The organism is Sphingomonas sp. BK580, from assembly GCF_014194975.1.
Classification (GTDB): domain Bacteria; phylum Pseudomonadota; class Alphaproteobacteria; order Sphingomonadales; family Sphingomonadaceae; genus Sphingomonas.
Genome location: NZ_JACIAY010000003.1, coordinates 109,956 through 165,084, shown reverse-complemented (window position 1 = coordinate 165,084; position 55,129 = coordinate 109,956). Strand labels below are relative to the sequence as shown.

At 71.7% G+C, this 55,129-nt stretch carries 58 protein-coding genes, 1 tRNA gene and 1 riboswitch (2 of these 60 only partly in view); of the genes, 34 read left to right on the top strand and 25 right to left on the bottom strand.

Annotated elements, in window-relative coordinates:
• The 8 genes from FHY05_RS22435 to yajC all read right to left on the bottom strand — a co-directional run.
• Positions 1 to 1,182 carry the 5' portion of a cobalamin biosynthesis protein CobG gene (locus FHY05_RS22435; RefSeq protein WP_260181374.1) on the bottom strand. 168 nt of this gene lie to the left of the window's left edge, so only the first 1,182 of its 1,350 coding nucleotides appear in the window; the start codon lies at positions 1,180 to 1,182; the stop codon falls past the left edge of the window.
• Positions 1,179 to 4,610, bottom strand: coding sequence for a cobaltochelatase subunit CobN (gene cobN / locus FHY05_RS07270; protein ID WP_183943724.1), 3,432 nt, complete (start codon positions 4,608 to 4,610; stop codon positions 1,179 to 1,181). Before cobN ends, FHY05_RS22435 begins: the two co-directional genes overlap by 4 nt.
• Before the next feature lie 7 nt (positions 4,611 to 4,617).
• Positions 4,618 to 5,655 (bottom strand): cobalamin biosynthesis protein CobW, encoded by a 1,038-nt coding sequence (cobW, locus tag FHY05_RS07265; RefSeq protein ID WP_183943723.1) that lies wholly within the window; start codon positions 5,653 to 5,655, stop codon positions 4,618 to 4,620.
• Between the two features lie 171 nt (positions 5,656 to 5,826).
• Positions 5,827 to 6,063: riboswitch (cobalamin riboswitch) on the bottom strand.
• Between the two features lie 60 nt (positions 6,064 to 6,123).
• Positions 6,124 to 6,573, bottom strand: a complete 450-nt coding sequence (locus FHY05_RS07260; RefSeq protein WP_183943722.1) for a DUF4126 family protein — start codon at positions 6,571 to 6,573, stop codon at positions 6,124 to 6,126.
• Positions 6,574 to 6,929: 356 nt separating this feature from the next.
• Positions 6,930 to 7,316 (bottom strand): Mth938-like domain-containing protein, encoded by a 387-nt coding sequence (locus FHY05_RS07255; RefSeq protein WP_183943721.1) that lies wholly within the window; start codon positions 7,314 to 7,316, stop codon positions 6,930 to 6,932.
• Positions 7,316 to 8,287 carry a protein translocase subunit SecF gene (gene secF / locus FHY05_RS07250; protein ID WP_183943720.1) on the bottom strand — a complete coding sequence of 324 codons (972 nt, stop codon included), beginning with the start codon at positions 8,285 to 8,287 and terminating at the stop codon, positions 7,316 to 7,318. Before secF ends, FHY05_RS07255 begins: the two co-directional genes overlap by 1 nt.
• Positions 8,288 to 8,482: 195 nt before the next feature.
• Complete coding sequence (gene secD, locus FHY05_RS07245; RefSeq protein ID WP_183943719.1) at positions 8,483 to 10,084, bottom strand: protein translocase subunit SecD; 1,602 nt, start codon at positions 10,082 to 10,084, stop codon at positions 8,483 to 8,485.
• 1 nt (position 10,085) lies between these two features.
• Positions 10,086 to 10,424, bottom strand: a complete 339-nt coding sequence (gene yajC / locus FHY05_RS07240; protein ID WP_183943718.1) for a preprotein translocase subunit YajC — start codon at positions 10,422 to 10,424, stop codon at positions 10,086 to 10,088.
• A gap of 181 nt (positions 10,425 to 10,605) precedes the next feature.
• Here yajC and FHY05_RS07235 point away from each other — a divergent pair.
• A tRNA-Pro gene (locus FHY05_RS07235) sits at positions 10,606 to 10,682 on the top strand.
• A 36-nt stretch (positions 10,683 to 10,718) separates the two neighbouring features.
• Here the strand turns inward: FHY05_RS07235 and FHY05_RS07230 are convergent.
• Positions 10,719 to 11,732, bottom strand: a complete 1,014-nt coding sequence (locus tag FHY05_RS07230; RefSeq protein ID WP_221191065.1) for an alpha/beta fold hydrolase — start codon at positions 11,730 to 11,732, stop codon at positions 10,719 to 10,721.
• On the bottom strand, positions 11,729 to 12,163 hold the full coding sequence (locus FHY05_RS07225; RefSeq protein ID WP_183943717.1) for a DUF1330 domain-containing protein: 435 nt from the start codon (positions 12,161 to 12,163) through the stop codon (positions 11,729 to 11,731). The genes FHY05_RS07230 and FHY05_RS07225 overlap by 4 nt, the downstream gene beginning before the upstream one ends.
• An 85-nt stretch (positions 12,164 to 12,248) precedes the next feature.
• On the opposite strand from FHY05_RS07225, the gene FHY05_RS07220 reads away from it, so the two are divergent.
• The 8 genes from FHY05_RS07220 to FHY05_RS07185 all read left to right on the top strand — a co-directional run bounded on the left by FHY05_RS07220 (position 12,249) and on the right by FHY05_RS07185 (position 19,189).
• Complete coding sequence (locus FHY05_RS07220) at positions 12,249 to 13,202, top strand: LysR family transcriptional regulator (protein WP_183943716.1); 954 nt, start codon at positions 12,249 to 12,251, stop codon at positions 13,200 to 13,202.
• Between the two features lie 46 nt (positions 13,203 to 13,248).
• Positions 13,249 to 13,593: an ArsC family reductase gene (locus FHY05_RS07215; RefSeq protein ID WP_183943715.1), complete on the top strand. Its 345-nt coding sequence runs from the start codon at positions 13,249 to 13,251 to the stop codon at positions 13,591 to 13,593.
• A gap of 5 nt (positions 13,594 to 13,598) precedes the next feature.
• Positions 13,599 to 14,012 (top strand): hypothetical protein, encoded by a 414-nt coding sequence (locus FHY05_RS07210; RefSeq protein WP_183943714.1) that lies wholly within the window; start codon positions 13,599 to 13,601, stop codon positions 14,010 to 14,012.
• Between the two features lie 22 nt (positions 14,013 to 14,034).
• Positions 14,035 to 14,913, top strand: coding sequence for a 3-methyl-2-oxobutanoate hydroxymethyltransferase (panB, locus tag FHY05_RS07205; protein ID WP_183943713.1), 879 nt, complete (start codon positions 14,035 to 14,037; stop codon positions 14,911 to 14,913).
• A 112-nt stretch (positions 14,914 to 15,025) separates the two neighbouring features.
• Positions 15,026 to 15,766: a tetratricopeptide repeat protein gene (locus FHY05_RS07200; RefSeq protein WP_183943712.1), complete on the top strand. Its 741-nt coding sequence runs from the start codon at positions 15,026 to 15,028 to the stop codon at positions 15,764 to 15,766.
• Complete coding sequence (locus tag FHY05_RS07195; protein ID WP_183943711.1) at positions 15,763 to 17,085, top strand: PQQ-like beta-propeller repeat protein; 1,323 nt, start codon at positions 15,763 to 15,765, stop codon at positions 17,083 to 17,085. The genes FHY05_RS07200 and FHY05_RS07195 overlap by 4 nt, the downstream gene beginning before the upstream one ends.
• A gap of 263 nt (positions 17,086 to 17,348) precedes the next feature.
• A complete protein-coding gene (gene der, locus FHY05_RS07190) occupies positions 17,349 to 18,710 on the top strand; it encodes a ribosome biogenesis GTPase Der (protein ID WP_183943710.1) in 1,362 nt (453 codons plus the stop codon).
• 68 nt (positions 18,711 to 18,778) lie between these two features.
• Positions 18,779 to 19,189 carry an Hpt domain-containing protein gene (locus FHY05_RS07185; protein WP_311732395.1) on the top strand — a complete coding sequence of 137 codons (411 nt, stop codon included), beginning with the start codon at positions 18,779 to 18,781 and terminating at the stop codon, positions 19,187 to 19,189.
• A 179-nt stretch (positions 19,190 to 19,368) separates the two neighbouring features.
• Here FHY05_RS07185 and bfr read toward each other — a convergent pair whose 3' ends face one another.
• The 9 genes from bfr to aroQ form a co-directional block, all read right to left on the bottom strand.
• Positions 19,369 to 19,884: a bacterioferritin gene (bfr, locus tag FHY05_RS07180; protein WP_183943709.1), complete on the bottom strand. Its 516-nt coding sequence runs from the start codon at positions 19,882 to 19,884 to the stop codon at positions 19,369 to 19,371.
• 100 nt (positions 19,885 to 19,984) lie between these two features.
• Positions 19,985 to 20,155 carry a bacterioferritin-associated ferredoxin gene (locus FHY05_RS22430; protein WP_260181372.1) on the bottom strand — a complete coding sequence of 57 codons (171 nt, stop codon included), beginning with the start codon at positions 20,153 to 20,155 and terminating at the stop codon, positions 19,985 to 19,987.
• A gap of 76 nt (positions 20,156 to 20,231) precedes the next feature.
• Positions 20,232 to 21,422 (bottom strand): DUF418 domain-containing protein, encoded by a 1,191-nt coding sequence (locus FHY05_RS07175; protein WP_183943708.1) that lies wholly within the window; start codon positions 21,420 to 21,422, stop codon positions 20,232 to 20,234.
• 102 nt (positions 21,423 to 21,524) lie between these two features.
• The gene (gene purL / locus FHY05_RS07170) at positions 21,525 to 23,741 is read right to left on the bottom strand and encodes a phosphoribosylformylglycinamidine synthase subunit PurL (protein WP_183943707.1); all 2,217 of its coding nucleotides are present in this window, start codon (positions 23,739 to 23,741) and stop codon (positions 21,525 to 21,527) included.
• 280 nt (positions 23,742 to 24,021) lie between these two features.
• The gene (locus FHY05_RS07165; RefSeq protein ID WP_183943706.1) at positions 24,022 to 25,446 is read right to left on the bottom strand and encodes a phospholipase D-like domain-containing protein; all 1,425 of its coding nucleotides are present in this window, start codon (positions 25,444 to 25,446) and stop codon (positions 24,022 to 24,024) included.
• Entirely contained in the window at positions 25,443 to 25,775 is a 333-nt protein-coding gene (locus FHY05_RS07160) for an ArsC/Spx/MgsR family protein (RefSeq protein WP_311732394.1), read from the bottom strand. Before FHY05_RS07160 ends, FHY05_RS07165 begins: the two co-directional genes overlap by 4 nt.
• A gap of 2 nt (positions 25,776 to 25,777) precedes the next feature.
• Positions 25,778 to 27,130, bottom strand: a complete 1,353-nt coding sequence (gene accC, locus FHY05_RS07155) for an acetyl-CoA carboxylase biotin carboxylase subunit (protein WP_183943704.1) — start codon at positions 27,128 to 27,130, stop codon at positions 25,778 to 25,780.
• Between the two features lie 5 nt (positions 27,131 to 27,135).
• On the bottom strand, positions 27,136 to 27,621 hold the full coding sequence (gene accB / locus FHY05_RS07150; protein WP_183943703.1) for an acetyl-CoA carboxylase biotin carboxyl carrier protein: 486 nt from the start codon (positions 27,619 to 27,621) through the stop codon (positions 27,136 to 27,138).
• A 36-nt stretch (positions 27,622 to 27,657) separates the two neighbouring features.
• Positions 27,658 to 28,092 carry a type II 3-dehydroquinate dehydratase gene (aroQ, locus tag FHY05_RS07145; protein ID WP_183943702.1) on the bottom strand — a complete coding sequence of 145 codons (435 nt, stop codon included), beginning with the start codon at positions 28,090 to 28,092 and terminating at the stop codon, positions 27,658 to 27,660.
• A gap of 100 nt (positions 28,093 to 28,192) precedes the next feature.
• Here aroQ and thiS point away from each other — a divergent pair, with 100 nt between their 5' ends.
• Together thiS and FHY05_RS07135 are read left to right on the top strand one after the other, a co-directional pair.
• On the top strand, positions 28,193 to 29,200 hold the full coding sequence (gene thiS / locus FHY05_RS07140) for a sulfur carrier protein ThiS (RefSeq protein ID WP_183943701.1): 1,008 nt from the start codon (positions 28,193 to 28,195) through the stop codon (positions 29,198 to 29,200).
• Positions 29,201 to 29,295: 95 nt separating this feature from the next.
• Complete coding sequence (locus tag FHY05_RS07135; protein WP_183920577.1) at positions 29,296 to 29,496, top strand: CsbD family protein; 201 nt, start codon at positions 29,296 to 29,298, stop codon at positions 29,494 to 29,496.
• A gap of 236 nt (positions 29,497 to 29,732) precedes the next feature.
• Here FHY05_RS07135 and FHY05_RS07130 read toward each other — a convergent pair whose 3' ends face one another.
• Positions 29,733 to 31,379 (bottom strand): thiamine pyrophosphate-binding protein, encoded by a 1,647-nt coding sequence (locus FHY05_RS07130; RefSeq protein WP_183943700.1) that lies wholly within the window; start codon positions 31,377 to 31,379, stop codon positions 29,733 to 29,735.
• A gap of 339 nt (positions 31,380 to 31,718) precedes the next feature.
• Between FHY05_RS07130 and FHY05_RS07125 the strand changes: the two genes are divergently transcribed.
• The 18 genes from FHY05_RS07125 (at position 31,719) to FHY05_RS07040 (ending at position 48,151) form a co-directional block, all read left to right on the top strand.
• A complete protein-coding gene (locus FHY05_RS07125; RefSeq protein WP_183943699.1) occupies positions 31,719 to 32,360 on the top strand; it encodes an HAD-IA family hydrolase in 642 nt (213 codons plus the stop codon).
• 15 nt (positions 32,361 to 32,375) lie between these two features.
• Complete coding sequence (locus FHY05_RS07120; RefSeq protein WP_183944014.1) at positions 32,376 to 33,092, top strand: CoA transferase subunit A; 717 nt, start codon at positions 32,376 to 32,378, stop codon at positions 33,090 to 33,092.
• The gene (locus FHY05_RS07115) at positions 33,089 to 34,054 is read left to right on the top strand and encodes an HAD family acid phosphatase (RefSeq protein ID WP_311732393.1); all 966 of its coding nucleotides are present in this window, start codon (positions 33,089 to 33,091) and stop codon (positions 34,052 to 34,054) included. Before FHY05_RS07120 ends, FHY05_RS07115 begins: the two co-directional genes overlap by 4 nt.
• A complete protein-coding gene (locus FHY05_RS07110) occupies positions 34,054 to 34,704 on the top strand; it encodes a 3-oxoacid CoA-transferase subunit B (protein ID WP_183943698.1) in 651 nt (216 codons plus the stop codon). The genes FHY05_RS07115 and FHY05_RS07110 overlap by 1 nt, the downstream gene beginning before the upstream one ends.
• A 4-nt stretch (positions 34,705 to 34,708) precedes the next feature.
• Positions 34,709 to 35,398 (top strand): glutathione S-transferase family protein, encoded by a 690-nt coding sequence (locus tag FHY05_RS07105; protein WP_183943697.1) that lies wholly within the window; start codon positions 34,709 to 34,711, stop codon positions 35,396 to 35,398.
• 376 nt (positions 35,399 to 35,774) lie between these two features.
• Positions 35,775 to 37,205, top strand: a complete 1,431-nt coding sequence (leuC, locus tag FHY05_RS07100; RefSeq protein WP_183944013.1) for a 3-isopropylmalate dehydratase large subunit — start codon at positions 35,775 to 35,777, stop codon at positions 37,203 to 37,205.
• A gap of 134 nt (positions 37,206 to 37,339) precedes the next feature.
• Complete coding sequence (gene leuD / locus FHY05_RS07095; protein WP_183943696.1) at positions 37,340 to 37,972, top strand: 3-isopropylmalate dehydratase small subunit; 633 nt, start codon at positions 37,340 to 37,342, stop codon at positions 37,970 to 37,972.
• Complete coding sequence (locus FHY05_RS07090) at positions 37,935 to 38,936, top strand: NADPH:quinone oxidoreductase family protein (RefSeq protein ID WP_183943695.1); 1,002 nt, start codon at positions 37,935 to 37,937, stop codon at positions 38,934 to 38,936. Before leuD ends, FHY05_RS07090 begins: the two co-directional genes overlap by 38 nt.
• Before the next feature lie 279 nt (positions 38,937 to 39,215).
• Positions 39,216 to 39,539, top strand: a complete 324-nt coding sequence (locus FHY05_RS07085; RefSeq protein ID WP_183943694.1) for a DUF1476 domain-containing protein — start codon at positions 39,216 to 39,218, stop codon at positions 39,537 to 39,539.
• Positions 39,540 to 39,544: 5 nt separating this feature from the next.
• Positions 39,545 to 39,778 carry a BolA family protein gene (locus tag FHY05_RS07080; protein ID WP_183920569.1) on the top strand — a complete coding sequence of 78 codons (234 nt, stop codon included), beginning with the start codon at positions 39,545 to 39,547 and terminating at the stop codon, positions 39,776 to 39,778.
• A 24-nt stretch (positions 39,779 to 39,802) separates the two neighbouring features.
• Positions 39,803 to 40,141 (top strand): Grx4 family monothiol glutaredoxin, encoded by a 339-nt coding sequence (gene grxD / locus FHY05_RS07075; RefSeq protein ID WP_183943693.1) that lies wholly within the window; start codon positions 39,803 to 39,805, stop codon positions 40,139 to 40,141.
• Between the two features lie 424 nt (positions 40,142 to 40,565).
• On the top strand, positions 40,566 to 40,934 hold the full coding sequence (locus tag FHY05_RS07070) for a BlaI/MecI/CopY family transcriptional regulator (RefSeq protein WP_183943692.1): 369 nt from the start codon (positions 40,566 to 40,568) through the stop codon (positions 40,932 to 40,934).
• An 11-nt stretch (positions 40,935 to 40,945) separates the two neighbouring features.
• Complete coding sequence (locus tag FHY05_RS07065; RefSeq protein WP_260181370.1) at positions 40,946 to 42,475, top strand: M56 family metallopeptidase; 1,530 nt, start codon at positions 40,946 to 40,948, stop codon at positions 42,473 to 42,475.
• A gap of 90 nt (positions 42,476 to 42,565) precedes the next feature.
• On the top strand, positions 42,566 to 43,429 hold the full coding sequence (locus tag FHY05_RS07060) for an MBL fold metallo-hydrolase (protein ID WP_183943690.1): 864 nt from the start codon (positions 42,566 to 42,568) through the stop codon (positions 43,427 to 43,429).
• Positions 43,414 to 44,121 carry a DUF4230 domain-containing protein gene (locus FHY05_RS07055; RefSeq protein ID WP_183943689.1) on the top strand — a complete coding sequence of 236 codons (708 nt, stop codon included), beginning with the start codon at positions 43,414 to 43,416 and terminating at the stop codon, positions 44,119 to 44,121. Before FHY05_RS07060 ends, FHY05_RS07055 begins: the two co-directional genes overlap by 16 nt.
• A gap of 37 nt (positions 44,122 to 44,158) precedes the next feature.
• Positions 44,159 to 45,157: a quinolinate synthase NadA gene (gene nadA, locus FHY05_RS07050; protein ID WP_183943688.1), complete on the top strand. Its 999-nt coding sequence runs from the start codon at positions 44,159 to 44,161 to the stop codon at positions 45,155 to 45,157.
• 241 nt (positions 45,158 to 45,398) lie between these two features.
• Positions 45,399 to 47,483, top strand: coding sequence for a prolyl oligopeptidase family protein (locus FHY05_RS07045; protein WP_183943687.1), 2,085 nt, complete (start codon positions 45,399 to 45,401; stop codon positions 47,481 to 47,483).
• Between the two features lie 248 nt (positions 47,484 to 47,731).
• A complete protein-coding gene (locus tag FHY05_RS07040; protein ID WP_311732392.1) occupies positions 47,732 to 48,151 on the top strand; it encodes a Dabb family protein in 420 nt (139 codons plus the stop codon).
• A gap of 183 nt (positions 48,152 to 48,334) precedes the next feature.
• Here the strand turns inward: FHY05_RS07040 and FHY05_RS07035 are convergent, their stop codons facing one another.
• Positions 48,335 to 49,522 (bottom strand): acetyl-CoA C-acyltransferase, encoded by a 1,188-nt coding sequence (locus tag FHY05_RS07035; protein WP_183943686.1) that lies wholly within the window; start codon positions 49,520 to 49,522, stop codon positions 48,335 to 48,337.
• A 309-nt stretch (positions 49,523 to 49,831) separates the two neighbouring features.
• Here FHY05_RS07035 and FHY05_RS07030 point away from each other — a divergent pair, with 309 nt between their 5' ends.
• Together FHY05_RS07030 and FHY05_RS07025 are read left to right on the top strand one after the other, a co-directional pair.
• The gene (locus FHY05_RS07030; RefSeq protein WP_183943685.1) at positions 49,832 to 50,584 is read left to right on the top strand and encodes an A24 family peptidase; all 753 of its coding nucleotides are present in this window, start codon (positions 49,832 to 49,834) and stop codon (positions 50,582 to 50,584) included.
• Positions 50,581 to 51,048 (top strand): hypothetical protein, encoded by a 468-nt coding sequence (locus tag FHY05_RS07025; RefSeq protein WP_183943684.1) that lies wholly within the window; start codon positions 50,581 to 50,583, stop codon positions 51,046 to 51,048. Before FHY05_RS07030 ends, FHY05_RS07025 begins: the two co-directional genes overlap by 4 nt.
• Positions 51,049 to 51,127: 79 nt before the next feature.
• Here the strand turns inward: FHY05_RS07025 and FHY05_RS07020 are convergent, their stop codons facing one another.
• Entirely contained in the window at positions 51,128 to 51,286 is a 159-nt protein-coding gene (locus FHY05_RS07020) for a YdcH family protein (RefSeq protein ID WP_183943683.1), read from the bottom strand.
• A gap of 195 nt (positions 51,287 to 51,481) precedes the next feature.
• Here FHY05_RS07020 and FHY05_RS07015 point away from each other — a divergent pair, with 195 nt between their 5' ends.
• Positions 51,482 to 51,691 (top strand): YdcH family protein, encoded by a 210-nt coding sequence (locus FHY05_RS07015; protein WP_183943682.1) that lies wholly within the window; start codon positions 51,482 to 51,484, stop codon positions 51,689 to 51,691.
• A gap of 68 nt (positions 51,692 to 51,759) precedes the next feature.
• The gene (locus FHY05_RS07010; protein ID WP_260181369.1) at positions 51,760 to 52,221 is read left to right on the top strand and encodes a DUF1465 family protein; all 462 of its coding nucleotides are present in this window, start codon (positions 51,760 to 51,762) and stop codon (positions 52,219 to 52,221) included.
• Between the two features lie 283 nt (positions 52,222 to 52,504).
• Here the strand turns inward: FHY05_RS07010 and FHY05_RS07005 are convergent, their stop codons facing one another.
• Both FHY05_RS07005 and FHY05_RS07000 read right to left on the bottom strand, forming a co-directional pair.
• Positions 52,505 to 53,476 (bottom strand): nitronate monooxygenase family protein, encoded by a 972-nt coding sequence (locus tag FHY05_RS07005; RefSeq protein ID WP_183943681.1) that lies wholly within the window; start codon positions 53,474 to 53,476, stop codon positions 52,505 to 52,507.
• A 49-nt stretch (positions 53,477 to 53,525) separates the two neighbouring features.
• Complete coding sequence (locus tag FHY05_RS07000; RefSeq protein ID WP_183943680.1) at positions 53,526 to 54,065, bottom strand: gamma carbonic anhydrase family protein; 540 nt, start codon at positions 54,063 to 54,065, stop codon at positions 53,526 to 53,528.
• Positions 54,066 to 54,160: 95 nt separating this feature from the next.
• Here FHY05_RS07000 and FHY05_RS06995 point away from each other — a divergent pair, with 95 nt between their 5' ends.
• On the top strand, positions 54,161 to 54,334 hold the full coding sequence (locus FHY05_RS06995; protein WP_183943679.1) for a hypothetical protein: 174 nt from the start codon (positions 54,161 to 54,163) through the stop codon (positions 54,332 to 54,334).
• A gap of 543 nt (positions 54,335 to 54,877) precedes the next feature.
• Here the strand turns inward: FHY05_RS06995 and FHY05_RS06990 are convergent.
• Positions 54,878 to 55,129 carry the 3' portion of an MFS transporter gene (locus tag FHY05_RS06990; protein WP_183943678.1) on the bottom strand. 1,044 nt of this gene lie beyond the right edge of the window, so 252 of the gene's 1,296 nt are visible here — the last part of the coding sequence; its start codon lies beyond the right edge, outside the window; it ends in the stop codon at positions 54,878 to 54,880.

Sequence of the window (55,129 nt, the reverse complement as noted above, 5' to 3'; positions counted from 1 at the left end):
GATCGGGCCTGCGAGCGGCGCCGCGGCGAGACGGTCGGCGAGCGCGCGCGTGACGACGCTCGCCCGTGGACAGGCTGGGGCGCCGACACAGGCGTCGACATGGACATCGGGAGGCGCTGAAGCGAGCGGTGACCTCGAACGTGCCTGTGCGGCGCCGCTGACGTGGACCTTACCCTTACTAGGAAGGGGAGGGGGGCCAGCCGAAGCCTGGTGGAGGGGGGGCGCCTCGGGTGAGTCCGGCGACATGCCCGAGCCGCGACACTCCCGCGAGAGGGCGCCGCCCTGAAAGTTCGGGCGAGAGGGTGTCGCCGGGACATCGCCTCGGCCGGTACGGCGGAAGCCGAAGCCCGCGTGCTCCTTCGAGGATAAGCGGCTGGAAGAGCTTGGCGGTGGCGGCACCCGTGCTGCGTCGCGTTCCATCAGCAGCGACCGCCACGGCGTGACCCGCAGCGCCTCGACCCCCGCGGCGAGCGACGCCAACTCAGCGCCCGTGAGGCGGCCGTAGCGCGGCGTCACCTGCTCGCTCTCCGACTCGCGCACGAGCGGCGCGACGCACCCCGACGCCCAGGCCGGCAGCACCGCCGGATGCCGCGCCATCCGGCCCGCCACCGCGCCCCCCGTCGTGACGAACCAGTCCGCGAGCGCCGCGATCGCCTCGACCTCCCGCCCACGCCGCAGGGGCGCGCCGGTCGCTCGCCCGTCGGCGCGCAGGATCAGCCCGCCGTCCGCGCCGCGCTCCACCCGCAGGTCCGCCGGCGTATCGCCCAGCACCGAGCCGTCACCCGCGTCGACCGCGATCCCGAACTTGGCCGGGAGGGGTGGCAGCTCAGCCCGGCGCGCCATGAGCGCGCGCGCGACACGATGCGTGTCGTCGCCCTCTCCCCAGTCCGGCGCCACCGTGAGCGCGACCGCCTCGATCGCGGGGTCGGGATCGACCAGCCCGGCCGACACCAGGCGATCCACCGCCGCGCGCCAGCCCGCCTCGTCGAGGCCGCGCAATTGGAGCGCGGCGCGACGCGTGAGGTCGATCGCACCGTTGCCGTAGGCCGTCGCCAGCTCGGCGACGAGCAGGGCCTGCGCGCGTGTCAGCCGCGCGAGCGGCGGCCGGAGGCGGAGCAGCAAGCCGTCGCCCGCCCGCATCGGCCGCCACGCGCTCGGGCACCAGCCGCGCAACGCGCTCATACCGCGTCTCCGAGCGCGGCGACGATCGCGTTGCGCCGCGTCGACCACAGCCCCGAGCGGTGCAGCGCGCGGAAACGGGCTTCCATCGCGGCCAGCGCCGCCGGATTGGCTTCGGCGAGAAAGTCGCGCACCGCCGCGTCGCCGAGCGTCGCATCGTGGTAGAGGTCGAGCAGTGCGGGCGGGACGACGCGCGCGAGGTGCGCGAAGGCGGCGAGATGGTCGAGCGTCGCCGCGATCTCGGCCGCGCCGCGATAGCCGTGGCGCATCATGCCGGCGAGCCAGCGCGGGTTGGCGGCGCGCGCGCGCATCACCCGCGCGATCTCCTCGCCCACGGGACGGGCACGCGGGCGCGTCGGGTCGCGACTGTCGAGGTGGAGCAACCGCGCCTCACCGCCCAGCAGCGTCTTGGCCGCCGCGAAGCCGCCGACATGAGCGGCGACGTCCGCCGCGGTGAGCAGGTCGCTCTCGGGCAGGTCGTGCGGGTGGACCAAAGCTTCGGCCGCGGCCACTCGACGCCGCAGGCCGGCCGCGTCGTCGAGCCCCGCTGGCGTGGCGACGGCGTCGTCATAGGCGTGCGACGAGGCGGCGAGCCACCGCTCGGCGGCGGCGGCGCGCCCCGGCTCGCCGTAGCGCTCGACGCTGTCGCCGAGCCCGACTCCGTAGCCGCCGGGCGCCGGGCCGTAGACCCGCGGCTCGGTCGCCTCGCCGACGAAGGGGTTCAGATCGCCCGGCTCGTCGCGCCCGTGGAGCGCGCGCACGGCCTTGCCGAACAGAGCGCAGAGTGTCGGGAAGGTGTCGCGGAACAGGCCCGATATGCGCAGCGTCACGTCGATCCGCGGCCGGTCGAGCAGCGCCAGCGGCAGGATCTCGACCCCGGCCACGCGATCCGAGCCATGATCCCACAGCGGCGCGGCGCCGAGGAGGTGGAGTGCCATCGCGAACTCCTCGCCCGCGGTGCGCATCGTCGCCGAGCCCCACAGGTCCACCACCAGCGCGCGCGGGTAGTCGCCTTCGTCCTGCAGATGGCGGCGCAGCAGCTCCTCGGCGAGTGCGATCCCCTGGCGATGCGCCGCGCGCGACGGGGTGGCGCGCGGGTCGACGCCGTACAGGTTGCGCCCGGTCGGCAGCACCGCCGCGCCCCTCGCGGGCGAGCCCGCCGGCCCCGCCGCGACGCGGCGTCCGTCCAGCGCCATGAGCAGTCCGTCACGCTCGTTCGCGCCGCTCTCACCGCGACCGTAGACGTGGAGTCCGTCGCCGAAGCGCGCGTCCTTCACGTCGCAGACGAAGGCGTCGATCCGGGTGACTCGCTCGGCGTCGCCGGTGCATGCGGCGAGGTCGAGCTCGGCGGTGAGCCCGGTCGCCGCTGCCTCGTCGGCGATGTCGCCGATCAGCCGCTCGCGCCGGCCCGGATCGAGCCCGTCGGCGGCGGAGAATTCATCGAGCAGCAGCTCGAGCCGCCCGAGCCCCGCGCCCGTCTCGGCGCGCACCAGCGGCGGGGGCAGGTGCCCGAGCGTCACCGCGGCGGCGCGGCGCTTGGCCTGCGCCGCCTCGCCCGGATCGTTGACGATGAAGGGGTAGATCAGCGGGGTCGCGCCGATCAGTGCCTCGGGCCAGCACGCGTCCGACAGCGCCACCGCCTTGCCGGGGAGCCACTCGAGCGTGCCGTGCGCGCCGACGTGGACGATCGCGTCGGTGCCGCGCGCGCGCAGCCAGAGGTAGAAAGCGACATAGGCGTGGCGCGGCACGCGCGCGACGTCGTGATAGTCGTCGCCGCGCGCGCGCGGGTGACCGCGCTCGGGCTGGAGCGCGACGAGCGCGTTGCCGCGCTGGAGGGCGGCGAAGTGGAAGTGGCCGCCCGCGACGGCGGGGTCGTCGGCGGGGGCGCCCCAAGTGGCGGTCAATGTGTCTTGGAGAGGGCGGGGAAGTGCGTCGAGGGCGCGCTCGTAGTCGACGAGCGGCCAGGTGAGGGCGGCCGCAGCGGCGTTCGGCTTAGCTGGAGCCGCTCCTTCCTCAACCCCTGCCCCGGCGGAGGCCGGGGCCCAGGTGCGGGCCGCTGCGGTCACGTCACGACAGTCATCGCAACTGGACCCCGGCCTGCGCCGGGAAACGGACGAGGGCGGCGTCGCGGGGTCAGTATTCCCCTGCAGCGCCTCGATCCCACCCGCGCCCATATCATAGCCCGCCGCGGCCAAGTCGCTCAGCATCGCGTCGGCGGAGGCGAGCGGGTCGAGCCCGACGGCGTGCGCGTGCTGATAGCTCTTGCCCGGATAGGTCGACAGCACGAGCGCGACCCGCCGCTCGCGGCACGGCTTACGCCCGAGCGCGACCCAGCCCGCGACCCGGTCCGCGATCGCGCCGACCCGTTCCTCGTCGGGCTGGTGCGCGCGACGCGCGAACTCCAGCGCCGGATCGCGCGCCCCCGCGTCCTTGAAGCTCGCCACCCCGGCGAAGATGCGTCCGTCCACCTCGGGCAACACCACGTGCATCGCTAGGTCAGCCGGCGAGAGACCCCGTACCGCCTCGGTCCAGTCGCGCCGCTCGGCGGTCGCCAACGCCACCTGGAAGACCGGCACGTCCGCGCTGTCGAGCGGCGACGGGTCCTCCGCGTCGCCGGCGGCGAAGGCGGTGGCGCTGACGATCGCCTCGGGCGCGAGCGCGGCGACCCAGCGCCGCAGCCAGCCGCGTGCCTCGGGCGCCTTGAGCGAGGGGACGAACAGCGCCGCCGCCGGCAGCCCGCGCGCGGCGAGCGCCTCGCGCAGCGCCGCGATCGGCGCGACGTCGCCGGCGAGCAGATAGGAACGATAGAAGACGATCAGCGCGCGCGGCCGCTCCACCGCGAAGGCGAGCGCGGCGGAACAGGTGGGCGCCGCACCCTCCGCCCAGGCGCCCACTGCGGCGAGCGGCGATGTCTCCGCCGGCAGCGCGGCGTCGAGCCCGGCGGCGCGCGCGAGCAGCGCCAGCGCGGCGCGCGCCGCCCCGGCGCCGCCCGCCTCGCAATGCCGCGCCAGCGCGCGCAGCTCGGCCAGCGGCAGCGTCGAGGCGGCGTCGAGCGCGGCATCCTCGCGCCCGTCGGCGGCGAGCACCGCCAGCGCGATGTCGCGCTCCCGCGCCAGCCGCGTGAGCTGCTGCAGCCCGTAGCTCCAGTAGGAGCGTCCGCCGATCAGCCGCACCAGGATCGCGCGCGCGTGCGCCAGCGTCGCCTCGACATAGGTGTCGATCGAGAGCGGGTGCGCCACCTCGGCGAGGTTGGCGAGCCGCAGCGACGGCAGCGCCGCACCGCTCGCCGCGGCGGCGCGCCAGCCGGCGGCGAAGGCCTGCAGGTCGCTGTCCGAGAAGGACAGGACGACGAGGTCGGCGGGCGACTGCGCGAGGTCGCGCGGCGCGGCCGCCGCGTCGAGCCCGTGCGTCTCGCGGAAGAGGACGTGCATGGCTGGCTCAGCCGGCGAGCGCGGCCCCGACGGTCGCGGCGTCGACCCGCCCGCGCTCGGCGATCACCACCAGCCGCGTGCGACGCGGCTCGTCGGCGCGCCACGGCCGGTCATAGCTGGTGCGCACGCGCGCGCCGACCGCCTGCACCAGCAGCCGCATCGGCTTGCCGCGCACCGCCGCATAGCCCTTCACGCGCAGCACGTCGCGGTCGCGCGCGAGCGCTGCCACCTTGTCGGCGAGGATGGCGGGATCGTCGATCTCGCCCAGCTCGTGGACGAGGCTGTCGAAATCGTCGTGCTCATGGTCGTCGAACCCGTCGTGGTGCGAGGGGCGTGCCCCGAGGTCGTCCTCCGCCGTGGCGCCGAGCCCGAGGATCACGCCGGGATCGATCGCGCCGTCGACCAGCGCGATGACCGGCACCGGTCGGGGTGCCTCGGCCAGCACGATCGCGCGCGCCGCCGCCACCGCGTCGGCGCCGGCGAGATCGGCCTTGGTGAGCAGCACCACGTCGGCGCAGGCGAGCTGGTCCTCGAACACCTCGGCCAGCGGCGTGTCATGCTCGACCTCGGCGTCGGCGGCACGCTGCGCGGCGACCGCGGCGGGGTCGGGCGCGAACCGGCCGGCGGCGACCGCCTCGGCGTCGGCCAGCGCGATCACGCCGTCGACCGTCACGCGCGAGCGGATCGCGGGCCAGTCGAAGGCCCTGAGGAGCGGCTTGGGCAGCGCCAGCCCGGACGTCTCGATCAGGATGTGGTCGGGGCGCGGCTCGAGCGCGAGCAGCCGCTCGATCGTCGGGATGAAGTCGTCCGCCACGGTGCAGCAGATGCAGCCGTTGGCGAGCTCGACGATGTTCTCCGCCGGGCAGTCGGGGATGGCGCACTGCTCGAGGATCGCGCCGTCGACCCCGAGCGTGCCGAACTCGTTGACGACGACGGCGAGCCGCCGCCCGCCGGCGTGGCGGATGAGGTGGCTGATCAGCGTGGTCTTGCCGGCGCCGAGGAAGCCGGTGACGACGGTGACGGGAACCTTGGACAGGTCGCGCAATGATGTTCCTTCGGGGCGCCGCGACGGTGCGTGGACCGGGGCCGAAGGTCGGCCGGCGCGCACCACGGACGGGCGCCCGCCGTCGCCCGTGCCACGCGCCGCTGCGGCCCCGGCCGCATGGCTTCGTCGCTCAGACGGAACACCGTGCCCGGCCATCCCCTGGACCAAAGGCAAGAGCGACCCTGCGCCGGCAGGTATCCTGGCTCGCGGGTCGTCGCTCCCGGCACGGCCTTCCCGGGACGGGGCGTAACCCCGCGCTCCAGTGACCGCCTCCCGCTTCTGCCGGGAGGCATGTGCCGCTCGCTCGCCGCTCACAGTTGCAGGGACAGCCGCGGATTCGGGGAGTGATCCCCTCACCGCATTCCCATTTGAGCCCCTCGTCGGGGCACCGGCGCGATCGTGGGACCGGATACCGGTCCCGTCGCGTCGCCTAGCCCATCGCCGCGGCTCTGCCAATACGCGGCGACGTCACCGCGCGGCGCGCACCGCCAGCGCGGCGGTGCCGAGCGCGATCGCGTCCTCCACCGCGCCCGTGCCGGTCTGGCCGTAGCGCCGCATCGCCGCCTTGCGCGCGTGGAAGGTGAGGTAAGAGGCTCCGGCCGCCACCCCGGCGCCGAGCACGGCCGCCAGCGTCCGCTGCTCGCGCGGGGCGAGGCTCGCCGCGGCGAACGCTCCCGTCGTCACGCGCGCGACCATGCCGGGCAGGATGATGCGATCGGGCGCGGTCTTCATCTTGTCGCCGGCGAGCTCACCCGCGGCGAGCGCGAGCGTGCCCGCGGAGACGAGCGGGTGCGCGAGCAGCGCGGGGGCGCCGCCGTCACGTGGCAGCTCGCCGCGGCGGGCGGCGTTGGCGACGGTGGCGAGCGGGGTCATCGCGCGCATGCCCGAGACGGCGGCGATCAACAGCGAGGCGAGCATGGCAGGTGGTCTCCGTGGGGATGCGGCGACAACCGGCGGGGCGGGGGAGAGTTCAACGACGGGCCTTGTTCCTGGGCACGAAGGAACCGAGTGGCGGAGCGTGGCGTGTCGGACCCGAGGCTGGATCTATAGCCATCTAAACTCCTGCACCGGGGATGGTCGCGTGGCTCCCGTCATCCCGGCCGTGAGCCGGGTCCCGTCCTGTCGTGAACGCTCATGCCGTCGCTTCTGCGGCGCCATGGATCCCGGCAAATCCGGGATGACCAAGGCGGGAGGCGCGATGACCGAGTTGCACCGGTCCCCAGCAGAAGAGGCTCGCGACCGAGCCGTTCACGCGGGCGCGGCGGCGAAGCGGCTCAGTAATCGAGCGGGTACAGCGCCGCGGCGATCTGGCGTTCCTCGGCCCGCAGCACGCCCCAGGCGCGCGCGGCGGCGCGACTGTCCATCGCCTCGATCCCGATGCCGCGCGCGTCCAGCGCCGCGACCAGCGGCTTGGGCGCACGGCGCAGCGTGTCACCCGTGCCGAGCAGCAGGAACTCGATCGGGCCGCCCAGCAGCGGTGCGAGCGCGGTCTCGTCCAGCGAGTCGAGTGCGGGCGGGGTCCATGAATCCGCGCGCACGGCGGTGAGCAGCAGCGCGGGATAGACCCCCATCGTCCCGTCGGGGGCATCGACGCGGTAGCCACCCGCGCCGAAGCCGCGCACGAGCGGCCCCGGCGCCGGACGCTCGCGGTCCATTCGCATCAGCTGCGCGGCCCGACACGCTCGGCGTTCTCGATGCCGCCGCGCTTCGGCGCGGCGCCGCCCTCGGGCTCGGCGCGCAGGCCGAGCGAGATCAGCAGCGACGACGAGACGTAGATCGACGAGTAGGTGCCGACCACGATGCCCAGGATCATCGCCGCGGTGAAGCCGCGCAGCACGTGGCCGCCGAGGAACAGCAGCGCCAGCAGTGCCAGCAGGATCGTCACCGAGGTCATCACGGTGCGGGGCAGCGTCTCGTTGACCGACAGGTTGATGATCTCGCGCATGTCCATCTTGCGATAGCGGCGCATGTTCTCGCGGATACGATCGTCGATCACGATCTTGTCGTTGATCGAATAGCCGATGATCGTCAGCACCGCGGCGACGATGTTGAGATCGAACTCGAACCGCGTGATCGCGAAGAAGCCGAGCGTCATCAGCAGGTCGTGAACGATCGCGACGATCGTCGAGACGCCGAACTGCCACTCGAAGCGGAAGATCGCGAACAGGCCGATGCCCAGGATCGCAAGCACCACCGCGAGCACGCCGTTGCGGATCAGCTCGTTCGACACCTTGCCCGACACGGTCGAGTAGCGGAGGAAGGTGCTGCCCGGGAACTTGGCGGCGAGCGCGCCCTCCACCTTGCGCACCGCGGCGTTGGTGGCGCCCTCGTCGCCGCCCTTCTGGACGGGCAGGCGGATCGTCAGCGTCTTGCCGTCGCCGATCGGCTGGATGTTGGCCTCACCGAGCCCCTGCGAATCGACCTGCGCGCGCACCGCCTCGATCGCGGGCGGCTGCGCGAACTTCTCCTCGATCATCAGGCCGCCCTCGAAGTCGACGCCGAAGTTGAGGCCCTTGTAGACGGTGAGACCGACCGCGAGCACGCTGAGCAGCAGCGTCAGCGCGAAGGCGACGCCGCGCAGCCGGACGAAGTCGATGTTGGTGTCGTCGGGGACGAGCTTGAGCAGTTTCATATTACCTCGTCACCGCGTGAAGCGGGTGCCGTGCGAGTGTTCGATCACCGTGCCAGCCTGCCACCCCGGCGAACGCCGGGGTCGAGGTGGGGGACGTCGCGTTCGTGCCACCAAGGCCTTCCCAGCTGGACCCCGGCGTTCGCCGGGGTGGCGCTGGGAGAAGCGTCGATCGACTGACGGCGTGGCTGCGCGACATCATATGTTGATCGTCTTGGGCTTGGCGCGGCGCAGCCACCCCGCCACGAGCATGCGCGTGAAGGTCACCGCGGTGAACACGCTGGTGGCGATGCCGATCAGCAGCACCACCGCGAATCCCTTCACCGGGCCGGAGCCCAGCAGGAACATGATGATGCCCGAAATGGCGTGGGTCACGTTCGCCTCGAAGATCGTGCGGCTGGCCTCCTTATAGCCGAGCTCGACCGCCTGGACGACCCCGCGCCCGCGGTGACGCTCCTCGCGGATCCGCTCGTTGATCAGCACGTTGGCGTCCACCGCCGTACCGATCGTCAGCACGAAGCCGGCGATGCCGGGCAGCGTCAGCGTGCCGTTGATCAGCGCCATCACGCCGAGGATGACGAACACGTTGATGACGACGGCGAGGTTCGCGTAGAATCCGAAGCGGCCGTAGGTGACGAGCATGAACGCCACCACCAGTGCCACCGCGACCGCCGAGGCGAGGATGCCGGCGCGGACCGAGTCGACGCCGAGGTCGGGGCCGACGGTCGATTCCTCGACCACCTTTAGGTCGACCGCGAGCTTGCCCGAGCGCAGCGCGATCGCGAGCTGGTTGGCGCTGTCGACGGTGAAGCCGCCGCTGATCGAGGCGCGGCCGCCGAGGATCGGCTCGTTGATGTTGGGCGCCGAGATCACCTGATTGTCGATCACGATCGCGAACGGCCGCCCGACATTCTCCTTGGTCGCCTGCGCGAAGCGGCGGCCGCCCTGGCTGTCGAAGGTGATCGCCACCTGCGGCGCGTTGGTCTCCGGCGCGAACTCCTGCCGCGCGTCGCTCAGCATGTCGCCGGTGATGATCGCCTGGCGCTTCACCGCGATCAGCGGGATGCCCTGCGGGTTGCCGGGATAGGGCAGGATCTGGTCGCCGGCGGGCGCCTGGCCCTTGGCGAGCGCCTGCGGGTCGGCGTTGATGTCGACCAGCTTGAACTCGAGCTTCGCGGTCTTGCCTACCAGCGCCTTGAGCTGCTGCGGATCCTGCAGGCCGGGGACCTGGACGACGATGCGGTTGGTGCCCTGGCCGATGATCGTCGGCTCGCGCGTGCCGAGCGCGTCGATGCGCTTGCGCACCACCTCCACCGTGTCGCTCATCGCGGTCTTGATCGCCTGGTCGAGCCCCGCCCGGGTCGGCGTCAGCACGAAGCGGCTGGTGTCGACGACCTGGATGTCCCACTGGCGCTGCCCGGTCATGCCCGCGCCGGTGCCGGTGATCTGGAGCAGGCGCTCGCGCGCGGCGTCGACCTGGCTGGGATCGCGCAGCAGGAAGGAGAGCTGGCCGTTGCGGCTCGAGATCTCGCCGATGTCGATGCGCGGCGTCTGGCGGCGCATCTCGGTCTGGACCTGCTCGCGCATCGCCTCCACGCGCGCCGCGGCGAGCCCGTTGGTGTCGGCCTCGAGCAGCAGGTAGCTGCCGCCGGCGAGGTCGAGCCCGAGGTTGATCTGCGGCGGCTTGAACCCCAGCCCCTGGGTCACCCGATCGGGCAGGAAACTGGGGATCGAGAGCGACACCAGTACCGCCAGCACGAGCCAGATGGCGGTCACTTTCCAGCGGGGAAAGTCGAGCATGTCAGTCGTTCGCCGGTTTGCCGCCGAGCGGCGTCACTTCCGCCAGCGTCGCCTTGACGACGCGGACGCGGGTGTTGGGCGCGATCTCGACCTCGACGAAGCCCTCCTCCACCTTGGTGACGCGGCCGACCAGCCCGCCCGCGGTGACGACCGAATCGCCCTTCTTGACGGCGGCGATGGCGTTCTGGAGCGACTTCATGCGGCTCTGCTGCGGGCGGATCATCAGGAAGTAGAAGACGACGAACACCAGCAGGAGCGGCGCCAGGCTGATGAAGCCGGCGAGGCCGCCGCTCTGGGCGGCGCCACCGGCCGTCTGCGCGTAAGCGGGAGGAATGAGCATCGGATTCCGTGCATGACATTGGGGCGGCCGAAACCCGGCCGCGCGAGGCCGCTGCCGCTATCATCGCCGGGGCGCGCGCGCAACATAAGCTCGCCCCGCCACGGCGTGCGCGCTGTCCGCCGCGGGGCGCGCCTAGCCGCTTGCAATGCCGGGCGACCGCGCGTAGAGGCGCCCCCTCGGTCGGGGCGTAGCGCAGCCTGGTAGCGCATCACACTGGGGGTGTGGGGGTCGCAGGTTCGAATCCTGTCGCCCCGACCAATCACGACATCGCTCGGGAAGGCGGCGTGCCGCGGTTCAGCGCGGCGCCGTCGCCCAACGCTCGATCGCGGCGTTGACGGCCCCGGGCTCCTCCAGCATCAGCATGTGGCCGCAGTCGAGCGTCACTTCGCTCAGGTCGGCGCATGCCCCGCGCATCGGCTCCGCCAACGCGCTGTGGACGGTGTCGCACACCGTGTCGCGGCGGCCGTGGAGGAACAGCACGGGCACGTCGATGCGGCCGAAGCGCGGCGCCTCGGCGGCGTAGGCGGCGTTGGCGGCGTCGTTGAGGTACCAGGCGTTGGCCCCGCGGAAGCCGGTGTGCTCGAATGCGGCGACGAACTGCTCGAAGGTCGCGTCGCTGAACATCGTCTCGTCCCTCGGCATCGCCGGCGCGCGTCCCGCCGCGCCGAAGAAGCCGCCGCGCGCGCGCACGTCGGCGAAGCGGGACGCGCGGCCGACGACCTCGGCCGGCGTGCGGCGATACATCGCCGCGAGCGTCGCGCGCACGTCGGCGTCCAGCGAGGCAGCGGCGGCGTGGGATCGCTCGCGGTGATAGTGCCAATAGTCCCACTGCCCGACGGGAAATCTGTCGTGTGGGTAGAGCGTGCGGTCGACCGTCGCCGCCGCCGACTCGGCGGTGAGGCCGAGCGGGAAATAGGGACAGGACAGCGCGACGACGCCGCGGCAGCGCCCGGGATGCCGCGCCGCCAGGCCCCACGCGGGCGCGCAGCCCCAGTCGTGCGCGACCCACAGCGCCGGTGCGGCGCCGAGCGAGTCGTGCAGCTCCAACAGGTCATCGACGATCGCGCGCACCTGATAGTCGCTGACCCGGTCGGGCACCGAGGACCCGCCGTAGCCGCGCATGTCGGGCGCGATGCAGCGCCAGCCCGCGGCGGCGAAGTGGCGGAGCTGGTGTTCCCAGATCAGCCCCAGCTCGGGCCAGCCGTGGACCAGGATCATCAGGGGCCCGTGCGCCGGCCCGGCCTCGAGGTAGGCGGTGCGGTGGCGCGCGGTCGCGACCTGGCGCGAGCGGAACGGCGCGGCGCTCACGCGTTCGCCCCGGCGGCGAGCGGCGCCGGCGTGGTGGCGATCAGCCGCCAGTCGGCGAGCGCGGCGCGACGATGCGGCGCGGCGATCTCGCGATAGGCAGCTGCGTCGACGATCGCGCGGAAGGCCGCGACGCTGGGATAGCGCACGATCACGACCTCGTCCCACGCTTCCCCGTCCGCACCCACTATCGCCGCGCCGACCGAGCCGCGCCACTCGGGCGCGATCGCCTGCCCCGCGGTGAGTTGGCGGAAGATCGCGACGTAGCGGTCATAATAGGCCTCGCGGCCCGAGCAGGGGGCGTGCCCGTCGCCCGGGTCGTAGCGCGCCTCGTCATGGAAGCGGAGCAGGTTCACCATCAGCAGCGGCGCCTCGTCGAGCGCGAGCTCGGCCGCGTCGAGCGGCGCGGCGGGGATGATCAGCGGGTTGGTCATACGTCCTCCGTTCGTGTCGCGGCGGAACATCGACCTCGGAACGCTCGTCGTGTAGTCCGTCCCGAAGCAAGTCCAGGTTGCCATCTTGTCCACACCGGCATCATTCCAGCGGCTGACCAACCTGCTCCACTTCGCGCGCGTGGTGGAGGCCGGGTCGTTCGCCGCGGCGGCGCGGCGGGCGGGCACCACCACCTCGGCGCTCTCCAAGGCGGTGTCGCGCTTCGAGCAGGCCAACGGCGTGCGACTGCTCAACCGCAGCACGCACGCCTTGTCGCTCACCCCCGAGGGCGAGCGGTTGCTGGAGGGCGCGCGCGACCTGCTGCGCGAGGCCGAGCGAGTGGAGGCGATGCTGGACCGTGCCGCGGGCGAGGGGGCAGGCGGCCGGCTGCGACTGAGCGCGCCCGCCGCGCTGATCCAGGCGCGGCTGTCGCGCCATCTGCCGGTGCTGCTGCGCGCCAACCCGGCGATCGAGCTCGACCTGCGGGTCGACGAAGGAACGCTCGACCTCGCCGCCGAGGGCATCGACGTGGCGATCCGGCTCGGGGCGCTCGGCGGTCAGCCGGGCTTGGTCGCGACCCCGCTCGGCACCTACCCCTGGGTATTGTGCGCGACGCGCCGCTATGTCGAGTTGATCGGTGCGCCCCAGACGCCCGCCGCACTCGACGACCATCGTCAGATCGGGCTGCGCGACGCGGCGACGGGGCGGCTCGTGACGTGGCAGTTCAGCGACCCCGCCGACGGCAGTGCGGTGCGGCACCGTCCGCGCCCGCGGTTGGTGGTGGAGGACGTCAGTGCGGCCTGGGCGATGATGCGGCGCGGGCTCGGGCTGGCGTGGCTGCCCGCCTGGGTCGGTCTCGCCGAGCTGCGGGCCGGCGACGTGGTCGAGCTGCTGCCGGCGTGGCGCACGCGTGAGACGCCGATCCAGGCGGTGCGGCTCGAACGCCGCCACACGCCGCCACGCGTGCGGAGCCTGCTCGACGGGCTCAGCGAGATCGCGCGTCACTGGCGCTACGACAGTCCCGCGACCGCCGCCGACTGACCCGCGGAGGCTTCCCACGCCGATCACGTTTTGCCACGAGGCGTGGATGACGACGCTCCACGGCATTACGAATTGCGACACGGTGAGGAAGGCGCGGACCTGGCTCGCCGACCATCGCGTCGCACATCGCTTCCACGACTTCCGCAAGGACGGGCTTGACCTCGCGCTACTCGACGCCTGGGTCGACCGGCTCGGCTGGGAGCCGCTACTCAACCGCGCCGGCACCACCTTCCGCAAGCTGCCGGAGCAAGATCGCGTCGAGCTCGACCGAGCGCGCGCGACGGCGCTGATGCTGGCGCAGCCCGCGATGATCAGGCGGCCGGTGCTGGTCCATGACGGCGGCGTGGAGGTCGGCTTCAAACCCGAGCGCTACGCCGCGCTGTTCGGCTGAGCCGCGTGCGCGCGCCGCTCTGGTATCGGCTGCTCGTCGGCGTGCTGCTGGTCTGGGCGGCGCTCTCGGCCTACGCCTGCGTCACGCAGCTGATGGCGGGCGCGGGCGCGGCGATCGATCCGGCGGACCGCGCGCTGCTCGCCGCGCTGCCGGGCTGGTACTGGCTCGACTATGCGGTGGCGAGCCTCGGACTGCTGGTCGGCGCGCTCGCGCTCCTGCTGCGGCGCCGGGTCGCGGTGCCCGCGCTGACGGTGTCGCTGGTCGCGGCGCTGATCCAGTTCGGCTGGCTGTTCGCGATGAGCGATCTGCTCGCGCGGCGCGGGGCGGGGACGCTCTTCTTCCCGCTGCTGATCCTGCTGGTCGGCGCGATCGCGCTCCAGCTCGCGCATCTCGCCGCGCGGCGCGGCTGGATCGGGTGAGCGCGCCGGAGTAGCAGGGCGCATGTCCACGACCTTCACGATCGACTCCGCCACCAGCCGCGCCACGCCCGTCGCCGCGCCGATGAAGCGGCTCACCGTCCCCGCGATCCGCCAGCGCAAGGCCGCGATCGCGGCGGGGACGGGCGAGCCGCTGGTGATGCTCACCGCGTACACCGTGCGCATGGCGCAGCTGATGGATCCGCAGTGCGACATGCTGCTGGTCGGCGACAGCCTCGGGCAGGTGATCTACGGCCTCCCCTCCACCGTCCCCGTCACGCTCGAGATGATGGCCGCGCACGCGGCCGCGGTGGTGCGCGGCAGCTACCACGCGCTCGTCGTCGTCGACATGCCGTTCGGCAGCTACGAGGCGTCACCGCAGCAGGCGTTCGAGAGCGCGGCGCGGCTGCTCAAGGAGAGCGGCGCGGCGGCGGTCAAGCTGGAAGGCGGCAGCGCGATGGCCCCCACCGTCGCCTTCCTCGCCGAGCGCGGCATCCCCGTGATGGGGCATGTCGGGCTCACCCCGCAGGCGGTCAACGCGCTCGGCGGCTACGGCGCGCGCGGGCGCAGCGCCGCCGAGGCCGCCAAGATCGTCGGCGACGCGCGCGCGGTCGCGGTGGCGGGCGCGTTCGCCGTGGTGATCGAGGGCGTGGTCGAGCCGATCGCGGTCGAGATCACCAACAGCGTCGCGGTGCCGACGATCGGCATCGGCGCGTCGGCCGCGTGCGACGGCCAGGTGCTCGTCGCCGAGGACATGCTCGGGCTGTTCGAGCGCACGCCGCGTTTCGTCAAGCGCTACGGCGACATGGCGGGCTATGTGTCCGAGCGGGTCACCGCTTTCGCCGGCGAGGTGCGCGCGCGCGTCTTCCCCGGCGCCGACCAGGTCTACGCGCCGAAGGAGTGAGCGTGCGGGAGGGCCCGGCGCGCGGTGCGGGACGAAGCGCTCGCGCGTGCTCTTTCCTCGCGCCGGCCGAGTCGCTACAGCGCGGCGGTTCCCCTTCAGCCCGGAGTGATCGGTGGCTCTGACGCCGCAAAACAATGAAGCGTTCCTGCGCGAGGTCGACGACGAGCTCCGGCGCGACCAGGCGATCCACGTGTGGAAGCGCTACGGTCGGGCGATCATCGCCGCCGTGGTGCTGGCGCTCGCCGCGCTCGCCGCCTTCCTGTTCTGGCAGCACCGCCAGACGGTCGCGGCGGAGCGCGAGGGCGAGCAGCTGCAGCAGGCGTTCGACTCGCTCGCCGCGCAGGACACCAAGGCGGCCGCGGCGCCGCTCGCCGCGCTGAGCGACTCGTCGCGCGACGGCTATCGCGCCGCCGCGCGCTTCACCCAGGCCGACGTGCTGCTGCAGAAGGACGACCTGCGCGGCGCCGCGGCGGCCTTCGCCAAGATCGCCGCCGACGCCTCGCTGGCGCAGCCGTTCCGCGACCTGGCGGTGATCCGCCAGACCAGCGCCGAGTTCGACCAGCTCCAGCCGCAGGTGATCGTCGAGCGGATGCGTCCGCTCGCGGTGACGGGCGGGGCGTGGCTCGGCAGCGCGGGCGAGCTGATGGCCGCGGCCTATCTGCGCGAGGGGCGGCGCGATCTCGCCGGCCAGACCTTCGCGCGCATCGCCGCCGACTCGGGCGTGCCCAGCTCGCTGCGTCAACGTGCGGTTCAGATGGCGGGCGTACTGGAGACCAAGGCGCCGACCGCGCCGGCCAAGAACGCCCAGGCGCCCGCCGCGCCGGCCAAGGATGAAGGTGTGAGCAAGCGATGAGGACGAGGTTCGCGACCGGCGTGGCGATCGCCGCGCTGGTGGGGCTGAGCGGCTGCGGCATCTTCAAGAGCGCGCCCAAGAAGACGCCCACGGTCGGCCAGCGTGTGCCGATCCTGGTGTCGGAGAACCCGGCCGAGATCGACAAGGGGCTCGCCGACGTCCAGGTCACGCTGCCGACGCCGGCCGCCAACGACGGCTGGACCCAGCCGGGCGGCAGCGCGGCCAAGTCGATGGGCCACCTGCTGCTCGCCGCGTCGCCGGCGAAGAGCTGGAGCGCCGAGATCAACGGCGGCAGCAACCGCGCGCGGCTCGCCGCCATGCCGGTGATCGCCGAGAACAAGTTGTTCGTGGTCGACGTGGACGGCGTGATCAACGCCTTCGCCGCCGACACGGGGGCCAAGCTGTGGACTCGCGCGATCACCGAGGGCGACGAGAACCGCGCCGCGCGCTTCGGCGGCGGGGTGAGCTACGACGACGCCAAGGTCTATGCCACCGACGGGTTGGGCGACGTGGTGGCGGCCAATGCCGCGGACGGCGCGGTGCTGTGGCGCGCCAAGCCGGGCGGCCCGCTGCGCGGTGCGCCCACGATCGCCAACGGCCAGGTCTATGTGCTGAGCCAGGACAATCAGATCGTCGCGCTCAACCAGGCCGATGGCAAGGTGGTGTGGACCCAGACCGCCAGCCTCGAGACGCAGGGCGTGTTCGGCGTCGCCGCGCCGGCGGCGAGCTCGGGCACGGTGGTGGCGGGCTTCTCCAGCGGCGAGCTCAACGCCTATCGCTACGAGAACGGCCGCTCCTTGTGGCAGGACGCGCTGTCGCGCACCTCGATCACCACCTCGGTGTCGAGCCTAGCCGACATCGACGCCGACCCGGTGATCGAGGACGGCCGCGTCTACTCGATCGGGCAGGGCGGTCGCATGATCGCGCTCGAGCTCGCCACCGGCCAGCGGCTGTGGGAGCAGAATCTCGCCGGCATCTCGACGCCGTGGATCGCGGGCGAGTGGATCTTCGTCGTCACCGACGACGCGCGACTGGTGTGCCTGTCGCGCGCCAACGGCAAGATCCGCTGGATCAGCCAGCTGCGCGCCTACAAGAACGAGGAGAAGCGCTCGGACCCGTACAATTGGTTCGGCCCGGTGCTTGCGGGCGAGAGATTGTGGCTGACCAACTCGCGCGGCGAACTGGTGGCGCTGTCGGTCGCCGACGGCAAGGTGCAGACCACGATCCGCGCCGGCGACAGCTTCTCGCTCGCGCCGATCGTCGCCAACCAGACGCTGTACACGCTGGACGAGAAGGGCGTGATCACCGCCTGGCGATGATCCTCGCGCTCCCGCTCATGCGGCAGCTCGCGGCACGAACGGGTGGGCGCATGGCGCCGTGTTCCCGCCCGCGCGGGAACACGGTGGCGGCGCTATCGCCGCGCCGAATTTTTGGCTAGAGCGGCCTTAACTCCCCTCCCGTTCAGGAGGGGGGTCGGGGGTGGGGCGTCGCCGCGAGCGCGTCGACCGAGGAAGCGCCCCACGCCAACCCCTCCCCGGAAGGGGAGGAGCACTCTCGCTCGAAGCGCTTAGGTCTCACGCAGATGTCCCGTCTCCCCACCGTCGCGATCGTCGGTCGCCCCAACGTCGGCAAGTCGACGCTGTTCAACCGTCTCGTCGGCAAGAAGCTGGCCCTGGTGGACGACCGCCCCGGCGTGACGCGCGACCGCCGCGAGGGCGACGCGCACCTGCTCGGGCTCGACTTCCGCGTGATCGACACCGCGGGCTACGAGGACGAGGATCCCGACACGTTGCCCGGCCGCATGCGCCGCCAGACCCAGGCGGCGGTCGACAGCGCCGACGTCGCGCTGTTCATGATCGACGCGCGCGCCGGGATCGTGCCGCTGGACGAGGAGATCGCGCGCTGGCTGCGCGGCGCCTCCACCCCGATCGTGCTCGTCGGCAACAAGGCCGAGGGGCGCGCCGCGGAGGCCGGGCTGATCGAGGCGCTGTCGCTCGGCCTCGGTGACCCGGTGCAGCTCTCCGCCGAGCACGGCGAGGGCGTGGCCGACCTGTTCGAGGCGCTGCTGCCCCACCTCGAGGCGCTCGAGGCACCGGCGGAGGAGGACGACGAGAGCCCCGACGCGCCGCTCAAGCTCGCCATCGTCGGCCGCCCCAACGCGGGCAAGTCGACCCTCGTCAACCGCATCCTCGGCGAGGACCGGATGATCACCGGTCCCGAGGCGGGAATCACGCGCGACTCGATCGCGATCGACTGGGTGTGGCACGGGCCCGACGGCCCGCGCGACGTCCGCCTGATCGACACCGCCGGCATGCGCAAGCGCGCCAAGGTCCAGGACAAGCTGGAGAAGCTGTCGGTGGCCGACGCGCTCCACGCGGTCGACTTCGCCGAGGTCGTGGTGCTGCTGCTCGACGCGACGCTGGGACTGGAGTCGCAGGATCTGCGGATCGCCGACCGCGTGCTGGAAGAGGGGCGAGCGCTGGTGATCGCGCTCAACAAGTGGGATGTCGCCGAGGACCCCTCCAAACTGTTCAACGGCGTCCGGACCGCGCTCGACGAGGGACTGGCGCAGGTCCGCGGCGTGCCGCTGCTCGCGGTCTCGGCGGCGACGGGCAAGGGGATCGATCAGCTGATCGGCGCCGCCTTCGCGACGCGAGAGGCGTGGTCGCGCCGCGTCGGTACCGGCGAGCTCAACCGTTGGTTCGAGCGCGCGATCGAGGCCAACCCGCCGCCCGCCCCAGGCGGCAAGCGCATCAAACTGCGCTACCTGACCCAGGCCAAGACGCGGCCGCCCGGCTTCGTGCTGTTCGGCACGCGCGTCGACGAGCTGCCGATGAGCTACCAGCGCTACCTCATCAACGGCATCCGACGCGAGCTCGGCTTCGGCGCGGTGCCGGTGCGGCTGATGCTACGCGCACCCAAGAACCCGTACGGCGGCAGCTGAGCCGAGGCGCTTACCTCCTCTTTACCTCTCGGGCGCTAAGTGCTTGCGCGCAAACGAGGAGGCGGCGCGTGGTGGATGAGGCGGTGACACTGGTGGACCGGGTGGCGCTGGCCCGCGCGCGCGCCGAGCTGGGGACCGGCTTCGCCCGCATCCTCGGCTACTTCCGCGAGGACGGCGTCAAGTCGCTGAGCGCGCTCGAGGACGCGATGCGCAAGGGCAATGCCGCCGCGATGGTGATCCCGGCGCACACGCTCAAGGGCGAAGCGCGCCAGTTCGGCGCCATCGTGCTCGCGGCGTTGGCCGAGAAGATCGAGGATCACGCGCGCGCCTGCGTCGAGCACCATGAGTCTCCGCAGGACGCCATCGAGGACGTGGTGGCGCTGCGACCGCTGTTCCTGCGCACGCTGGCGCTGTTGGAAGGCGAGGGCGCACCGGTCGCGGTGCGGCGGCCCGGCGGGTTCGGGCGGCGAGTGGCGTGACGGGGCCGCGGGCGCACCAGCGTTTCGATCGCTGGTTGGCAGCGCCGGCGGGCTCCTGCGGATGCGGGAGCCCGGAGTCACGAGCGTCCGCCGCCGAGCCGCGTCTTCCGGCGTTCGCCGGAGCAAGACGCGGCGCGCGTGGTATCAGACCCTGGCCGACCGCGACGGCCGCTTGAGGCTCACCCCTTCAGATACGGCGCCGCACCGCTCTCGGGCTTGTCATGCTCGCTCACCGAGTTGAGCTGGATGTAATTGTGGATGCCCATCCGCTCGATCATCTCGAACTGACGCTCCAGCGTGTCGACATGCTCCTCCTCGCTGGCGAGGATGTTGGCGAACAGCTCGCGGCTGACGAAGTCCTTTACCTCCTCGCAATAGGCGATCGCGGCCTTGAGCTGCGCCACCGCCTCGATCTCCATCGCGAGGTCGGCCTTGAGCGCCTCTTCCACCGTCTCGCCGATGCGCAGCCGACCGAGCAGCTGGAAATTGGGCAGGCCGTCGAGGAAGAGGATCCGCTCCGCCAGCCAGTCGGCATGCTTCATCTCGTCGATCGACTCGTGCCGCTCGAACGCGGCCAGCTTGTAGACGCCCCAGTGATCGAACAGGCGATAGTGCAGCCAATATTGGTTGATCGCGGTCAGCTCGTTCTTCAACGACTCGTTGAGGAAGTCGATGACGCGTGGGTCGCCCTTCATGCCAGTCTCCACCATAGGGAATGGCACGGCGAATAGCCTCGAACGCGACGAGAAGAAAGCCGAAACACCGTGAGGCTAGGGCGAGTACTTGCTGCGACCGCTACGCAGCCGCACGCTCCTCATCGATGATTGCTCGTGCGAATTGAACACATTGGCCGCACTTGGGCGATCGCCCAAGGCAGCGATAGGCCTGGCAGGGGGTGGCAGCACCGGATCGCGCCGCCTCGCGCACCTGGCACTCTCGAATCGCATTGCACACGCAGACGACCATGCGGCCTCCCTCCCGGCTGCGACTCGGTCTACGGGTATTGCGAGCCGTTCGCAAGCGAAATGAGACGCGTTCGCATTTACGGCGCCAGCCGGCGCAGCGGCTGCAGGCGCCCTCGCGCAGTCGAACGCCACAGCCACTCTGCCGGACCATATTGGAAGCGCGCCAGCCAGGCGGGCGGCCACGTCAGCAGAAGCGCCCATAAGGCCGGCAGCACGAGATAGGCCTCGGCGCGATCCCACGCCGCGAACTGCCCTAGGCCCCAGCCGTAGAAGGTGGCGGCAAGCACCCCGCTGGACAGCAGATAGTTGCTGAGCGCGGTTCGACCGAGAGAGGCGAGCCGCTCGCCCGCGCGCGTGCCGGGCAACGTCGCGAGCAGCAGCGCGGCATAGCCAAGCACCATCGGCGCGTGCACCGACGGCCCGAGCGCGAAGGAGGCGCTGACGACGGCGGGTACCGCGAAACCCTGCGCCGCGGTACGCGCCGCCAGCGCCGCCTCCACGGCGATCCCCAGCGGCAGTGCCGCCGCGGCGACCAGCACATAGCGTCGGCGCGGCCAGGCACCGGTGATGAAGCCGGTGCGGTAGCCGGCCATGCCGAGCAGCATGTAGCCGAGCGTCTCGGGGCCGTTGGCGAACAGTCCCGCGAGCGGTCCGGCATCGTGCCTCCAGCGCCACGCGGTGCCGTCAGCGAGCGAGCCGCGAAGGGCGGCGATCTCGCTCAGCAGCAGGGCGGGCGGTGGCCGACCGAAGCTCTGCTCGAGCGCGGCACGGGTCGCCGGCGCCACCGCCGCGCCGACCAGCCCGACTCCGCCGATCGTCGCCACCAGCAGCGCGGCGGCCGCGGCGAGCAGCAGCAGGCGAGTTGGCGCGTGGACGAACAACAGCGCCGCGACGCCGACCAGCGCGTAATGATGGAGGATGTCGCCGTACCACAGAAGGTAAAGGTGCGCGGCACCGATCAGGTACAGCACGCCCATGCGGCGGAGGTGCACCGCGGCGCCGTTCTGCCCGGCGGCGTCGGCGCGCTCCACCACCAGCAGCAGCGAGGCGCCGAACAGCGCGGCGAACAGCCCGCGCATCTTGCCCTCGATGAGCACGAAGGTCAGCGCCCAGGCGGTGAGGTCCGCGGGTGTCGTGCCGCCCGCGGCGAGCGGGGAGAAATATGCGGCCTGCGGCAGCGCGAAGCCGGGCAGGTTGGCGACGGTGATGCCGAGCACCGCGACGCCGCGCAGGATATCGAGCGCGACGAGGCGGTTGGCGGCGGTCATGGCGACGGCGTGCTAGGCGCAGCGCGTGGCACTGGCAACGGGGCGGGCGTCCGCGGCAGCCGCGTCGCCGTCCTCTTCGCTTCCGTGTCTACGTGCTTCGCCTCAGATCGCCGGCTCGCCGGCCATCAGCTTGGGGAAGAAGCCCTCGTGGGCCGCGCGCAGCTGATCGAGCGACACGCAATAATCGCCGTCGCGCAGCTCGAAGATCATGCGTGTGCCGATCGTGCGCCCGAGCGGGTCGGCGTCGACCCCAGCGTCGAGCGCTGCCTGGAGGAAGTCGAGCAGGGCATGGTCGTGGACGGTCACGATATACACGCCCTGCTCCTCGGCGAAGAGCGCGGCGGCGGTCTCGAACGGCAGCGCGCGGTCGATCATCGCGCCGATGTTGCCCGCGAGCGCCATCTCCGCGATCGCGACCGCGATGCCGCCGTCGGCGACGTCGTGGACCGCGCCGAGACGCTCCGCGTCGATCTGCGCGCGGATGAAGTCGCCGGTGCGGCGCTCCGCCTCCAGGTCGACGCGCGGCGGGGGGCCTTCCTCGCGCCCGTGCAGCTCGCGCAACCACAGCGACTGGCCGAGATCGCCGCGGCGCGTGCCGACCACGACGATGACGTCGCCGGTCTGCTTGAACGCGATCGTCGCGTTCTTCTGCCAGTCCTTGAGCAGCCCGACGCCGCCGATCGCGGGGGTCGGCAGGATCGCCGAGCCGCCGCCGGTCGCCTTGCTCTCGTTGTAGAGGCTGACGTTGCCGCTCACGATCGGGAAGTCGAGCGCGCGGCACGCCTGCGCCATGCCGTCGAGGCAGCCGGTGATCTGCCCCATGATCTCGGGGCGCTGCGGGTTGGCGAAGTTGAGGCAGTTGGTGATCGCGAGCGGGGTCGCGCCCACCGCGGTGAGATTGCGCCACGCCTCGGCCACCGCCTGCTTGCCGCCCTCGACCGGGTCGGCGAAACAATAGCGCGGGGTGCAGTCGGTCGTCATCGCCAGCGCCTTGTCGGTGCCGTGTACGCGGACCACCGCGGCATCGCCGCCGGGGCGCTGCACCGTGTCGGCGCCGACCATGTGATCGTACTGCTCCCAGATCCAGCGCCGGCTGGCGATGTCGGGCGAGCCCATCAGCGCGAGCAGGTCGGCCGCCGGGTCCTTGCAATCGGGGATGTTGACCAGCGCCCTGGCGGGCGGGGTGGGGACGTGCGGGCGATCGTACAGCGGGGCGTCGTCGGCGAGCGGCGCGAGCGGGATGTCGCACACCGTCTCGCCCTGCCATTTGAGCACCATCCGCCCGGTGTCGGTGACGTGGCCGATCACCGCGAAGTCGAGCTCCCATTTCTCGAAGATCGCGCGCGCGAACTCCTCGCGACCGGGCTTCAGCACCATCAGCATGCGCTCCTGCGATTCGGAGAGCATCATCTCGTACGGCGTCATGCCGGTCTCGCGCTGGGGCACGTCGTCCATCACCAGCTCGATCCCGACGCCGCCCTTGCTCGCCATCTCGACCGAGGAGGAGGTGAGCCCCGCCGCGCCCATGTCCTGGATAGCGACGATCGCGTCCGAGGCCATCAGCTCGAGGCACGCCTCGATCAGCAGCTTCTCGGTGAACGGGTCGCCGACCTGCACGGTCGGGCGCTTCTCGTCCGAGTCCGCGCCGAAGTCGGCCGAGGCCATGGTCGCGCCGTGGATGCCGTCGCGCCCGGTCTTGCTGCCGACGTAGACGATCGGATTGCCCACGCCCGAGGCGGCCGAGTAGAAGATCTTGTCGGTGTCGGCGACGCCCACCGTCATCGCGTTGACGAGGATGTTGCCGTCGTAAGCGGGATGGAAGTTTACCTCGCCGCCCACCGTCGGCACGCCGACGCAATTGCCGTAGCCGCCGATGCCGTGGACCACGCCCGAGATCAGATGGCGCATCTTGGGATGATCGGGCCGCCCGAAGCGCAGCGCGTTGAGGTTGGCCACCGGGCGTGCGCCCATGGTGAAGACGTCGCGCAGGATGCCGCCCACGCCGGTCGCCGCGCCCTGATAGGGCTCGATGTACGAGGGATGGTTGTGGCTCTCCATCTTGAAGATGACGGCCTGGCCGTCGCCGATGTCGACCACGCCGGCGTTCTCACCCGGGCCACAGATCACCTGCGGTCCCTCGGTGGGCAGCTTCTTGAGATGGATGCGGCTCGACTTGTAGCTGCAATGCTCCGACCACATCACCGAGAAGATGCCGAGCTCGACGAGGTTGGGTTCGCGGCCCAGCGCCTTGAGCACGCGCTCATATTCATCGGGGGACAGGCCGTGCTCGGCGACGATCTCGGGCGTGATGGCGGTCATGGCCGCGGCGCATAGCGGCTGTGCGCCGCGGTGGCCAGACGGTGTGGGCGAGCCGGGGTCAGTAGCGCCGCCGTGCTCCTGCGGAAGCAGGAGCCCAGGGTCACCGATCAGTGCGCTCACGGCTCTGGGTTCCTGCGTGCGCAGGAACATGCCGGTAGCGTTGAAGCATTTCGTCATCCCGGACTTGATCCGGGGTCCATGGTGCCGCGCACCTGACATGGGTGGCGCTCACGGGACCATGGATGCGGGGTCGAGCGCGGCATGACGACGGGCGGTGGGCCTAGCGCCGCTTCCTTCTCAGCCGCCGGAGCAGCCCGCGCTTCTCGAACGCCTCGAACATCTCGCCCGGCCCTTCCGGATCGAGCACCTCGTTGTCCGCGAGCCACTTCTCCACGGCGCTGAGATCGTCCACCTCATAGGGCACCAGCGTCCGCCCGCTGCCGCGCAACGCCTCGATCGTGGCGATCAGCCCGTCGCGCGCGACCCGCGCGCTCACCACCGCCGCGTCGACGCCGAGATGCTCGGCGATCAGGTCGTCGCGGATCGCCGCGATGGTCGCCGCGCCGTCGGTGATCGTGACATCGCACTCGGTGTCGAGCCGCAGCGAGCGGTTGTTGAAGTTGGACGACCCGATCCGGATCGCCTGGTCGTCGATCACCGTCACCTTGGCGTGGCAGTAGATCGGCGTGCCCCCCTCGTTGACCGGGTGGTACATCCGGAAGCGGCCGCGATGGTCGCGCCGGCGCAGCTCGGTGACGAGCCGCGCGCGCGCGGTGTCCATCGCGATCGGCTCGAGCCAGCCCTGCGCCGTCACCGGGTTGATCACGACGATCTCGGGCGGATCGTCCTCCACCAGCCGCGCGGCGATGGCCTCGGCGATGCGACGCGAGGCGAAATACTGGCTCTCGGCGTAGATGCGGCGCTTGGCCGAGGCGATCAGCGCCAGGTAGAGCCGCTCGATCTCGAGCACCTCGTCCTGTCCGTCATAGTCGGGCTGCGAGCGCGATACCGCGACATCGACGTCGGCGAAGACGGGGGTGAGCGACTCGGGCCAGCAACTGCCCTCGCGCGGCGGCGGCGGCGCGATCTCGGCACCGCCCGCGATCGCCCAGCGGGTGCGGCACAGTTCCCCCAGCGCCCCCGCGATCGGGCCCTGCAGCGCCGTGGTGGCGTCGTGCCACGGCTTGTACGCGCGCCCGCTCGGCGACGTGCGGCGCGGGTCGTCGTCGACGTGCGCGCGCGTGTCCCAGCGCTCGTCGGTCATGTCGATCCCGCCGCAGAAGGCGAGACAGTCGTCGATGACGACGATCTTCTGGTGCTGCGAGGCGGCCACGGGGTGGTGGCCGTCCAGCAGCAGGTGGATGCGCGGCTGGCGATAGCGCCAGTTGAGCAGCGTCCACAGCGTCTTGCCGCGCCCGAGCGTCTTGATGGCGCCCTTGTCCCAGCGGAGGATGTGGACCTGCAATCCCGGGGTACGGTCGACCAGCCACGTGATGAAGGCGCCGACGTCGGTGGGCGCCTCGGGATGGTCGTCGTCGTAGGCGAGATTGATACGCGCGTCGAAGTCCCAGCCGACCAGCAGGATCTGGTGCTGGGCGCGCAGCATGGCCTGGCGCGCGGCGCGGAAATAGGCGTCGGCGTCGATCACCACGGCCGCCTGGGTGGCGCGCTCGACGCGCCAGCGCGTGTCCTCGGGGAGGATCACAGGAGCTCGCGCACCAGCTCGGGCGGGCGTGCCAGTCGCACGCCCTTGGCCGTCTCGACCAGCGGCCGTTCGATCGTGGCGGGATCGCGCGCCATCAGGTCGAGCGCGGCGTCGTCGTCGGCCACCGCTGGCGCGTCGCGCCGGAGCGCGGAACGCGGTGCGATCCCGCCGCGCGCGAGCAGCGCGGCGAGCGTGTCGCGCGAGGGCGGCGTCCGGAGGTATTCGACGACGGTCACGTCGGCGCCCGCTTCCCGAAGGAGCGCGAGCGCCTGGCGCGACTTGGCGCAGCGCGGGTTGTGGTAGATCGTCGCCGCCGTGCCGCGCGCCACCGTCACGCGTCCTGGCGCGCCAGCCACTCCTCCAGCCATTTGATCGTGTAGCTCCCCTGCTGGAACTCCGGGTCGTCGAGCAGCGCCTGGTGGAGCGGGATCGTGGTCTTCATGCCCTCGATCACGAACTCCTCCAGCGCGCGGCGGAGACGACGCAGCGCACCCTGCCGGGTCGTACCATAGACGATCAGCTTGGCGATCATGCTGTCATAGTAGGGCGGCACCATATAGCCCGCATACAGTCCCGAATCGACGCGCACATGCATCCCGCCCGGCGCGTGGTACTGGACGACCCGGCCCGGCGAGGGCGCGAAGGTGCGCGGGTCCTCGGCGTTGATGCGACACTCGATCGCGTGGCCGCGGAACACCACGTCCTCCTGGCGCAGCGTCAGCGGGTGGCCCTCGGCGACGCGGATCTGCTCGCGCACCAGGTCGAGCCCGGTGATCGCCTCGGTCACGGGATGCTCCACCTGCAGGCGGGTGTTCATCTCGATGAAGTAGAACTCGCCGTTCTCCCACAGGAACTCGATCGTCCCCGCGCCGCGATAGCCCATGTCGGCCATCGCCTTGGCGACGATCCCGCCCATTCGGTCGCGCTCCTCGTCGGAGATCACGGGGGAGGGCGCCTCCTCCAGCACCTTCTGGTGGCGGCGCTGGAGCGAGCAGTCGCGCTCGCCGAGGTGGATCGCGTTCCCGTTGCCGTCGCCGAACACCTGGAACTCGATGTGGCGCGGGTTGCCGAGATACTTCTCCATGTAGACGGTGGCGTCGCCGAACGCCGCCTTCGCCTCCGTCCCGGCCTGTTGCATCAGCGTCTCGAGCTGGTCGGGCGACTGGCACACCTTCATGCCGCGCCCGCCGCCGCCGCTCGCCGCCTTGATGATCACGGGATAGCCGATCTGCTCGGCGAGCGCCTGGGCCTCGGCGACGTCGCTGATCGCGCCGTCCGATCCCGGCACCAGCGGCAGCCCCAGCGCGCCCGCGGTGCGCTTGGCCTCGACCTTGTCGCCCATAACCCGGATATGTTCGGGCTTCGGCCCGACGAAGATCAGGTTATGCAGCTCGACGATCTCGGCGAACTTGGCGTTCTCGCTGAGGAAGCCGTAGCCGGGATGGATCGCGTCCGCGCCCGAGATCTCGGCGGCGGAGATGATGTTCGGAATGTTGAGGTAGCTGTCGGTCGCCGCCGGCGGCCCGATGCAGATCGCCTCGTCGGCGAGGCGGACGTGCATCGCGTCGGCGTCGGCGGTGGAGTGCACCGCGACCGTCCTGATGCCCATCTCGTGGCACGCGCGGTGGATCCGCAGCGCGATCTCGCCGCGGTTGGCGATCAGCAGCTTCTTGATCTGGGGCAAGGGCGTTACTCGACCACCACGAGCGGCTGGTCGAACTCGACCGGCTGGCCGTTCTCGACCAGCACCACCTTGACCGTGCCCGCGCTCGGCGCGGTGATCGGGTTCATCACCTTCATCGCCTCGACGATCAGCAGCGTATCGCCCGCGGCGACGCTCTGGCCCACCGCGGCGAACGGCTTGGCGCCCGGCTCGGCGGCGAGATAGGCGGTGCCCACCATCGGCGAGCGCACCGCGTTGGCGTGCGACGGCGCGGACGGGCCGGCGGTGTCGACCTGCGGCGGCACGCCCGCCGCCGGGGCGGCGGCGGGCGCCGCCGCGTAGTGCACCGCCGGCGCGGCGACCGCGGCGGCCTTGCGCGCGACGCGGATCTTGCGCTCGCCGTCCTCGACCTCGATCTCGGTCAGCTGGGTGGTGTCGAGCAGCTCGGCGAGCTGGCGGACCAGATCGACGTCGACCTGCATCGCGCCGCCGTTGTGAGAGATGTCAGCCATGCAACCCTGTTTCCCCTAGATAGGGCGCGCCTCCTGTCAGAAGCGGGCCGCGGCTTCAAGCGCGAGCATGTACGACATCGCGCCGAAGCCGGCGATGGTTCCCTTCGCGGCGCTGCCCACCAGCGAGACGTGGCGGAAGCGCTCGCGCGTGTGCGGATTGGAGAGATGCACCTCGATCACGGGCGTCCGGATGCCCTTGATCGCGTCGTGCAGCGCCACCGAGGTGTGCGTGTACGCCGCGGCGTTGAGCAGCACCGCGCGCGCGTCCACCGCCTGCGCCTCGTGCAGCCACTCGACGAGATGCCCCTCGTGATTCGACTGGCGCAGGTCGACGCGCAGCCCGAGCTCGCGCGCGCGGTCCTCGAGCCGGCCGGCGATGTCGTCGAGCGTGTCGTGGCCGTAGATCTCCGGCTCGCGCGAGCCGAGCAGGTTGAGGTTGGGGCCGTTGAGGACGAAGACGGTGTCGGTCATGCGCTCCCTTGTGGTCGTTGCCCTTCGTGCAGGTGTCATTGCATCCGTCGCGACGCGGCGCAACGTTGCCCCTGCGGGTCTGCAGGCCTAGATGGCGCGCATGGCACATTCCGACGGCACCATCACCATCACCCTCAACGGCGAGCACAAGCGAGTCCCCGCCGGGCTCTCGATCGCGGGCCTCGCTGAGTCGCTCGGGCTGGTGCCCGAGAAGCTCGCGGTGGAGCGCAACCTCGAGGTGGTGCCGCGCTCGACGCTGGGCGAGGTGCAGGTCGAGGACGGCGACGAGCTGGAGATCGTCCACTTCGTCGGCGGCGGCGACCATGGTACGCCGCTCACCGACGACACGTGGACCGTCGCGGGGCGCACCTTCCGCTCGCGGCTGATCGTCGGCACCGGCAAGTACAAGGACTTCGCGCAGAACGCCGCCGCGCTGGAGGCGTCGGGCGCGGAGATCGTCACGGTCGCGGTGCGCCGCGTCAACGTCAGCGATCCCGGCGCGCCGATGCTGACCGACTTCATCGACCCCAAGCGCGTCACGTATCTGCCCAACACCGCGGGCTGCTTCACCGCCGAGGACGCGATCCGCACGCTGCGGCTGGCGCGCGAGGCGGGCGGCTGGGATCTCGTCAAGCTCGAGGTGCTCGGCGAGGCGCGCACGCTCTACCCCAACATGCGCGAGACGCTGAAGGCGACCGAGGTGCTGGTGCGCGAGGGCTTCAAGCCGATGGTCTATTGCACCGACGATCCGATCGCGGCGAAGCAGTTGGAGGAAGCCGGCGCGGTCGCGATCATGCCGCTGGGCGCGCCGATCGGCTCGGGGCTGGGCATCCAGAACCAGGTGACGATCCGGCTGATCGTCGAGGGCGCGGGCGTGCCGGTGCTGGTCGACGCCGGCGTCGGACAGGCGAGCGACGCCGCGGTGGCGATGGAGCTCGGCTGCGACGGCGTGCTGATGAACACCGCGATCGCCGAGGCCAAGGACCCGATCCTGATGGCGGCGGCGATGCGCGCGGCGGTGGAGGCGGGGCGGATGAGCTACCGCGCCGGCCGCATGGGCAAGCGCCGCTACGCCGACCCGTCGAGCCCGTTGTCGGGGCTGATCTGAGCCGCGTCGAATTGACGTACGTCAATCGTTTGCGGGAACATCGTCGTACCGGGTCCGTTGTCCTGTCACCGGGTTACACTAGACGGAGAACGACGATGGGCGAGCTCACCGACAAGATCAAAGGCAACGTCAACGAGCTGGTCGGCAAGGCCAAGCAGGCGATCGCGGACAAGGATCCGGCGGATCGCACGGCGTCCGACGACCGCCTCGCGGCCGAGGGCGCCGCGCAGGAGACGAAGGGCAAGGGCCAGCAGTTCGCCGGCAAGGTGAAGGGCGCGCTCGGCGACGACATCTGACCGTCGCGTCATGACAGCGAAGGGCCGTCGCGGGAGACCGCGGCGGCCTTTCCTCGTTCGTGGGTGAGGGGGAAAAGGGGCGTCTCCCGTTCGAACGGCGTCATCCTGAAGTCGTTTCAGCATCCACCGTGCCGCGTTCAGCAGCGTCGGAAGCCGCGGGCGCCGTGGATCCTGGAACAAGTCCAGGATGACGCCAGTGAACCTGATATCCGTTCGCCGGCTCCGCGCCCGCTTTCTCAGCCCTGCCGCAGCGCGCTCAGCGTCAGCCCCGCGGTGATCTGCTCGACGTCGGTGCGGCAGTGGATCAGCCGCACGCCGCGCTCGGCCAGCGCGCGGTCGAGCGCGGGCGCGAAGTCCTCGGTTCGTTCCACCGTCTCGCCCCAGCCGCCATAGGCGCGCGCCAGCGCGGCGAAGTCGGGGTTGACCAACCGCGTCGCCGACGGGCGACCGGGATACTCGCGCTCCTGGTGCATCCGGATCGTCCCGTAGGCGCCGTTGTCGACGAGGACGACGAGCAGCTCGGCGCCGTGCTGCACCGCGGTGGCGAGTTCCTGGCCGTTCATCAGGAAGTCGCCGTCCCCCGCCAGCGCGATCACGCTGCGCCCCGGCCGGCGCAGCGACGCCGCCACCGCGGCGGGCACGCCGTAGCCCATCGCCCCCGCGGTGGGCGCCAGCTGCGTCCCGGGGCCGGCGTAGCGCCAGTAGCGGTGCCACCAGCCGGAGAAATTGCCCGCGCCGTTGCAGATGATCGTGTCCGCCGGCAGTTTCTCGCGCATCGTCGCGACGCAGGGGCCGAGATCGAGCGCCACGCCGTCGCGCGGCCGGGGCGTGCTCCACGCCTCATAGGCGGCGCGCGCCTCGGCGGCATGGGGGTGGACGCCGCCGTCGAGCGGCACCAGCGCCTCGGCGAACTCGGCCATGCCCGCGCAGATCGCCAGGTCGGTAGCGTAGGTGCGGCCCAGCTCCTCGGGATCGGGATGGACGTGGACCAGCCGCTGGCCGGGGTGGTCGGGCGTGATCAGCTGATAGCCGTCGGTGGTCGCCTCGCCGAGCCGCGCGCCCACGACGATGAGCAGGTCGGCGCCGCGGACGCGCTCGGTCAGCGCGGGACTGGGGCCGTAGCCGAGGTTGCCGGCATAGGCCGGGCAGTCGTTGGCGATCGCGTCCTGGCGGCGGAAGGCGGCGGCGAGCGGCACGCCGGTGCGCGTCGCCCAGTCCGCCATCGCCGCCGCGGCGGCCACGTCCCAGCCGGCGCCGCCGACGATCGCGAGCGGGTTCTCGGCGGTGGCGAGCAGGTCGCGCAGATGCTCGATCGAGTCCTCGTCGACCGCCTGGGCGACGCGCTCGACGCGGGCGCGATCGGGCACGGTGACGGTGTCGAGCAGCATGTCCTCCGGCAGCGCCAGCACGACCGGGCCGGGGCGGCCGTTGATCGCGGTGGCATAGGCGCGCGCGACATATTCGGGGATGCGCGCGGCGTCGTCGATCCGCGCCGCCCATTTCGCGATCGGTGCGAACATCGCCTGGAAGTCGATCTCCTGAAACGCCTCGCGGTCGCGCGTCGAGCGGTCGACGTCGCCTATGAAGAGGATCATCGGCTGCGAGTCCTGCATCGCGACGTGGACGCCGATCGCGGCGTTGGTCGCGCCGGGGCCGCGCGTGACGAAGGCGATGCCGGGGCGGTGCGTCAGCGCGCCGTCGGCGCAGGCCATGAAGGTCACGCCACCCTCCTGCCGGCACGTCACCACCTCGATCGCTGGCGTGTCGTGGAGCGCATCGAGCACCGCGAGAAAACTCTCCCCCGGCACGGTGAAGAGACGGTCGCAGCCCTGGGCGACGAGCTGGTCGACGAGCAGGCGTCCACCGGTGCGGGGTTCGGTCATGCGGCGAGCGTAGCCGCCCGCGAGGGTCGGGCGATAGGGCTATTCGTTCCTAAGCGGTGCGGCTTTCCTCTTCTCCGCTCGCGAGATCCCGCTGCGCGGTTCCCGAACGCGCCTCACCTGCCGTCATCCCCGGACCCGGTCCGGGATCCACTTCTCCGCCGCAGGATCGCCTTCAGAAAGCGCGGCGCGGTGGATCCCGGATCAAGTCCGGTATGCCGGACGCGTGTCGCAGGAACTCGCAGGCAAGGACGATCCGATCATCCCGCCCGCGCGACATCGTCCCAGATCCACCGCACGCCCGGATTGCCTTCGCCGCGCCGACCGCTAAGGATCACGCGCATGCGGGACACGGTGATCTTCGACTTCGGCGGGGTGATCACTGCGTCGCCGTTCGCGGCGTTCAACCGACTGGAGCGCGAGCGCGGTCTGCCCGTCGACCTGATCCGCGGCCTCAACGCCACCGATCCGGACAGCAACGCCTGGGCGCGCTTCGAGCGCGCCGAGATCGACGCCGCCACCTTCGACCGCGCCTTCGCCGCCGAGGCCAGGGCGCTCGGCCACGAACTGCGCGGGCGCGACGTGCTCGCGCTGCTGTACGGCGACGTCCGCCCGCGCATGGTGCACGCGCTCGACTGGCTCAAGCGTGAGGGTTTCCACATCGGCTGCATCACCAACAACGTCCCCGCCGGCGACACGCCGCGCGACCCGGAGGCGGTCGCCGCGGTGGCGGCGGTGCTCGCGCGCTTCGATCACGTGGTGGAGAGCAGCAAGGTCGGCATCCGCAAGCCCGACCCGCGCATCTACCTGATGATGTGCGAGACACTCAACAAGCGCCCCGACCAGTGCGTCTACCTCGACGATCTCGGGGTGAACTGCAAGGCCGCCGCCCAGCTCGGCATGGCGGCGATCAAGGTGACCGGCGAGGGTCAGGCGCTCGACGATCTGTGCGCCGCGCTCGGCGTCGCGCCGGGCCATTTCTGAGGGAGACTGCGGGTGGTGGACAAGCTCTACGACAGCGCCGCGGCGGCGCTCGACGGGCTGCTGTTCGACGGCATGACGATCTGCGCGGGCGGCTTCGGGCTGTGCGGCATCCCCGAGCGACTGATCGACGCGATCCAGGCCGCGGGCGTGACCGGGCTGACGGTCGCCAGCAACAACGCCGGGATCGACGGCGAGGGGCTCGGCAAGCTGCTGCGGACGCGTCAGATCGCCAAGATGATCTCGAGCTATGTCGGCGAGAACAAGGAGTTCGAGCGCCAGTATCTCAGCGGCGAGCTGGAGGTGGAGTTCTGCCCGCAGGGCACGCTGGCGGAGCGCTGCCGCGCCGGCGGCGCGGGGATCCCCGGCTTCTACACCAGGACCGGCGTCGGCACGCTCGTGGCCGAGGGCAAGGAAGTGAAGGTGTTCGACGGCGAGGACTATATCCTCGAGCGCGGCATCCGCGCCGACCTGTCGATCATCAAAGGCTGGAAGGCGGACACGAGCGGGAACCTCGTCTTCCGCAAGACCGCGCGCAACTTCAACCAGCCGATGGCGACCGCGGGCAAGATCTGCGTCGCCGAGGTGGAGGAGGTCGTGCCGGTCGGCGCGCTCGACCCCGATCACGTCCATCTGCCCGGCATCTACGTGAAGCGGATGATCGTCGGCGCGCCCTACGACAAGAAGATCGAGTTCCGCACGACGCGCGCGCGCGCGGAGGCCGGCGCGGCGTGACGTCGCGGTTGCTGCTCTCGGCCGCTGGCGCGGCGCTGCTCGCCGGCTGCGCGACCGCGCGCCCCGAGCGTCCGCCGCCGCGCGCGGTGAGCGTCACGGCCGCGGCGCCGGCGCCCGCCGCACTGCCGCCGGGTGCGATGGCCTGGCTCTACGGTTCGGCCGAGGCGGCGGCGTCGAGCGAGCAGACCTATAACGCGCTCACCGCTTATGTGCGCGCCGTGATCGAACGCGCGCGCGACCGCCACGGGCGGTTGCCGACGCAGCGACGCGCCGGCACGCTGCCGCGCTGGCCCAACTCGGCGGTGCTGGTGCCGGGGGCGACCGCGGCGAGCGCGGAGACGATCCCGTGCAGCGCGCTGCCGCCCGCGGTGGTGCTCGACATGGACGAGACCGCGGTGCTCAATCTCGGCTACGAGTATAACGACGCGCGCACCGGCGCGCCCTATGATGCCAGACGCTGGGATCGCTGGGAGCGGACCGGCGCGGACAAGGTCGTCGCGGTGCCCGGTGCGGTGGCGGCGTTCCGCCAGCTGCGCGCGCTCGGCGTGACGATGGTGATCAACAGCAACCGCTCCGCCGACAACGCCGCCGCCACGGCGTCGGCGCTGCGCGCGGCGGGGTTGGGCGAGTTCCGCCACGGCGACACGCTCTACCTCAAGGGCGACGTCGACGGGCGGTCGGGCAAGGACGGTCGCCGGCTCGAGATCGCCAAACATTATTGCGTCCTCGCGCTCGTCGGCGACCAGCTCGGCGATTTCGCCGACCTCTTCAACCCGCCCGGCCCCGCGCCCGCGCTCGGCCGCCGCGCCCTCCCCGGCGTGGCGCCGATCCAGGCGCGCTGGGGGCAGGGCTGGTTCGTGCTGCCCAACCCCGTCTACGGTACCGGGCTCGGCACCGGCTGGGACGAGACCTTCCCGCAGGACAAGCGCTGGGGCGACACCCCGGGCGAAGGAGCGAAGTGATGGCCGTGGACGCCAAGGGATGGGACCGCGACGGCATGGCCGCGCGTGCCGCGCGCGAGCTGCGCGACGGCTATTACGTCAACCTCGGCATCGGCATCCCGACGTTGGTGGCGAACAACATCCCGGACGGCATCACCGTGACGCTGCAGAGCGAGAACGGCATGCTCGGCATCGGTCCGTTCCCCTACGACGACGAGGTCGACCCCGACCTGATCAACGCGGGCAAGCAGACGATCAGCGAGCTGCCGCAATCGGCCTATTTCGGCAGCGAGCAGAGCTTCGCGATGATCCGCGGCGGGCATATCGACCTCACCGTGCTCGGCGCGATGGAGGTGTCCGAGCGCGGCGACATCGCCAACTGGATGATCCCGGGCAAGATGATCAAGGGCATGGGCGGCGCGATGGACTTGGTCGCGGGGGTCAAGAAGATCATCGTCGTGATGGAGCATGTCGCCAAGGACGGCGCGCCCAAGTTCATCCCGGCGTGCACGCTGCCGCTGACCGGGCGCGACGTCGTCGACATGATCGTCACCGACCTGGCGGTGTTCCAGCGCGCCAACCATCACAGCGCCTTCCGCCTGATCGAGTTGGCGCCGGGGGTGACGCTGGACGAGGTCGCCGCCAAGACGAGCGCGCACTACGAGGTCTGACGCGATGGCGTACACGCTGATCACCGCCAACCGGAACTACTCGAGCTGGTCGCTGCGGCCGTGGCTGCTGATGCGCGCGCTCGGCATCGCCTTCGAGGACCGCGTCGAGCCGTTCGTCTCGCTGGACAATCACCAGGCGTTCCGCGCCTTCTCGCCGACCGGGCAGGTGCCGGTGCTGATCGACGGCGAGCGGACGGTGTGGGACTCGCTCGGCATCGCCTTGTACCTCGCCGAGCGCCAGCCTGGCGTGTGGCCGGCGGACGAGGCGGCGCGCGCCTGGGCGGTCTGCGCGGTGGCGGAGATGCACGGCGGCTTCGGCGCGCTGCGGCGCGAGCGGACGATGACGGTGGGGCAGCGGATCACGCCGACGCGCGGCTCGGACTCGCTCGCGCGCGACGTCGCGCGGATCGCCGAGCTGTGGGACGAGGGACTGTCGCGCTTCGGCGGCCCGTGGCTGGCGGGCGAGCATTTCACCGCGGTCGACGCTTTCTACGCGCCGGTGGCGTTCCGCGTTCGCACATGGGGGATCGACGTCGGTGCCGCGGGTAAGCGCTGGGTCGAGACGCTGCTGGCGCACCCGGCGACGCTTGAGTGGGAGGCCGCGGCGCTGGCCGAGACGTTCCGCGAGGACGGGCACGAGGCCGAGGTGGCGGCGTACGGCGAGGTGACCGAGGACCTTCGCGCCGCGGTGTGAGGCTGCGCGTCGCGGGGCGTGGTGCTCCTGCGCCCGCAGGAGCCCAGGTTGACAGAGCGGGGCCGCTCGCGGGGCTGGGTTCCTGCGAGCGCAGGAACACGAGGCGTTCAAGAGGCAAGCGACACTTCGTCCATGCGGCGTCATCCTGAACTCGTTTCAGGATGCACGGTCCCGCGGGCGCCGCGGCCGCCGAGTACAAGGCACCGTGCATCCGGAGACGAGCTCAGGATGACGCCGGTAAATGGGGTGACCTCGTTCGCCACTCGCGTGAGAGTCGTGCCTGGCCCTACCCATATCGCCGATCATCAGCCGCGACCCACGACATTTCCTGTCACTCCACCTTGGAGCCACAGACCTTTTCGGTTAACAGCCGCGGATCATGTCCAGCCCGCGCACCCTGTATGAGAAGGTCTGGGACGCTCACGTGGTCGAGCGCCGAGACGATGGTTCCTGCCTGATCTACATCGACCGCCACCTCCTCCACGAGGTGACCAGCCCGCAGGCCTTCGAGGGGCTGCGGGTCGCCGGCCGTCGCGTGCGCCGCCCCGACCTCACGCTCGCGGTGCCCGACCACAACTTGCCCACCACCGCGCGCACCGACGCGGCGGGGCAGGAGCTCCCGATCGCCGACCGCGAGAGCGCCGAGCAGCTCGCCGCGCTCCGCCGCAACGTCGCCGAGTTCGGCGTGCCCTATATCGACGCGCTGTCGGCCAGCCAGGGGATCGTCCACGTCGTCGGCCCCGAGCAGGGCTTCACGTTGCCCGGCACCACGATGGTGTGCGGCGACAGCCACACCTCGGCGCATGGCGCGCTCGGCGCGCTCGCCTTCGGCATCGGCACCAGCGAGGTCGAGCACGTGCTCGCGACGCAGACGCTGATCCTCTCGCCCTCCAGGACGATGGAGGTGCGAGTCGACGGCACGCTGGGCTATGGCGTCAGCGCCAAGGACGTGGTGCTCGCCATCATCGGCAGGATCGGCGCCGCGGGGGGCACCGGCCATGTCATCGAGTTCACCGGCGAGGTGATCCGCGCTCTGTCGGTCGAGGGCCGGCTGACGATCGCCAATATGTCGATCGAGGGCGGCGCTCGCGCGGGGATGATCGCGCCCGACGAGACCACCTTCGCCTATCTCAAGGGCCGCCCGATGGCGCCGCAGGGCGACGACTGGAGGCGCGCGGTCGACTGGTGGCGCACGCTGCCGAGCGACCCGGGCGCGCGCTACGACAAGGTCGTGCGGCTCGAGGCGAGCGACATCGCCCCGGCGCTCACCTGGGGCACCAGCCCGGAAGACGTCGTGCCGATCACCGGCAGCGTCCCCGCGCCCGACAGCTTCGCCGACGCCTCGAAGCGCGCCGCCGCGCAGAAGTCGCTCGACTATATGGGGCTCACCCCGGGCATGCGGATGCAGGACGTGCCGATCCAGCACGTCTTCATCGGCAGCTGCACCAACAGCCGCATCGAGGACCTGCGCGCCGCCGCCTCGGTGGCGAACGGGCGCCACGTCGCCGACGGCGTGCGCGCGCTGGTGGTACCCGGCTCGGGTCTGGTCAAGCGGCAGGCCGAGGCGGAGGGGCTCGACCGCATCTTCACCGCGGCGGGCTTCGAGTGGCGCGAGCCGGGCTGCTCGATGTGCCTCGCGATGAACCCCGACAAGGTACCCGCGGGCGAGCGCTGCGCCTCGACCTCGAACCGGAATTTCGTGGGGAGACAGGGACCTGGCTCGCGCACCCATCTGTTGTCGCCCGCGATGGCGGCGGCCGCGGCGGTGACCGGGCGGCTCGCCGACGTGCGCGAGCTGATGGGATGATGGCGCGATAGACCGAGGGGATAATCCATGAAGAAAGTGCTCATGTTCCTGATCGCCGGCTCGGTGCTGAGCGGCGTCGCGGCTTATGCGGCGATCGCCAAGCCAGCGATCCCGCCGAGCAACCCGGCGCGCTGATGCAGGCCGTCACCCGCGTCAGCGGCACCGCTTATCCCTGGGGCGCCAAGAACGTCGACACCGACGTCATCATCCCGGCGCACTGGCTCAAGACGATCACGCGCTCCGGCCTCGGCCGCGGCGCGTTCGAGACGGTGCGCGCGCAGCCCGGGAACCTCTTCGACGACCCGCGCTACGCCGGCGCGCCGATCCTGATCGCGGGCGACAATTTCGGCTGCGGCTCGAGCCGCGAGCATGCCGCCTGGGCGCTGGCCGACATGGGGGTGCGCGCGGTGATCGCGCCGAGCTTCTCCGACATCTTCTCGGGCAATGCGTTCAAGAACGGCATCGTCACCGTGGTGCTGCCGCAGGAGGCGGTCGACCGCCTCGTCGAGGTGGCGAGGACCGACCCGGTCACCGTCGATCTCGAGACGATGACGGTCACCACGCCGTACCAGGATCGCTATACGTTCGAACTCGACCCGTTCCGCCGCCGCTGTCTGATGGAGGGGCTGGACGAGGTCGGCCTCACGCTGGCAAAGGATACCGTGATTTCGAATTTCGAGGAGCGGCTCGGCGTCGAGCGCCCTTGGATCGGGCACGGGAGAGCGGATCATGCGGGCCTTGCTGTCGAGGGTGCCGGGCGGGCCTGACACGCTGGAGATCGGCGAGCTGCCCGATCCCGTCGCGGGCGCGGGCGAGGTGGTGGTCGCGGTCAAGGCCTGCGCGATCAACTATCCCGACGTGCTGGTGATCGAGGACCGCTACCAGATGCGCCCGCCGCGCCCGTTCGCGCCGGGGGGCGAGATCGCCGGCGTGGTCGACACGGTCGGGGAGGGCGTCACCCGCTGGCAGGTCGGTGACCGGGTCATGGGCAACACGATGATGGGCGGGCTGAGCGAGCGGCTGCGCTTCGCCGAGCACTCGCTCCACGCCGTGCCCGCGGGGCGCAGCTTCGAGGAAGCGTCCGCGCTGCTGCTCACCTATGCGACGACGATCCACGCGCTGGTCGACCGCGGCGCGATCGCGGCGGGCGAGCGGCTGCTGGTGCTCGGCGCCGCGGGCGGGGTCGGGCTCGCCGCGATCGAGCTGGGCAAGGCGCTCGGCGCGCACGTCGTCGGCGCGGTGTCGAGCGAGGCCAAGGCGGCGGCGGTGCGGGACGCCGGCGCGGACGAGGTGCTCGTCTACGGCCGCGCGCCGTTCGACAAGGAGCAGAGCAAGGCGCTGGCGGACCGCTTCAAGGCGGCGGCCGGGCCGGATGGCTTCGACCTGGTCTACGACCCGGTCGGGGGCGACTATGCCGAGCCGGCGCTGCGCTCGCTCAGCTGGGAAGGGCGCTACCTCGTCGTCGGCTTCCCCGCCGGCATCCCCAGGCTGCCGCTCAACCTCACGCTGCTGAAGAGCTGCGACGTCCGGGGTGTCTTCTGGGGCGCGTTCGCCGCGCGCCATCCCGAGCGCAACCGCGCCCACATCGCGCGCCTGTTCGAACTGTGGGGCGAGGGCAGGATCGCGCCGCGAGTCACCGAGGTGTTCCCGTTCGAGCGCGGCGGCGAGGCGATCGCGCGCATGGCCGCGCGCGCGGCAGTCGGCAAGCTGGTCGTGCGGGTGGGGGCGTAGCCTGCGGGCGAACGACCGGATCGGTCAATTCTTCGCTGCGGAGGGGAGGTGGCGCGCGTGGCGCGACGGAGCGGTGTGCCAGCCGGCGAGCGGATCGGACATGACCGCCGGCGCCACTCCCCCGGCGGCCGTTCCGCCTCCGCCTCCCCTCGCCGGGGAGGACGACGCGGGTAGGCAGGACGCGGCTCGGCCACCGTCCCCGCCGCCCATCACCCGCCCGCCCGTTGCACCGCGCCGCCGCGCGCACTATCCCGGTGCGCTACACGGTGGGGAACCAGCATGACCGCTTTCGAGGATCGCCAGCGCGCGTTCGAGGCCAAGTTCGCGCGCGACGAGGAAGTGGCGTTCCGCATCGTCGCGCGGCGCAACCGCCTCGTCGGGCAATGGGCCGCCGAGCTGATGCAGCTCACCCCCGCCGAGACCGACGCTTATGCCAAGGCGGTCGTCCAGGCCGACTTCGAGGAGGCCGGCGACGAGGACGTGGTGCGCAAGGTGTACGGCGACCTCACCGCCGCCAACGTCGACGTCGACGAGGCCGCGGTGCGCCGCGCGCTCGAGGAGAAGACGATCGAGGCGCGGCGCCAGCTGCTGCAGTCGGAGTAAGACGAATGCCGATGGAGGGAGCGGAGATCGCCGCGCTGATCAAGGCGGGCATCCCCGATGCCGAGGTGGAGATGACCGACCTCGCCGGCGACGGTGACCATTGGTCGGCGCGCGTCGTGGCGCCGTCGTTCGCGGGCATGCCGCGGGTGAAGCAGCACCAGGCGGTCTATGCCGCGCTGGGCGGGCGCATGGGCGGCGTGCTGCATGCCTTGCAGTTGACCACCGCCGTCCCGAAGTAGGCGCGGTACAAGAGGGTTGAAGCGATGACCGACGACACGAACGCCCGCATCGACGCGGTGGTGAAGAACAATCCGGTGGTGCTGTTCATGAAGGGCACGCCGCTGTTCCCGCAGTGCGGCTTCTCGAGCCGTGCGGTCGCGATCCTGGAGCGGCTCGGCGTCGCGTTCGAGAGCGTCGACGTGCTGCAGGACCAGGCGATCCGACAGGGCATCAAGGGCTATTCCGATTGGCCGACGATCCCGCAGCTCTACGTCGGCGGCGAGTTCGTCGGTGGCTCGGACATCATGATGGAGATGTACGAGTCGGGCGAGCTCGCCGAGCTGTTCCAGAACGCCGGCGCCGCGGCAGCCGAGGCGAAGTAGCCGAGGGAGGGGGGGGCATACCTCCTCCTCTCAGCCTCCTTGTCACTGAAGAACCTCTCGTCACCCCGGCGCGAGCCGGGTCCAGTCGTGCAGCCGTGGTGAGTCTCACGCGCGCTTCACGACTGGACCCCGGCTTTCGCCGGGGTGACGCGTGTGAGAAGGGGAATGCTTTCTCCCGCGATGGAAGCGCATGCGGTCCGCGCTCCCTCACCCGTGACCCGGAGCGGGGTGACCTGCAGGCACGCCACCAGCCGAGCGGGCTGACCGACGCGCGTGAGGTGAGACGAGCCACACTCTGCGTGCCGTGGAGCGCCCCGCGTGGCCGCGTCGGCATGTAAGGAAAAGCGAGAGCCTCGGTCCCGCCGCGCTATTGACTACACCCGTAATCGGTACGATTACAGCCGTAGTCAATGAGGAGCGAGTCGTGGCCGAGCGGATCAGCGATGCCGAGCACGCGGTGATGGAGGTGCTGTGGGACGACAGCCCGCTCACCGCGCAGGATGTGGCCGAGCGGGTCGACCCCGCGCGCGGCTGGAGTGCCGCGACGGTCAAGACCCTGCTCGGTCGGCTGCTCGCCAAGGAGGCGGTGCGTCACGAGGTCGACGGCCGCCGCTACCTCTACAGCCCGGCGGTGCAGCGCGAGGACTATGTCGAGGGCGAGTCGCGGCGGCTGATCGATCGGCTGTTCGGCGGTCGGCTCACGCCCCTGGTCGCGCACCTCGCCGAGCGCGACGCGCTCACCGCGCAGGACATCACCGAGATCGAGGCACTTCTGCGGGAGTTGAAGCAATGATTGCCTGGGCCATGGAATCTCTGCTCGCGTCGGCGCTGCTGATGGTCGCGGTGCTGGGGCTGCGCGCGCCGGTACGGCGGAGCTTCGGGGCGCCGATCGCTTACGCGCTGTGGGCGATCCCGGCGTTGCGGCTGCTGCTGCCGCCGCTGCCCGCGGGCTGGCGCGCCGAGGCGCTGCCGACGCTCGCGTCGCTGCCCGCGGGCGAGCCGATCGCACACGCGCTCGCGCCCGTCGCCGCGCTGCCCGCGCTGGTGCCGCAGACGGCGTCGCTGCTGCCGGCGGTCGTGCTGGGAACCTGGGCCGCCGGCGCGCTCGCGCTGCTGCTGTGGCAGGTCGCCGATTACTGGCGCTTCCGCTACCGGCTGCTGCGGCACGGTCTCGCGCTCGACCAGATCGGCGGCATCACGATCGTGCAGAGCGAGGCGGCGCGCGGCCCGGTGGCGTTCGGCGTGTTCGACAAGGTCGTCGCTTTCCCACGCGACTTCGCGGCGCGCTTCGATGCCGAGGAGCGCGCGCTCGCGCTCGAGCATGAGCTCGGCCATCACCGCCGCGGCGACCTCGTCGCCAACTGGGTGGCGCTGGTGGTGCTCGCGCTCCACTGGTTCAACCCGCTCGCCTGGATCGCCTTCCGCGCCTTCCGCGCGGACCAGGAGATGGCCAACGACGCGGGCGTGCTCGCCCGGCTCGGCGGCGCCTCGCGCCACGCTTATGGCTGCGCGATCGTCAAGGCGGCGCACGGCCGCGCCGTGACCGCCACCTGCCACCTCCACACCGTCAAGGACCTGAAAGGGCGACTGCGCATGCTGAGCAGGACGCGCGCCTCGCGCACCCGCACGACGCTCGGCGTCGCCGCCACCGCCGCGATCGCGCTCGGCGCGCTGGGGCTCACCGCCTCCGGCACCCAGGCGGCGGAGCGGATGCGCGGCGGGGTCGAGGAGGCGGTCGGGATCGATCCGCACGCCTTCGACGACGCGCTGTCGCTGATGGCGTCCTTCCCCGAGCCGCCCGCCGCGCCGGCGGTGCCGGACGTCCCACCCGTGCCCGCGCCCGGTCACCATGGCCAGCGAGTCACGATCGTGCACGACGGCGAGACCACGACCTACGACGGCCAGGAGGCGGCCGACTATATCGCGGCGCATCCGGTGCCGACGCCGCCCGTGCCCCCGGTCGCGCCGCTGCCGCCGGTGCCCGCCTTCGCGTCGGTCCCGCCGCTGCCGCCGGTGCCGCCGGTCGCGAGCCGCCGCTGCGGGGGCGAGCCGACTCGCTACGTGATGAGCGCGACGCAGAACGGCCAGCGCGTCACCGTGATCTGCACCGACCATGTCGAGCGCGCCGCGCGCGAGGCGAGCCGGGCGGCGGTGGAGGCGCGCGGCCAGCGCGACGGCGCGATGCGCACCGCGCTCGCCAGCCTGGAGCAGACCCGCGCGCAGCTCGCCGCCAACCGTGACATGCCCGCCGAGGCGCGCCGCGACGCGGTCCGGGAGATCGAGCAGGCGATGCGCGAGGTGCGCGACGAGATGGCGCAGCGCGACCACGACTGAGCCGCGCCGCTCGGGTCGCCCCCACTCACGTCGCCTCGCTCGCTTCGCCCCGCTTGCTTCGCCGTCGCGCAGCCGCCATCTGGTGGCGCGATGGCGAAGCCTCCTCCCACCGGCCTGGCCGTCCCGCTCGAGCCGCTCGTCGCCCGCGTGCTCGCTCCGAACGCCTCGGCCTATACCTACACGGGCACGCAGACCCATATCGTCGGGCGTGACGATGTCGCGGTGATCGATCCGGGTCCCGACGAGGGCGCGCATCTCGCCGCGCTCCATGCCGCGATCGCCGGACGCCCGGTCCGCGCGATCCTGGTCACGCACCACCATCGCGACCATTCCCCCGCCGCGCGCGCGCTCGCCGCGGCGACCGGCGCGCCGATCGTCGGCGCGGCCGCCACGGTGCGCGGCGAGGAAGGCGAGGGCGCCGCGGTCGACGCCGCCTTCGATCGCGGCTACACCCCCGATCACGTCCTCGCCGACGGCGACCGCGTCGGGGGCGACGGCTGGACGCTCACCGCGCTCGCGACGCCGGGCCACACCAGCCAGCATCTCGCGTACGCGCTGGAGGAGAGCGGGGCGCTCTTCTCGGGGGACCATGTCATGGGCTGGGCCACCAGCGTGATCTCGCCGCCCGACGGCGACATGGGCGAGTATCTCGCCAGCCTGGAGGCGCTGCTCGCGCGCGACGACCGTGTCTACTACCCCGGCCACGGCGAGGCGGTGGAGCGCCCGCAGCGGCTGGTGCGCGGCATGCTCGGGCATCGCCGGCAGCGCGAGGGACAGATCGTCCGGCTGCTCACCGCTTCGCCGCACACCGTCGCCGCGCTGGTCGAGCGCATGTACGTCGGGCTCGACCCGCGGCTCGCGGGCGCGGCGGCGCGCTCGGTGCTGGCGCATCTCATCGATCTGGAGCGGCGCGGCGTGGCGGCGCGGGAGGAGGGCGCGTGGCGGATCATCTGACCGGGCTGGGCAAGCTGCTGGTGTCGCTGGCGATCGCCACGGCGATCCTGGTCGCGACCTTCGTCGGCTATCGCTACTATACCGAGCGCTACGCCGTCTCGACCGACGACGACGGCGTGGCGGTGGCGCGCGTGGTCGCGGGGCGGCTGTACGGCAGCAGCGACCTGCGCGTCAGCCATCTCGCGGGCACGGTCCAGTCGACCGCGTCGACCACCCGGATGTTCGGCTGGCTGCGCTACGTGCGGCTGATCAAGGCCCCCTACGACGTCGACTATTTCGTCGACCTCGGGGCGCTGGCGCCGCGCGACTTCCGCTACGACGCGCGTCGGCGGACCTTGCTGGTCGAGGTGCCCGACGTCGTCGTCGGCAATCCCAACGTCGACGAGGGCCGTGTCACGCTCGACACCACCACGGGCTTCCTGCCGCCGCGCGGCGCGATGGCGGAGCTGCAGAAGATGGTGTCGGCCAAGGCGACGACGGTCGTCGCCGCCAAGGCGCGCGAGCCCGAGAACATGCGCAAGGCGCGCGAGAACGGCCGCGCCGCGTTGGAGCGATTGTTCGCGGGCAGCCTCGACGCCGCGGGGCTGCCCGTGACCGTGACGGTGCGCTTCGCCGGCGAGCCGCGCACCGGCAGCAGCGAGCGCTGGGACCTCACCCGCTCGCTCGAGGAAGTGCTCGGCAACAGCAGCTGACTTGATCCGGCGGCGCCGCCGGGCCATCTGCGCTCGCATGGACCAGCCGACCAGCCTCGCCGGGCTCGACCTGCGCGCCGAGATCGACCGCCTCCGCACGGAGCGCAACGCCGTGATCCTCGCGCATTATTACCAGAGGCCCGAGATCCAGGACCTGGCCGACTTCGTCGGCGACAGCCTCGACCTCAGCCGCAAGGCGCAGGCGACCGACGCCGACGTGATCGCCTTCTGTGGCGTGCGCTTCATGGCCGAGACCGCCAAGATCCTGTCGCCGCAGAAGACCGTGGTGCTCCCCGACATGGACGCGGGCTGCTCGCTCGAGGACAGCTGCCCGCCCGAGCAGTTCGCCGCCTTCCGCGCGCAGCATCCCGACGCGATCGCGCTCACCTACATCAACTGCTCGACCGCGGTGAAGGCGCTGAGCGACGTGATCGTCACCTCCTCCTCCGCCGAGACGATCCTCGCCAAGATCCCGCCCGAGCAGAAGATCATCTTCGGCCCGGACCGCAATCTCGGCGGCTATCTCGCGCGCAAGACCGGGCGCGACCTGATCCTGTGGCCGGGCGTGTGCATCGTCCACGAGGCGTTCAGCGAGACCGAGCTGCTCAAGCTCAAGGCCGAGCACCCCGGCGCGCCGGTGGTGGCGCACCCGGAATGCCCCGCGGTGATCCTCGACCACGCCGATTACGTCGGCTCGACCCGCGGGATCCTCGAATATGCGATGGCGATGCCGGGCGAAACGCTGATCGTCGCGACCGAGCCCCACATCATCCACCAGATGGAGAAGGCGCTGCCGGCCAAGCGCTTCATCGGTGCGCCCGGGGCGGATGGCAACTGCAACTGCAACATCTGCCCGTACATGGCGCTCAACACGATGGAGAAGCTGTACCTCGCGCTGCGCGATCTCACTCCGCGGATCGAGATCGAGGAAGGGCTGCGGCTCGAGGCCAAGAAGAGCCTCGAAGCGATGATGAGCCTGGCCGGCGCGACGGTGGGGCAGGGCGACCTCGGCAAGGTGAAGGTGACGGGGGACTGAGGGACGGGCGCAGTCGCCCCTCGTCGTCGTCCCGGCCTGGAGCCGGGATCCATGCCGCGGCGCACACCACGTGCCTCTCTCCCGCGGGGACATGGACTCCGGCTCAAGGTCGCGACGACGGTGTCGGAGCGGCGTGATGCCCTTGCCTGACGCCAACCGCGCGGTCGAACCGGCGCCGGTCACCACCCGCCGTCACCCGCGCGCTTCCCCTCCGTCGCCGCCGCCGTTACGCAGGGCGGCGATGAAGACCCTCCTCCCGCTCGCCCTCCTGCCGCTGATCGCCGCCGCCGCACCCATCGCCGATCCCTATCGCTGGCTCGAGGACATCGAGGGCGCGCGCGCGCTCGACCAGGTCAAGGCGTGGAACGCCGAGACCGAGGCGGTGCTCACCGAGGATCCGCGCTTCCAGCAGGACCGCGCCCGCGCGCGCGAGATCCTCGACGACGAGGCGCAGATCGCCGACCCGGACGCGGTGATCGGCCAGCAGGTGACCAACCTGTGGCGCGACGCGCGCAACCCCCGCGGGCTGTGGCGCGTGTCGCCGCTCGCCGACTATCGCGCGGGCAAGCCCCGGTGGCGCACGCTGATCGACGTCGACGCGCTGGGCAAGGCGGAGGGCAAGAGCTGGGTGTGGCACGGCGCGAGCTGCCTCGAACCCGCCTACACGCGCTGCCTCGTCGAGCTCAGCAACGGCGGCACCGACGCGCAGGTCGTGCGCGAGTTCGACCTCACCACCGGCCGCTTCGTCGACGGCGGCTTCGTCGTGCCCGAGGCCAAGAACGACGCCACCTGGGTCGACCAGGACACGCTGCTCGTCGCGACCGACTGGGGCAAGGGCTCGCTGACCGAGTCGGGCTACCCGCGGATCGTCAAACGCTGGCGGCGCGGCACCCCGCTCGCCGACGCACGACTCGTGCATGAGTCGCCGGTCACCGCGGTGGAGGTGACCCCGCTCGCCTTCGTCGACGCGACGCGGCGCTGGCCGATGATCAGCGTCGGGCGCAGTTTCTTCGATCGCGCGCTGCTGCTCGGGACCGACGACGGCCGCTTCGTCCCGCTCGGCCTGCCCAAGAACGCCGACGTGATGGAGGTGATCGACGGTCGCGTAGTCGCGCGGCTGAGCCAGCCCGCGCTCGGCTTCCCCGCGGGCGCGTTGGTCGCCTGGCCGCTCGCCGACATCGCCGCGGGCCGCCGCGCGACGCCCGAGCTGGTGCTCGCGCCGACCGAGCGTCAGGCGATCGAGGAGGCGGGCGCGAGCGATCACGTGCTCTGGGTCAAGCTGCTCGACGACGTCTCGGGCAGGCTGCTCGCGCTGCGCCGCGGCGCCGACGGCGCGTGGACTCAGCGCGCGGTGCCGCTGCCGGGCAACAGCACGGTGCATCTCGCGACCCAGGTCGGCGCCAGCGACGAGACCTTCGTCTCGGTCGAGGGCATGCTGACGCCGCCGACGCTGTACGTGGCGGGCGAGCGGGGCCCGCCGCGCGTCGTCCAATCACTGCCGGCGCGCTTCGACGCCAGCCGGTTCGCCGTGACCCAGCGCTTCGCCACCTCGCGCGACGGCACGCGCGTGCCATACTTCCTCGTCACCAAGAAGGGAGCGACGGCCCCCGCGCCCGCGCTGATCCACGCGTACGGGGGGTTTAAGCTCGCGCAGACGCCGACCTATCTCACCGGTCAGCCCTATCGCGCCGGTCCGCTGGCGCTCTTCTGGGTCGAGCAGGGCGGCGCCTATGTGCTCGCCAACCTGCGCGGCGGCGGAGAGTACGGACCGCGCTGGCACCAGGCGGGGCTGCGTGAGAAGCGCCAGAACGTCTACGACGATCTCCACGCGGTCGCCGAGGACCTGGTGCGCACCGGCGTGTCGGCGAAGAAGAAGATCGCGGTGTCGGGGCGCTCCAACGGCGGGCTGCTGGTGGGCGTCGCGCTGACGCAGCGGCCGGACCTGTACGGCGCGATCATCGCCGGCTCGCCGCTGGAGGACATGAAGCGCTACTCGCATTTGTCCGCCGGCGCCTCATGGATCGACGAGTTCGGCGATCCGGACAAGCCCGCCGACTGGGCCTTCATCCGGCGCTACTCGCCGTACCAGAACGTGCGCGACGGGGTGCGCTACCCGCCGGCCTTCTTCTATCTCTCGACCAAGGACGATCGCGTCCATCCCGGCCACGCGCGCAAGCTCGCGGCACTGCTGAAGGCCGAGGGCAATCCGGTCTATTTCCACGAGTACCTGGAGGGCGGTCACGCCGTGGGAGCCGACCACGCCGAGGATGCCTACCGCGCCGCACTGCTCGACGCCTTCCTCAGGCGCGAGCTGATGGGGAAGTAGGGGAGTGTGCCCGATGAAGGCGGGGGCTCAGGTGGGCGACGCCCGTCGCTGCCCGCCCTTCACCCCGGCGAACGCCGGGGTTCAGTTGGGGAACGCCTGTGAGTCTCACCGCGACCAACCCACCTGGACCCCGGCCTTCGCCGGGGTGAAGCGACGAGCCGGCACGTCGCCCTCTTCCAAATGCCTTGACTTGCGCCCGTCCGCTTCCAGACAAGGGCGCCATCCAAGACACTGACGGGAGCAAGCGCGTGGAGAGCAGCCGGCGGGACCTGATGATGATGATGGCGCTCGGCGGCGCCGGCGCGGCAGCCGCGACCGGGGTGGCGGGCGAGGCCGAGGCGGCCGCCCCCGCGATCCCGGCCAAGGTGGTCCACCACGTCTTCTTCTGGCTCAAGAACCCCTCCGACGCCGGCGACCGTGCCAAGCTGATCGCGGGGCTGCGCACGCTGGCGGGCATCCCGGCGCTGCGCGGGCTCCACATCGGCGTGCCCGCGCCGACCGAGCAGCGCGACGTGATCGACTCGAGCTGGGACGTGTCCGAGCTGATGTTCTTCGACACCGTGGCCGACCAGAAGGCCTATCAGGACCACCCGATCCATCGCGCCTTCGTCGCCGAGTGCGAGAAGCTGTGGCGCAAGGTGACCGTGTACGACGTGCTCAGCGCGTGAGGTAAGGGGCGGGAAGCAGTGGCCTAGCCCCTCACACGTGCCGACCCGGCGGACGCCGCGGCCCAGGTGGGAAGGTCGGTGTGAGGCCACGAGCGTGCCCCACCTGGACCCCGGCGTGCGCCGGGGTGAAAGCGGTGGGGAGCGCGCGCGCCTGGAGCCGCGCGAGTCTTCCTCGCCGTCCCCTCAGTTCATCAGCTCGACCGCCATCGCCACCGCCTCGCCGCCGCCGATGCACAGCGAGCCGACGCCGCGCTTCGCCCCGCGATTCTCCAGCGCCGCCAGCAGCGTCGCCAGGATGCGCGCGCCCGAGGCGCCGATCGGGTGTCCCAGCGCGCAGGCGCCGCCGTTGACGTTCACCACCTCGTGATCGAGCGCGAGCTCCTGCATCGCCACCATCGCGACGCAGGCGAAGGCCTCGTTGACCTCCCAAAGGTCGACCTCGTCCTTGCTCCAGCCGGCGCGCTCCAGCACCTTCTTCATCGCCGGCACCGGCGCGGTGGTGAAGCGCGCGGGGCGATGCGCGTGCGCGGCATGCGCGACGATCTGCGCGACCGGCGTGATCCCCAGCTTCTCCGCGACCGACAGCCGGGTCAGCACCAGCGCGGCGGCGCCGTCCGAGATCGACGAGGCGTTGGCCGCGGTGATCGTACCCTCCTTGGCGAAGGCGGGCTTGAGCGTCGGGATCTTGGTGATGTCGCCCTTGCTCGGCTGCTCGTCGGCGCTCACCGTCGTCGTGCCCTTGCGCCCGACCACGTCGACGCTGACGATCTCGCGGTCGAACGCGCCGCTCTGCTGCGCCGCCTGCGCGCGCTGGAGCGAGGCGATGGCGAAATCGTCCTGCGCCTTGCGCGTGAACTGATATTCCTGCGCGGTGTCCTCGGCGAAAACGCCCATCGCCTTGCCCGGCTCATAGGCGTCCTCGAGCCCGTCGAGGAACATATGGTCGAACAGGCGGTCGTGGCCGATGCGCGCGCCGCCGCGATGCGCCTTGGAGAGATAGGGCGCGTTGGTCATGCTCTCCATGCCGCCCGCGATCACCAAATCGACCGAGCCCGCCGCGAGCGCGTCGCTGCCGAGGATCGCGGCCTGCATGCCCGAGCCGCACACCTTGTTGAGCGTGGTGGCCTCGACATGCTCGCCGAGCCCGGCGCGGATCGCGGCCTGGCGCGCGGGAGCCTGGCCGACGCCGGCGGAGAGGACGTTGCCCATGTAGATCCGCTCCACCGCGGCAGCATCGACCCCGGCGCGCTCGACCGCCGCCTTCACCGCCGCCGCGCCGAGCTCGCTCGCGCTCAGCCCCGCCAGACTGCCCTGCATCGAGCCCATCGGCGTGCGCGCGTAGGACAGGATGACGACGGGATCGGTGGCCATGGCGGGGTTCCTCTCGTGCGATATGTTGCGGTGCATCTAATCGCTCGCGGGGTGCTTTACAAACCGCTAGGCGGTCGCGGGTGACCAGCGGGACGACAGCGAGCGAGCGAGCGGGGCCGGGTGAGCGCTCGAGCGGCGAGATCGTCGGTGATCGCTTCTCCCTACCTGTTCCCCGGCGCGGGCCGGAGCCCAGGTGGGAGGCGCCGCGGTTCCATCACTTCGGCCTTCGCAAGCGGGCCCCGGCCTTCGCCGGGGAACAGCGTGTTGTTCGTGGTGCGCTTCCGCCTCACCGTCGCCCGACGTCCGTCCGTGGCTGACCCGCTCGTCTGGCCCGCGCTGCTCGGTGTGTTCGGGGCGATCGTCGGCAGCTTCCTCGCGACGATCGCGGTGCGCTGGCCGGCCGGACGCTCGGTGCTGAGCGGGCGCTCGGCGTGCGACTCGTGCGGCCGCACGCTCGCCGCGCACGAGCTGGTGCCGCTCGTCAGCGGCGCCGTCGCGCGTGGCAGGTGTCGCAGCTGCGGCGCCGCGATCGACCAGCGCCACCTGCTCGTCGAGGCGGGCTGCGCCGCGGTCGGCGTCGCCGCCGGGCTCGCCGCGCCGGGCTGGAACGCGGCGGCGGGGGCGCTGTTCGGCTGGCTGCTGCTGGTGCTCGCGCTGCTCGACGCGAGCGACTTCTGGCTGCCCGACGAGCTGGTGGCCGCGCTCGCGCTCGGCGGCGCGGTGACCGCCTGGTGGTGCCCGCCCGACGTCGCCGAGCGGGTGATCGGCGGTGTGGCCGGCTTCGCGCTGCTGTGGCTCGTCGCGGTTGGCTATCGTCGGTGGCGCGGGCGCGACGGGATGGGCGGCGGCGATCCCAAGCTGCTCGGCGCGATCGGGCTGTGGCTCGGCTGGCGGCTGCTTCCCGCGGTGCTGCTGGTGGCGGGACTGGTCGGGCTCGGCTGGGTCGCCTTCCAGCATCTGCGCGGGCGCGGGCTGGCGCGCGACGACGCACTGCCGCTCGGCACGCTGCTGGCGATCGCGGCTTATCCGGCGTGGCTCGTCATGATAGTCTCGGCGCCATGACGCTCGCTTTCCTGCTCGCGCTCGTCCAGGCCGCGCCGGCGCTCCCGGCCGACTCGATCGACGGCCTCCCGCTCAGCACGCTGCCGCGCCAGGAACTGCCCGCGCGCGGCTGTGCCGCCTATCTCTTCTCCACCGGCCAGGTGCGCGGGCTCGCCGCGGTGGCCACCGCCGACCCGTCGACGCTGCGGATATCGCTCGACGGCTCGGTGCGCGACCTCGGGCGCGCCGGCGCGGCCGGCACGGTGTCGCTGGGGCTCAACGCCGAGTCGGTCTATCGTGGCGGCGAGGTGACCGCGACGGTGCAGCTCACGATCGAGCCGCGTCCCAATCTCAACAACGGTGCCGCGGTGCCCAGCGCGACGCTGCGGCTCGACCGTCCGGGGCAGGACACGCTGGTGGTGCCGCTCGCCGGGCTGGTCGGCTGCGCGCCCGCCGCTGCCGCCGCCGCTCCCCAGCCACGCTGAGCGCGCCCGCATGAGAAAGGCCCGGCGGAGCATGTCCGCCGGGCCCCTGCTCTCGGCCCGTGCCGTGGACGCGCGCGCGTCAGTGCAGCGAGTCGATCTCCTCTTTCAGCCTGAGCTTCTGCTTCTTCAGGTCCGCGATCACGATCGTGTCCGGCGCCGGTCGCTGCGACTCGCTGGCGATCCGCTGCTCGAGCGTCGCGTGCTTCGCTTCCAGGGCCGAGAGGTGCGCGGTCTGCATGGCAGTAGCCTCCTTCTTGGTTGAACGGGACTCCGGATAAAACCACGAAACGCACGGAGAGTCGCGTGTCATTTGATGTCGATCGATCGATCGCGGCGACGATGCGACGACTCGTGCGGGGCGCACCGAATGCGCTAGGGAGACGGCCGGGGCCGCTGCTAGGGACGGTGGCGCACAACCAGGGGATGGCGACAGATGCAGGCGGACGCGGACGAGCTGGAGATCGCGGCGCGGCTGAGCGCGCTGCGGGTCGAGCACCGCGACCTCGACGCCGCCATCGCGGCGCTGGGGGAGGGCGGCACCGCCGACCAGCTCCAGCTGATGCGGCTCAAGAAGCGCAAGCTGCGGCTGCGCGACGAGATCGCGTTGCTCGAGGATCAGATCATCCCCGACATCATCGCCTGAGCCCCGCCCGCGCGAAAGATGGTCAACGCGCTTGGCGGCGCCGGGCGGTTCGTGGCAGAATCAACGGCATGGCACAGCTACTCGACGCCGAGCGGATGCAGCGGCGGCTGATCGACACCTTCTACATGGAAGCGATGGTGCTGGCCGACGAGGCGCGCCACTATTTCGACGAGGGCGGCCGCGCCGAGCGCGAGTCGCTCGCGCCGATCGAGCGCGTGACGTTCAGCTGCGAGTCGCTCAAGGTGACGACGCGGTTGATGCACGTGATCGCCTGGTTGCTGACGCAGCGCGCGGTGATCGCGGGCGAGCTGAGCCCGGTGCAGGCGATCGACCCGGCGCGCCGGCTCGGCGCCGCGCCCGCGACCGAGCCGGGCGAGGTGGAGTCGCTGCCCGAGCGCGCGCGCGCGATGATCGCTGCGAGCAGCGACCTGCACCGCCGCGTCGCCCGCCTCGACCACGCGCAGCTGGCGCAGCAGCCCGCGGCGAGTCCGGCGCGCTCGATGCTCGATCGGCTCGCGACCGCGTTCTGAGGGCAGCCGTGTAGTCCTGAACGCGTAGAAGCGAGTAGGAGCGTCGGCGAATGTCGAGGAAGGAGCAGGACAGACCGGCTCTCTCGTCGCCGCTCTATCCCCTTCTGCCGTCATCCCCGCGTAGGCGGGGATCCAGACACGCCGACGATGCTGCTCCATCAAGGACCTGCGTGTCTGGATTCCCGCCTTCGCGGGAATGACGAAGAAAGGGGTGCGATCCGCCTTCGAGCCACCGACACCGATCCATACTGCCGCAGTCGCTCGCGCTAGCTCGTCGCGGCCCTCACACCCCGATGCGGGTCCGCGCCGCCGCATATTCCCGCGCGATCCGCTCCACTCGCTCCGCCACCGGCTCGATCCGGTCGACCGCGCCGATGCCCTGGCCCGAGCCCCAGATGTCGCGCCACGCCTTGGCCTTGGCGCCGCCCTCGTTGCCCGCGGCCGAGCCGAAGTCCATCGTGCGATAGTCGCCCTGCGGCAGGTTGTCGGGGTCGAGCCCGGCCGCGGTGATCGACCCGCGCAGGTAATTGCCGTGCACGCCGGTGAAGAGGTCGGTGTAGACGATGTCGGCCGCGCCGCCCTCGACGATGCCCTGCTTGTAGCGCGCGTCGGCGCGCGCCTCCTCGGTGGCGATGAAGGCCGAGCCGATATAGGCGAAATCCGCCCCCATCGCCTGCGCCGCCAGCACCGCGTCGCCGGTGGCGATCGCGCCCGACAGCGCGAGCGGGCCGTCGAACCAGGCGCGGATCTCCTGCACCAGCGCGAAGGGCGAGAGCTTGCCCGCATGACCGCCCGCGCCGGCGGCGACCGCGATCAGCCCGTCGGCCCCTTTCTCCACCGCCTTGCGCGCGTAGCGGTCGTCGATCACGTCGTGCAGCGTGATCCCGCCCCAGGCGTGCACCGCGTGGTTGAGATCCTCGCGCGCGCCGAGCGAGGTGATCGTGATCGGCACCTGCCACTTGGCGCACACCGCGAGGTCGCGCTCGAGCCGGTCATTGGAACGGTGGACGATCTGGTTGACCGCGAACGGCGCGGCGGGCCGGTCGGGATGAGCGCGATTATGCGCCGCCAGTTCCTCGGTGATCTGGTGGAGCCACTCGTCGAGCAGCGTTTCGGGGCGGGCGTTGAGCGCCGGGAAGGAACCGACGATCCCCGCCTTGCACTGCGCGATGACGAGCTCCGGCCCCGATATAATGAACATCGGCGAGCCGATGATCGGCAGCCGGAGGCAGGACAGGAGCGGCGGTGTCGACATGGGCCGGGTTATGTGGAGGCGCCCCGCCGCTGGCAAGGCTGACGCCACGTCAACCGTTCGGCGGCGTGTCGATACGCTCCAGCGTCGCCGCCGCGGCGTGCGCGTTCTCGACGTAGTGCGCCGCCGAGACGCGCAGCGCCGCCACCGCGGCGTCGTCGAGCTCGCGCACGGCGCGCGCGGGGCTGCCGATGATCAGGCTGCGCGGCGCGAAGACCTTGCCTTCGGTCACCAGCGCGCCGGCACCGACGAGGCAGTCGTCGCCGATCACCGCATGGTTGAGCACGATCGCGCCCATGCCGATCAGCACGCGCTCGCCCAGCGTGCAGCCGTGCAGGATGGCGCGATGCCCGATCGTGCAGTCCGCGCCGATCGTCAGCGGGGCGCCCGGGTCGGAGTGGAGCGTGCAGCCCTCCTGCACGTTGCTGCGCGCGCCGACCGTGATGTCGGTGTTGTCGCCGCGGACGGTCGCGCCGAACCATATGCCGACGTCCTCGCCGAGCCGCACCGCACCGATCACGTCGGCGCTGGGCGCGACCCAGGCGCGCGAAGCGAGCGTCGGCTGCTGTCCCTTGAAGGCGTAGAGCGGCATCGGTCGTCTCTCCTGTCGCTGCTGTCCCGCGGCGGGAAGCGTGCGCCGCATCGGGGACGTGGTCCTAAACGTAAATATCGCGTTAAAGCATAGTCATGGATCGCAGACTCGTCCTCACCAATGAAGGCGCCCGCCACCCGTTCCGCCGGTCGCTGCCGCCGCCCCCGCCGTTCGTGGGCGCGCCGCGGTCGCGCACGCGCGAGGACGCCAAGCTGTTCCTGCTGAGCTTCTCGGCGTTCTTCACCTGTTTCTACACGCTGATCGCCTAGCCGGCGGGCGTTGTGCCGCGCTTTGTGGCGCGGCGTGGCGGGTGACACCAGCGGCCTCGCGGCGACGCGCTCCCGGCGCGGGCAGGTTGCTCGAGTTCATCGGCGTCATCCTGGACCCGTTCCCGGATCACCCGCGGGCCCGCGAACCCTGAATCAAGTTCAGGATGACGCCAGCGGGCGTGTGGCTGAGCAATTTTGCCCCCACCGCGATCGCGCGCGCGCGTTCACCTCTTCGCGGCTGTCCTACACGCGCGCGCTCTGGCACGACGCACGACCGCGCGCGCTCTCATCGCCGGCGGTCGCGCGCGGCGACACGCGCCGGCACCACAACACAGCGGGCCGCGCGCGCGAGTCATCCAGCGACTCAACACCGGCGCGGATCGCGCCAGTGACTCAACTTTCGCCGCGTTCACGTGACCGGTAGCCTCGCTTTTTGACCACGGGAGGTCAGCTTTTCTCAAGCAAGAACAATCGCGTGCGGGGCGATTTTCACGCCCGCTCACATTCGCAGCGAATGTTGAGTCCTGTTGGATCCGCGCCGCCTCAGTCGCAGGCGCGATGCAGTCGCTGCGCGATCCAGGCGGAGACGACGCACATGCCCGCCACCACCAGCAGCAGCTGCGCCGGCGTCACACCCGCCGCGGTGATCGCCGCGACCACGATCGAGCCGATCGTCATCGCACCCGCGTTCACGACGTTGTTCGCCGCCACGGTGCGCGCGGTGTGGTCCTTGGTCACGGTGGTGGTGAGGAAAGCGTAGAGCGGCACGACGAACATGCCGCCGAAGACCGCCAC

Bases quoted from the DNA above. Each gene is read 5' to 3' on its own strand.
- FHY05_RS07010 (WP_260181369.1), top strand. From the start codon at position 51,760: ATGGCACAGCTACTCGACGCCGAGCGGATGCAGCGGCGGCTGATCGAC.
- FHY05_RS07105 (WP_183943697.1), top strand. From the start codon at position 34,709: ATGGCGTACACGCTGATCACCGCCAACCGGAACTACTCGAGCTGGTCG.
- FHY05_RS07090 (WP_183943695.1), top strand. From the start codon at position 37,935: ATGCGGGCCTTGCTGTCGAGGGTGCCGGGCGGGCCTGACACGCTGGAG.
- FHY05_RS07065 (WP_260181370.1), top strand. From the start codon at position 40,946: ATGGAATCTCTGCTCGCGTCGGCGCTGCTGATGGTCGCGGTGCTGGGG.
- purL (WP_183943707.1), bottom strand. From the start codon at position 23,741: ATGACCGCCATCACGCCCGAGATCGTCGCCGAGCACGGCCTGTCCCCC.
- panB (WP_183943713.1), top strand. From the start codon at position 14,035: ATGTCCACGACCTTCACGATCGACTCCGCCACCAGCCGCGCCACGCCC.
- thiS (WP_183943701.1), top strand. From the start codon at position 28,193: ATGGCACATTCCGACGGCACCATCACCATCACCCTCAACGGCGAGCAC.
- FHY05_RS07025 (WP_183943684.1), top strand. From the start codon at position 50,581: ATGACGCTCGCTTTCCTGCTCGCGCTCGTCCAGGCCGCGCCGGCGCTC.
- FHY05_RS07080 (WP_183920569.1), top strand. From the start codon at position 39,545: ATGCCGATGGAGGGAGCGGAGATCGCCGCGCTGATCAAGGCGGGCATC.
- FHY05_RS07035 (WP_183943686.1), bottom strand. From the start codon at position 49,522: ATGGCCACCGATCCCGTCGTCATCCTGTCCTACGCGCGCACGCCGATG.
- FHY05_RS07215 (WP_183943715.1), top strand. From the start codon at position 13,249: ATGACGACGCTCCACGGCATTACGAATTGCGACACGGTGAGGAAGGCG.
- accB (WP_183943703.1), bottom strand. From the start codon at position 27,621: ATGGCTGACATCTCTCACAACGGCGGCGCGATGCAGGTCGACGTCGAT.
- nadA (WP_183943688.1), top strand. From the start codon at position 44,159: ATGGACCAGCCGACCAGCCTCGCCGGGCTCGACCTGCGCGCCGAGATC.
- FHY05_RS07125 (WP_183943699.1), top strand. From the start codon at position 31,719: ATGCGGGACACGGTGATCTTCGACTTCGGCGGGGTGATCACTGCGTCG.
- bfr (WP_183943709.1), bottom strand. From the start codon at position 19,884: ATGAAGGGCGACCCACGCGTCATCGACTTCCTCAACGAGTCGTTGAAG.
- FHY05_RS07005 (WP_183943681.1), bottom strand. From the start codon at position 53,476: ATGTCGACACCGCCGCTCCTGTCCTGCCTCCGGCTGCCGATCATCGGC.
- yajC (WP_183943718.1), bottom strand. From the start codon at position 10,424: ATGCTCATTCCTCCCGCTTACGCGCAGACGGCCGGTGGCGCCGCCCAG.
- FHY05_RS07175 (WP_183943708.1), bottom strand. From the start codon at position 21,422: ATGACCGCCGCCAACCGCCTCGTCGCGCTCGATATCCTGCGCGGCGTC.
- FHY05_RS07195 (WP_183943711.1), top strand. From the start codon at position 15,763: ATGAGGACGAGGTTCGCGACCGGCGTGGCGATCGCCGCGCTGGTGGGG.
- FHY05_RS07060 (WP_183943690.1), top strand. From the start codon at position 42,566: ATGGCGAAGCCTCCTCCCACCGGCCTGGCCGTCCCGCTCGAGCCGCTC.
- FHY05_RS06995 (WP_183943679.1), top strand. From the start codon at position 54,161: ATGGATCGCAGACTCGTCCTCACCAATGAAGGCGCCCGCCACCCGTTC.
- FHY05_RS07085 (WP_183943694.1), top strand. From the start codon at position 39,216: ATGACCGCTTTCGAGGATCGCCAGCGCGCGTTCGAGGCCAAGTTCGCG.
- FHY05_RS07045 (WP_183943687.1), top strand. From the start codon at position 45,399: ATGAAGACCCTCCTCCCGCTCGCCCTCCTGCCGCTGATCGCCGCCGCC.
- secD (WP_183943719.1), bottom strand. From the start codon at position 10,084: ATGCTCGACTTTCCCCGCTGGAAAGTGACCGCCATCTGGCTCGTGCTG.
- FHY05_RS07225 (WP_183943717.1), bottom strand. From the start codon at position 12,163: ATGACCAACCCGCTGATCATCCCCGCCGCGCCGCTCGACGCGGCCGAG.
- FHY05_RS07000 (WP_183943680.1), bottom strand. From the start codon at position 54,065: ATGCCGCTCTACGCCTTCAAGGGACAGCAGCCGACGCTCGCTTCGCGC.
- cobN (WP_183943724.1), bottom strand. From the start codon at position 4,610: ATGCACGTCCTCTTCCGCGAGACGCACGGGCTCGACGCGGCGGCCGCG.
- grxD (WP_183943693.1), top strand. From the start codon at position 39,803: ATGACCGACGACACGAACGCCCGCATCGACGCGGTGGTGAAGAACAAT.
- FHY05_RS07135 (WP_183920577.1), top strand. From the start codon at position 29,296: ATGGGCGAGCTCACCGACAAGATCAAAGGCAACGTCAACGAGCTGGTC.
- der (WP_183943710.1), top strand. From the start codon at position 17,349: ATGTCCCGTCTCCCCACCGTCGCGATCGTCGGTCGCCCCAACGTCGGC.
- leuD (WP_183943696.1), top strand. From the start codon at position 37,340: ATGCAGGCCGTCACCCGCGTCAGCGGCACCGCTTATCCCTGGGGCGCC.
- FHY05_RS07110 (WP_183943698.1), top strand. From the start codon at position 34,054: ATGGCCGTGGACGCCAAGGGATGGGACCGCGACGGCATGGCCGCGCGT.
- secF (WP_183943720.1), bottom strand. From the start codon at position 8,287: ATGAAACTGCTCAAGCTCGTCCCCGACGACACCAACATCGACTTCGTC.
- FHY05_RS07020 (WP_183943683.1), bottom strand. From the start codon at position 51,286: ATGCAGACCGCGCACCTCTCGGCCCTGGAAGCGAAGCACGCGACGCTC.
- FHY05_RS07255 (WP_183943721.1), bottom strand. From the start codon at position 7,316: ATGCGAATGGACCGCGAGCGTCCGGCGCCGGGGCCGCTCGTGCGCGGC.
- FHY05_RS07260 (WP_183943722.1), bottom strand. From the start codon at position 6,573: ATGCTCGCCTCGCTGTTGATCGCCGCCGTCTCGGGCATGCGCGCGATG.
- aroQ (WP_183943702.1), bottom strand. From the start codon at position 28,092: ATGACCGACACCGTCTTCGTCCTCAACGGCCCCAACCTCAACCTGCTC.
- FHY05_RS07015 (WP_183943682.1), top strand. From the start codon at position 51,482: ATGCAGGCGGACGCGGACGAGCTGGAGATCGCGGCGCGGCTGAGCGCG.
- FHY05_RS07130 (WP_183943700.1), bottom strand. From the start codon at position 31,379: ATGACCGAACCCCGCACCGGTGGACGCCTGCTCGTCGACCAGCTCGTC.
- FHY05_RS22430 (WP_260181372.1), bottom strand. From the start codon at position 20,155: ATGGTCGTCTGCGTGTGCAATGCGATTCGAGAGTGCCAGGTGCGCGAG.